The following is a 57,671-nucleotide window of genomic DNA, read 5'->3' as shown; positions in this document are numbered from 1 at the left end:
CATCAACTTCCTCAAATGTCCATGAAAGTCTCATAGCATTCTGGCTCTGCTCAAGACCTGAAACAGATACACCTCCTGCATTTGAAGCCTTACCCGGCATAAAGAGTACTCCGTTATCCTGAAGATACTTTGTTGCCTCAAGAGTTGTAGGCATGTTTGCACCCTCTGCCACTGCAAAGCAGCCGTTAGCTACAAGTGCCTTCGCTCCGTCAAGATCAAGCTCGTTTTGAGTAGCACATGGAAGGTAGATATCACATTTGATATTCCAGATTCCCTTACCTTCTGTATACTTGGCAGAAGATACTCTGTTTGCATACTCTGATATTCTCTGTCTCTTAACTTCCTTGATATCCTTAACAATATCTACCTGTATACCGTTCTCATCATATACATAACCGTTTGAATCACAGAGTGCAACAACCTTTGCTCCAAGCTGCTGTGCCTTTTGTATTGCATAGATTGCAACATTTCCTGAACCTGTAACTACAACTGTCTTTCCCTTAAGTTCCTTGTTGTTTGCCTTAAGCATCTCATCAAGAATATATACAAGACCGTAACCTGTAGCCTCTGTTCTTGCTAAAGAACCTCCGAAAGGAATTCCCTTTCCTGTAAGAACACCCTCAAACAATGTTGTAAGTCTCTTGTACTGACCGAAAAGGTAACCGATCTCTCTACCGCCTACACCGATATCACCTGCAGGTACATCTGTGTCTTTTCCGATATGCTTATAAAGCTCGTTCATAAAGCTCTGGCAGAATGCCATTACTTCTCTGTCTGATTTTCCCTTAGGATCAAAGTTTGAACCGCCTTTTCCTCCACCCATAGGAAGACCTGTAAGTGAGTTTTTAAGTACCTGCTCAAATCCGAGGAATTTAAGTATTGACTGGTTTACTGTAGGATGGAAACGAAGTCCTCCCTTGTAAGCACCTATTGCATTGTTGAACTGTACACGATATCCCTTGTTTACCTGTACATTTCCATTGTCATCAACCCATGGAACTCTGAATGAAATAATTCTCTCCGGCTCTACAAGTCTCTCTAAGATACCGTTCTTTCTGTAAAGCTCCTCATTTGCATCAACAACAAGCTTTAATGACTCCAAAACTTCCTTAACAGCCTGATGAAACTCCGGCTCGTTCGGGTTTGCAGCTACAACCTTCTCTAAAATCTCTTCTACGTATGACATAATTCTTACCTCCTAGGCTTTGTCGGTACTTTGAATACTCAAAATACTCCTGACGTTCAACTCTTAAATAAACGGTTGAATCATAAATATATATAAAAAGGCAAAGACTCCCTATATAGGCGTCTTTGCCGAACACAAGTCATTTTAGCAGAATTTCTTCAAATGTCAAGAAAAAATTATAAAATATCCTCCAGAAAAAATTATAAAATATCCTCCAGAATATCAAGAGAATGAAAATGTCTGTCTATATATTTTCTTATCATGATATCCATATATTTTTCTATCTCTGTAAGTGCCTCCTCTGTTATTACAAAGGTAAAAAGTTTCTCAGGCTTTGAATATATTATATATTCCCAGGTATATAAGGCGGTTTTATCCTTAAGTCCGGGAGTCAAATCATACTCGCCGTTTATTGTCATAAGCTTAAGCTCGAAAATTCTTCTTACAAGTCTGTTCGGTATGGATTTTTTGGTTAAAGCCAGCAATGTATAATATATAAGCTTTAAGCTCTCTATATCCACCAAAGCTTCCTTCGTGTAATAATCAAGCATTTCAAGAAAATACGTGCCGTAGCAGGTACTTTCAATATCCGCACTTACCTCTTCAAAATAATTGGCAATATCCGCATTGACTATATTATAGGAATCTCTTCCCTCATACAGTTTAAACTTTCCATATGCAAATATTCTGGCAAATCCCATCATCTGATTGTTGATACGCCTTGCACCTTTTGCAAAAGCATATATCTTGCCTCTCTCTTTTGTAAAGATAGTCACACGCCTGTCAAAATCACCGATGGGCATTGATTTTATAACAATGCCCGTCAATTCAACAAAATCTCTCACATTATAAATCCTTTGGATTGTAACCGAAATTCTTCATCTGCACATCCGAATCTCTCCACTTCGGTCTGACCTTTACCCAAAGCTTCAGATTCACTCTGCTCTCAAGCAGACCTTCTATATCTTTTCTGGCTGCAGTACCAATTCTTTTCAGCATACTGCCGCCCTTTCCTATAATAATTCCCTTATGTGAGTCTTTCTCACATACTATTGCGGCCTCGATATCCACCATATCTCCCGAGTCTCTGTAGTTAAAGGTATCTATCTCCACAGCTATACCGTGAGGTATTTCCTCCTGCAAAAATCTAAGAGCCTTTTCTCTTATAAGTTCTGCTGCGATTTGCTTTATAGGCTGGTCTGTAACCGTATCTTCATCATAATACATAGGACCTTCCGACAGATATTTAAATATAATATCAAGAAGTTTATCCGTATTTGTTCCCTTAAGTGCGGATACCGGCACTACTTCTGCAAACTGCATTCTTGATGAGTACTTGGCTATTACCTCAAGCATATCTTCCTTTTGCTTCAGCGAATCCATTTTATTGATAGCCAGTATTACAGGTATATTTACACTTGATAAAATCTCGAAGATATGCTCATCACCTTCACCTATAAAGGTACTCGGTTCTACAAGCCAGAGCACCATATCCACATCTCTTAAAGTTCTTGTAGATACCTTTACCATATATTCTCCAAGCTTATTTTTGGCTTTATGTATACCCGGAGTGTCAAGGAATACTATCTGACCTCTTTCATCTGTAAATACTGTCTGTATTCTGTTTCTTGTAGTCTGCGGCTTATTTGATGTTATAGCTATCTTTTGTCCTATCAGCGTATTCATCAATGTTGATTTTCCTACATTCGGTCTCCCTATAAGGGCAACAAATCCTGATTTCATATATTCTCCTATCAATCCTTATAAAGATGCTTTACCTCTTTAAAGAGTTCCTTATCCTTTTCTATCAAATCTTCATTACCGATAGCACAAATAAGTTTGTCTGAAAGCACAGCCTCGATAAGCGGCACCAAAGCTCTGATATCTTCCTCACTTGTATTCAATACCTCTTCTCTTTCCTTTACCAGATCCTCATGTCTAACTTTCGAGTAATATGAGCTTAATCCCTTTAATCCTTCTCTTGAAGGTGTCATAGGTGTGTCAAGTTCACTGATTGCACCTATTACAGATTTTGTCATCTCTCTGTCATTTGCCGTAAAGTTTTTCACATAGTCCACTATGCCCTCGTATACCTTATTTGTATTTAAAACATTAGGATCTCTGTATGAAACAAAACCTGAGTTTCCGCTTCTTCCAAAGATTGCGCTACATCCGTATGCGCCACCCTTTACTCTGATATTGTTCCACAGATAGTCATAACTTAAAAGCACCTTCAGTACTCTTAAAACTCCTGTATATTTAAATCCGTGATTTACAAAATTTCCGAATCTTGCAACATAGTTTACCATTGAAGGTGTTACAAATCCCTCATTTTTGATTTCCGTTTTTAATACGGCCTTTTCAGGCTTTGTGCCTTCTTTGAAAAGACTGTCTGTAAGACTTTCTATTCCGTTAAATGCATTCTTATATCCCTTTTCATCACATATGGTATGTATCAAAAGATTATCCGCACTAAATACTGTTTTTGAGAGTCTTGAGAGGTTTTCGTAAACTCTGTCAAAGTCTTTTTCTATATCTATATTTTCAAGGAAGTTAAGATAAGCGATACCCTTTGTCAAATCGTTAAATAAAAGTTCCTTTGATATATAAGATCCCGCTCTTGTAAGTGCACTCATATGACCTGATGAAACTAATCTGTCCTTACCTGCCTTTACCTCTGCAATTATATCCTTAACTCTCTTCTTATCCTCAAGCTTTGACATCGTGAGTACTTCAGCCACATTGGAATAGAGCCAGGATTCTTTGCCATACAATATTTTTGCATTTACACTGAATGCAAAGGTAAAATCTATAGGATTTGCATCGATTGCAAATGCCTCAATAACATATCCGACTCCACCTGAATTTAAATTTACATTTGTGGAAAGTGCCGCATAGCTTTGTTTCTTTGTATCTATATAGCCCAATATTTCCTTTAAAAGTGCCAGATACTTAAGTTCTTCTTCATTTGCAAAGTCAATATTGAAGATAAACTTCATATAATTGATTCCCGATGTAAATACTTTTGAATGAATTACAGGTATATCTTTTCCTGAAGCCTTTACACTCTTTTCTTCATACTCAGGCATCTTTACTTCTCTGCTTATATCATCTCTGCTGAGCAAAGGAATCTTTAAAAGATCCTCTTCACTTGAAGGCTCAGACTGATACTTTTTAAGTGCCAAAGTATCATCATAAATCTTTTTTATCTCTTCTTTTGACAATGTATCTTTGAATGCTTTAAGCTTCGCCTTAAGATCGGCATCCTTCTTTGTGGTAAGACCTTTTTTAGGTGTCATGGTAACTATCGCCGTATTCTTGTTATCAAGAAGATAATTCTTTATCAGATTTTCAAAATAATTATTATCTATCTCTTCTCTGAGAGTTTTGAAAATATTTTCAAATCTCAAATGTATTGTAGGGTCCGCATCATAAAGCCATGAATCAAAGCTTGAAAGTCCGTACATAAGTCCCTTAGGATATGAACCGTAGTCAGCCTCTCTTGCTTTAAATTCAAATACATTTATAGCGGCCTTTATAGTCTCTTTATCAATTCCTTCATCTGCAAGCTTCCTTAAAGTACCCTCTATAACGGCCAAAAACTCAGGCTTTCTGTCAAGATTTGTATTCTTTGAAGTTACGGTGAAATATGGCATAGAGATTCCGTTTGCATATCCGCCGAATACATCCTCTCCTATACCCGCATCAATAAGTGCATCAGTAAGATATGCTCCCGGTGCATCTATAAGCACATACTCAAGTATATGAAATCCCATAGAAACGACCGGATCAAGCTCTCCGCCCACAAGAGTATTCCATGAAAGATATGTGGCATTTTCCTCACCCTGAGCCTCTGTAATAGGATATTCAAAGTTTGCTTCCTTTACACTTTCAAGTTCCTTTACTTCCTCTATCTTAGAATCCACCTCTCTGTATTCAAACTTATCAAGATATTCTCTGTCTATCCAGTCAAGCTTTTTTGCCATATCCATATCTCCGTAGAGATAAATATATGAATTTGACGGATGATAGTACTTTGAATGCATATCAAGGAAATTCTCATATGTAAGTGTAGGAATAAAGTCAGGATCACCACCGGATTCCTCACCGTAAGAATGTCCTTCAAACAACACCTTTGTTATTGATCTTTCCAGAACACTGTCGGCAGATGAAAAAGCACCCTTCATCTCATTGTATACTACACCGTTTAAAATAATATCTCCGTTTTCATCAGGATTACCCTTCTCATCCACTACTTCATAATGCCAGCCTTCCTGCCTGAATATCTTCTCCTCATTGTATACATTAGGATAAAATACCGCATCCAGATAAACTTCCATAAGATTGTCAAAGTCCTTATCATTGCAGGATGCAACCGGATAAACCGTCTTGTCCGGATATGTAATTGCATTTAAAAATGTGTTCAATGAACCCTTTACAAGCTCTACAAAGGGATCCTTTGCAGGAAACTTTTTAGAACCGCAAAGTACGGAATGCTCCAGAATATGGGCAACTCCTGTAGAATCCTTTGAAGGTGTTCTGAATCCTATCGTAAATACCTTATTGTCATCATCTGAAAGCAAGGTGAAAACTCTTGCCTTTGTCTTTTTATGTTCAAGAACAACCGCTTTTGCACTGATTTCTTCGATATCCGATATATCTTTGATCTCATATGCCGACAATTCTTTTATATGTTTTAACTCTTCATCAATATTATAATTTTTCAATATCTGCCTCCTTGGTAAAATTTAAATGTATCCTAAAAACTTGTACTTCAAAATTGCAAATGTCTCTCTTACGAGCATATGTAAATAAAGAATATTACCGGACTTTGCACTTATAGGTGAAACTTGTGTATATCCAAGCTTTTTTGCCACCTGCATAGCTCTGAATATATGAAAATCATTTGTCAAAATACCTATGGTCTCCGGTCTTGCTTCCACAACTTCAACCGGACCCATATCGTTTCTGATTATAAAATCCGTATTTATCTTCATCTCTTCATTGTACTTATCCATAAGAGCTTTTGAATATATCAGATTTTCTCTTGTATTGTGTGACTCAACTTCTACAAGAATATTATCTCTGTCAATACCTCTTTCTATAAGATAATCCGCCATTTCAAGTGATTCAATTTTTCCGTTTTTTTGCATTCCGCCGCTTATAACAATAATTGTACCGGGATTTTCATTTATATAATCTATAGCCTTTTCAAGTCTGTATATGCAGTCACTTTCTTTCTTATCAAAATCTGTCTTGGCACCAAGTATGACTAAAAAATCTAATGATTTTTTATCATCCTTAGGCACCGAAAGTCTTATTACAACTACCGTTATAACAAAAATAAGAATTCCAAGAGTCGCCAAAGTACAGACAGATACCACAGACCACAATGGAATTCTCTTATTTAGATAAAGTTTGATAAGTTTACCCAGGGCAAAAAATACAAATGCAAATACATACCATATGTAATTTTGCAATTCCAAAAAGCCTGCCATAAAAATAACTACAGTCCCGTATATCCCGCATAATATTCCAAGTATAAATAAAAACATTATACCTCCACTACTGTCTTTCGGGATTATAAATTCGTAATATATCTCCTTCTTCAGCTAGCTGTTTATCAAATGTCACTTTCAAAAGTTGCATAGGGTGTGGAGCACTCTCCATCTTCTCATCCTTCTCATCTTCAATAGACTCAACACATAAAGATATATTTTCACCGTTCTTTTTCATAATCTCAATGTTGTCTCCCACAAAGAATCTGTTTTTCTGGTTAAATACCGCTCTGTTCTTTTCATCCACCTCATTTACAGTTCCTATATAAATATAATTTTTTACATAGGTATTGCTGTCATAAATCTGTGTATCACTGTCAGGCTTTCCGAAGAAAAATCCGGTAGTAAACTCTCTGTAAGTACATTTTCCTATCTCTGATTTATACCATTCAAGGTTTTCTTTAAAGGTCTCAGGCGATTTTAAATAATCGTCTATAGCCTTTCTGTATGTTCTTGCCACAGTTGCAACATAGAGTGCGGTCTTCATTCTGCCCTCTATCTTAAAGCTGTCTATACCGGCCTCTATAAGTTCCGGAATATACTCAATCATACAGAGATCTTTTGAATTGAAGATATATGTTCCTCTCTCGTTTTCATAAACCGGCATATACTCTCCCGGTCTTTTTTCCTCCACTACGGAATATTTCCATCTGCAGGAATGAGTACATTCTCCACGGTTGGCATCTTTACCTGTAAAGAAATTGCTGAGCAAACATCTTCCGGAGTATGACATACACATAGCTCCATGTACAAATGTCTCTATCTCCATCTCCTCAGGGATATTGTCTCTGATTTTTTTTATCTCCTCAAGTGAAAGCTCTCTGGCTGTAACAACTCTTGAGGCTCCAAGCTTCCACCAAAAAAGGTAAGTAGCATAGTTTGTATTATTTGCCTGTGTTGATATATGTATTTCCACCTCAGGCCAGACTTCCTTTGCCACTGTAAATATTCCCGGGTCCGATATTATGAGAGCGTCAGGTCCTATTTCTTTTAATTCCTCAAAATAGCCTCTCGCCGCATCCAAATCATCATTATGTCCAAGGATATTGGCCGTTACATAGACCTTTTTGCCTCTTTCATGTGCATATTTTATTCCGGACTTCATATCCTCTTTTGTAAAATTCTTTGCCTTTGCTCTCAGGCTGAAAAACTCACCGCCTATATATACCGCATCGGCACCGTAATCTATCGCAACCTTAAGGTTTTCAAGATTGCCTGCCGGTATTAAAAGTTCTAAATCTCTCAATTTACCTCCTACTTCTGCTAAGTAAAACTCCATCTCCTATTGAAAATATCCATGACTCCAAATCTTCATCATGTAAAAGAAGATAAATATAATCTCTCATTCTCTTATGTATGGTCTTATCTCTTTTTCTTATTGCAAAGGAAGACTCTAACAAGTCTCCCTCCTGCAAACAATTATCCGAAAAAATTATTCCCTTATCCTTCAAAAGAGCTTTCACCGTTGGCAACCATGTAATATACTGTGCCTTTGCCGCATCCATGAAAATAAAATCAAATTTTTTATTTTCATTTACAAGACTTTCCAGTATTTCCCCGGCATCGCCCTCAATGATTTTCGCTCTGTCTTCCAGATTAGCATACTTAATATTTTTTTTAGCTTCTTCCACTCTCTCAGGCATCTTTTCAACAGTTACTATATCCGCATCGGAGTTTTCCAGCATAATTATGGCTGAATACCCGACAGCACAACCTATCTCCAAAATCGACTTGGGATTTTGCATTTTCAAAACAAATTTCAAAAGATTTTCAGTGTCTCTTTTTATTATCGGAATATAGTTTTCCTTTGCAACAGACCTGATTTCCTCTACAGTCTGTGAATTGACGGGAGAAATAATATCCAAATATTCTAAAACCTTAAGATTTGTTATCATTTACATTATTCTCCAAAACTCCGTCATCAATCATCTCAAGCATCTGTCTTGTTGTCTGTGATGTGTTAAATGTATAATCCCCTGCATGCATTCTGATTTCAAAAAACTTTGCCTGTATCTTAAAGGAAAACTTGTTTTCTATGACACCCTTATCATAAAGTATATCGGCAAGTTCATCAAAATTCATACCTTCCGTTATATTCACCTGAACATTGTTGCCCGGTGGTGAATCCACACTTGAGGCATAGAATACACTATGTCCGAAATTATAGGCAAACGGTATACCCGCTATCAATCCCAGTATCATAATATACATGATTAATCTTCCGAAAAAAGAAGCAACTCTTCTCTTTGTTTTCCTTTTTGATGTAGTTTCTTTGCTCATTTACTAATGTATCTCCATTATTATTGGCAATATTACAGGATTTCTCTTCATCCTCTTCCACAAAAACTCGCTTAAAGAATCTCTTACAACATTCTTTATCTTTGACCAGTCTGTGATTCTGGCATGAAGACAATCCGCCACAGCCTCTCTGACAACTGCGCTTGCCTCGTTCATCAAATCTGTAGACTCTCTTACATATACAAAGCCCCTTGAAACTATGTCGGGACCTGATAAAAGTCTGTTTGTTCCATGTTCAAGACTCATTGCCACTATTATTATACCATTTTGTGACAAGCTTTGCCTATCACGAAGCACAATATTTCCTACATCACCTACTCCAAGGCCGTCTACAAAGACTCCGCCGGCCTCTACATGACCTGTTATCTTACATGAATCCTCACTAAGTTCGACCACATCACCGCTTGACATGATAAGTACATTCTCACTTGGGATTCCAACAGCCTCTGCAAGTCCTTTTCCTGCCATAAGATGTCTGTATTCACCGTGCACAGGCAGTGCAAACTTAGGCTTTAAAAGTGAATACATAAGCTTTATCTCTTCCTGACATGCGTGACCCGATACATGAGTATCCTGGAAGATAACCTCTGCACCCTTCATTGAAAGCTCATTTATAACCTTTGATACGGCCTTTTCATTTCCCGGAATAGGGGTTGAACTCATTATAATAACATCTTCCGGTACAATCTCCACTTTCCTGTGGATTGATGAAGCCATTCTTGAAAGAGCCGCCATGGACTCACCCTGACTTCCCGTAGTAATAATTACAGTCTTTTCAAGCGGATAGTCCTTCAGATGATCTATATCTATAAGTGTTCCCTCAGGAATATCAATATATCCGAGCTCTGCGGCGGTTCCGATAACATTTACCATGCTTCGTCCTTCCACCACAACTTTTCTGTCATACTTATATGCCGTATTTATTATCTGCTGTACTCTGTCCACATTTGATGCAAAGGTGGCAACTATTATTCTGCTGTCTCTATGCTCGGCAAATATCAAATCAAAAGTCTTTCCGACCGTTCTCTCAGACATGGTAAATCCCGGTCTTGTAGCATTGGTAGAATCCGAAAGCATAGCAAGACAACCGGCCTTACCGATTTCGGCCATTCTTCCAAGATCTGCCGGATCTCCGAATACAGGTGTATAGTCCACCTTAAAGTCTCCGGTGTGGAATATTGTACCTGCCGGTGTAAATATTGCAAGTGATGCCGCATCGGCTATAGAGTGATTTGTCTTCACAAACTCCACCTTAAAATCGCCGAGAGTTACAGTATCACCATATTTAACTATATGAAGCTTTGCGGTATCATCAATTTGATGCTCTTTAAGTTTCTTTTCAATCAAAGCACAGGTCAGTCTTGTACCGTATACAGGTACATTTAGCTGCTTTAAAATATATGGCAGCGCACCGATATGATCCTCATGACCGTGAGTTATACAAAAGCCCTTTACTTTAAGATAGTTGTCCTTTAAATATGTGATATCCGGAATTACAAGATCTATTCCAAGCATATCATCACTTGGGAATGCCAGTCCGCAATCCACTACCATAATACTGTCATCATATTCAAAAGCTGTGATATTCATACCTATCTGCTCAAGTCCTCCAAGCGGTATGATTTTCACCTTTTTATTTGACTTTTTAGCGACTCTGCCTCTTCTCTTTTTATTTGTATTTTCCATCAAAATACTTGATACCTGTTCAGCCAAAGAAGGCACATTCTTATCTGCAGGTCCGACATATCTTGCTTTATTTTTCTTTGTATCCGAAACCTGACTGTCATTAAGGACTACGTCCTCTTTGGTGCTTTCTGCAGGCTTTACTCTTTTACTTGCAGTTTTTTTAGTCTGTTTTTTCTCAACCGGTTTATTTTCTTCTGAAGTTTTTGTACCGTTTTCAGACTTTTTATCTTTTTCAGAACTCTTTTTTTGTCCTGTAGTCTTTTTTGTCACCTGTTCATGCTTTAATCTTGCATTTACGGTTCTTTCCTTCTTAACCTTCTTTTCCGATGCACTCTCACCCATCTCAGTTGCACCGGCTTCGCTTAACTCCCTGCTTTCCTGCATAATTCTTTGCATATTCAGCAACGGATTTTTCTCATTCTCGTTCAAATTTTATTCCTTTCTTATTTGTACTTATATTCACATAATGATTACCGAACAAGGGTAACTCATTTTATAATTTCAACATCATCATCCATCATATTTTGAAAGATTTCAAATACCGCATCCAGTTCCTTCTCATCTTCTACAAAAATATAATTGGCCTCTTCATCGTCCTTTTTTGAAATATCTTTCATGATATAGCAGTCTCCGCTTTCATCATCCGGACTGTCTGTAACCAATATATAGCTGATACCGTTTAACTTGGTTTCATCTATAATTGTAAAATCGATATTTTCCCCATCCTCTGTTACAAAATGTATGCTGTTATTGTCCATTTTCTTTCTCCATATATTCTTTCAATATAATACTTGCCGCCACCTGATCTATAAACTGTTTTCTGTCCTGCTTTTTTACACCTGATTCGTCAAGTATTTCATCCGCTTCTTTTGTTGTAAGTCTTTCATCCTGCATAATGATGGGCACATCAACTCTTGACTTCAACTTTTCTACAAATTCCAAAGTAAGAGCCACTCTTTTACCGCTGCCCCCGTCCATATTTACAGGTAAACCTACTACTATTTTCTTTATATCTTTCTCTTTGACTATCTCCGCTATTCTTGCAAGAGATCTTCTGAGTTTATTTTCCGCATTTCGTTCTATGGTTTCAAAAGGCTGTGCGGTAAGTCCCAATGCGTCACTTATAGCCACACCTATAGTCTTTGAACCATAATCAAGTCCCATGATTCTTTCTTTCAAATTCACCTCTAAATTCAATATATAAAAAGAAGTCTACCGGCAAAGCAAACTTCTTCATACATCTTATCTCATACTTTTAAATATGTTTTGTTGTATGACCCAGCCCCAGAAGGTCCATCACGCGGCTTGATGAGATTTTATCTCAAAAAAGTTCAGCTAAGATTCTTTTCAATATAGCTTTTTAATAACTCTTCGACTATCTCATCACGCTCTACTTTCATGATAAGACTTCTTGCACTCTTATGACTCGTGATATATGTCGGATCTCCTGACATCACATAGCCAACAATCTGATTCAACGGATTGTATCCTTTTTCTGTCATAGCTTCATACACAAGCTTTAACACTTCATTCACATCCATTTTATTTTCTTGTACTGCCCTAAAATATTGTGTATTCTGAACATCCATACCGTCACGCTTCCTTTTCTAATAATATTGATTTTATACGATTACAGGTTATAATGCAATATTATTTTTTCTTATTAAAAAATAAAGAATTAATATCTATGATTTCTCAAGCAATAAAATATCGTCTGTAAGAAAATCAACTATCTTTCCGCTTACTATATCATTAGTCTTTAAATCACTGTTTAAAACAGCAACCTTCACATATTCCTTTGTATAACCTGTAAAATATTCTACTCCGTCTTTTATGAAAATCTCCTCACAAAGCAGCTCATCTTCTTTTCCAATCCTTGAAGCTCTAAACTCCCTTTGATTTTTAAGATTGATTTCATTTAGAATATTTGCTCTCTGTGCTTTCTCATTTCCGTCCACCTGTGGCATATTTGCAGCCTTTGTACCTTCTCTTATGGAATAAGGGAAGATATGTGTCTCATAGAATTTTACCTTTTCTACGAAAGCTTTACTCTCTTCAAAGTCCGTCTTTGTTTCTCCCGGAAATCCCACAATAATATCTGTGGTAATAGCAGGTGAATCAAAATATTTTCTTATAAGTTTTACTCCCTCATAAAACTCATCGGCAGTGTACTTTCTGTTCATACTTTTTAGAGTCTTATCACAGCCGCTTTGTAAACTTAAATGAAAATGAGGACAAAACTTATCTATATTGCTGAGACTTTTAATAAAGTTTTCCTGTATAATCCTAGGCTCCAAAGAACCGATACGTACTCTCTCTATTCCCTCTACATTCGCAATATTTTCTATCAGACAAAGAAGCTCATTCTTGGTAACAAATTCCTCATCACTTTCCTCAGTACGAGTAAGTTTTTCCATTCTCTTATTATAGGACTCATCCAAAAAGTCCACTCCATATGATGAGAGATGTATACCTGTAAGTACTATTTCCTTATATCCTGAAGCCGAGAGATTTTTCACCTCATCAAGTATATTTTCCATCTTTCTGCTTCTTACCCTGCCTCTGGTAAAAGGAATAATGCAATACGAACAAAACTGATTGCATCCGTCCTGAACCTTTATAAAAGCTCTGGTATGGTCGTTTATTTTTCGTATATTAAATTCCTCATACTCAGTCTCTTTATTTATATCAATGATGAATTTATTCTTTATTTTATCCTGTAAATATTCGTTTATTATATTTACAATATCATTCTTATTATTATTTCCTACGATTATATCTATACTCAGATCTTCATCTATCTTATTCTTTGCAGACTCCACATAGCATCCTGCCGCAACTACTATGGCATCCTCATTCATCTTTCTGGCTCTGTGAAGCATTTGTCTTGATTTTCTGTCTGCAATATTTGTGACCGAACAGGTATTTATTATATAAACATCCGCTCTTTCTGTGAAATCGACACATCTATAGCCTGCAGACTCCATAAGCTGCTGCATCGCCTCTGTCTCATATGTATTTACTTTGCAGCCAAGTGTATGAAACGCAACAGTTTTCATAAAAAACCTTTCTAACTTATCAAATGTCATTGACTTTACTTAAAAATTTATATAGGATATACATAGATTTAAATGTGCAAATACCTGAAAGTATCTGTTGCATTTATCGCAATATTTTTTTCATGGAGGATTATATGAAAACAGTTCAAATTTCCCTTAATTCTATTGACAAAGTAAAGTCATTTGTAAATGACTTAGCTAAGTACGATGTAGACTTTGACTTGGTTTCAGGAAGATATGTTATAGATGCAAAATCAATAATGGGTATCTTCAGCTTGGATCTGTCAAAGCCGATCGATCTTAACATTCACGCAGAGGATAATGTAGAGCAGATACTTGAGGCACTCTCTCCATATATCATCAAATAATTTATTTTTTAATTCCGGCAGGATTACCTGCCGGAATTTTTTATTTCAGGCTTTCACCAAAATTCTTTCCTTTGTTTCCATGGCCTTTTCCATAAGCTCATCTATGATTCCTTCAAGCTTTTCTTCAGACCTTTCTATATTTTCCAAAACAGGTTTTGTCACCGGATGCTTTGCCACAAATATAGTACAGCAGTCCTCATAAGGCTGTATAGATGTCTCATAAGTACCTATTTTTTCTGAAATTTCTACTATTTCCTGCTTATCAAAGCCTATCAGAGGCCTGAATACAGGCAAAGAGGCCGCCGCATCTGTAGTAAGCAATGACTGTATTGTCTGAGAAGCCACCTGTCCTATACTCTCACCTGTAATAAGAGCCTGATCGCCGTTTTCTACAGCAATTCTTTCGGCTATCTTCATCATATATCTTCTCATAATGATAGTAAGCTCATCATGTGGACAATGCTCATATATTGCAAGCTGTATATCCGTAAAGTTTATTATATGTAAATTTACCGGACCGGTATATTTTGAAACCAACTCCGCAAGCTCTATAACCTTTCTCTTGGCTCTTTCTGAAGTATAAGGCGGTGCATGGAAGTATACAGCCTCCACTCTTACTCCTCTTTTTGCAATCATATATCCGGCAACCGGTGAATCTATACCGCCCGAAAGAAGGAGCATTGCACTTCCGTTTGTACCTATAGGCATTCCGCCCGGTCCCGGTATTTCAACCGAATATATATTTATATATGTTCTTATCTCAACCTTTATAAGTACATCAGGCTTTCTTACATTAACCTTCATCTGTGGAAATGCATTTAAAATCACCTCTCCGAGTTCCGCATTGATGCTCTCTGATGTTCCCGGGAAACTCTTATCGGCTCTTCTTGTATCTACCTTGAAAGTAAAGTTCTTGTCGGGATACACCGCATCCACATATTCCACCACCTTTACTTTAAGGTTTTCATAATCCTTTGACTCTATTCTGACCATAGGACAAATACCGACTATACCGAATACCTTGCTGAGTCTGTCGATTGCTTCCTCATAATCATAATCGCCATCCATGTCCACATAGATTCTTCCAAGTTCCTTGGATACATTAAACTTTCCTTCTACTTCTTTTAAGGCGGTTCTTATCTGTTTCATAAGGGCATCTTCAAACATATATCTGTTTTTACCCTTTACACCTATCTCACCGTATTTAATTAAAAATGATTTGTACTTCATTATTTCCTCACAAATTTTCTAAGAAGCGGCAAAAGTTCCTTTAAATTCTTTATGAAATAGTCAGCCTCTTCCTTATTATTAAGCTCCGATAAAGAGATTCTTATAGTAGCGTCCAAAAGATTCTCTCTTACACCTATAGCCTTTAATGTACCTGATATACCCGGATGATTTGATGAACAAGCCGAACCGCTTGAAACATAAATCCCTCTATCCTCAAGGGCATGCAGTAAAACTTCCGCTCGTATATCCTCAAATGATACACTTATAACTTGAGGTGCAAAATTTTCACCTCTGCCTGTATTTAAAATCGCACCTTCTGTCTTTTCAAGCTCATCCATCAGATAATATTTCAAATCAGATATCTTATTTATTCTCTCATCAAAATTGTCATAGGCTTCTTTTGCAGCAACTCCCATTCCTGCAATTCCTGTAGTATTTAGCGTTCCGCTTCTCATTCCTCTTTGATGTCCGCCTCCAAAGATTATCGGATTTATCTTTACATTGCTGTCAATGTATAAAAATCCCACTCCCTTTGGGCCGTGAAACTTATGACCTGATGCTGAAAGCATATCAATCCCCTGTGATTTCGGATTTATTCTAAGCTTTGTGTAGGCCTGTATGGCATCTACATGAAATAATATGTCTTTATTTTTAGCTTTTACTATCTTCGAAATTTCTTCCACAGGCTCTATAGCTCCTATTTCATTATTCACATACATTACGGACACCAAGACAGTGTCATCTCTGAGAGTAGACTTTAATAATTCAAGGTCCACCTGCCCTTCAGAGTTTACAGGAAGTACTGAAAGTTCAAACCCCTGTTCCGTCAAAAATTCAGCAGGTCTGTATACCGCAGGATGCTCAATTCCTGAAATTATTATATGTTTTCCGTATCTTTTCCTGCTCATTGCTCCACCGATAAGCGCCATATTATTGGATTCCGTACCGCCTGAGGTAAAGATAATTTCACCTTTTTTTACCTTTAAAGTCTTTGCTATAATATCCGCCGCATCTTTTACATAGCTTTCAGCTTCCACACCCTTTATATGCTTGCCGCTTGTGTTGGCATAATCGTCCCTCATGGTCTTAAGCATTATTTCTATGGCCTTTTCACTTACTTTTGTAGAGGCCGAGTTGTCAAAATATACGTCCATCTATTCATCTTCCAATCTGATCATTATATTACTGAGCAATGCAAGTCCGGCTGTTTCTGTTCTTAATATTCTTTTACCGAGTGTAATGACTTCAAAGCCGGAGTTTTTTATCCTTTCAACTTCCGACTCTTCAAATCCGCCCTCAGGCCCGATAAATACTGCAATATTCTTTGTTTTATCCATATTGTCCAGTATTCTTCTTGTCTTATCTATTCCGTCTGCATTCTCATAGGGTATTAATTTTACACCAAAATCCTTTACAATTTCAAGTGCATTATCTATGGACATAGGCTCATATACTTTTGGTATAATACTTCTTTTTGACTGTTTTGCGGCACTCTCTGCAATGGCATTCCATCGGTTTACTTTAGTATCGACTTTCTTTTCATCTATCTTTACAACAACCCTTTTTGTTTTTACCGGTATTATCTCACTTACACCAAGTTCAACCGCCTTTTGTATTATCATCTCCAGTTTATCAGACTTCGGAATCCCTTGAAGCAGGGTAATATTTACAGGCAATTCTCTTTGTTCCATACTCTCAAGCACTTTAAGGTTCACCCTGTCAGTCTCTATATCAACTATTTTACAAAGATAATCCCAGTCCCCTCTGACACTGATAAGAAGTTCCTCTCCCGGTTTCATTCTCAGAACATTGGCTATATGATTGACATCACTGCCTTCTATATACGCATTTTCTCCGTTTATCTGCTCTTCAGACACAAAAAAATGATACATTTATTCCCTCTTTTTTGCTACTATACTTACCCATTCTCCAAGATGATTTATTTCAATGATTTCAAAATCCTCACTCTTTTTAAAGGCAAGCACTACATCGGCTTCCTTTGTATCTATTATACCCGATGTAATAAATATTCCGCCTTTTCTCATATGCTTTGCTACAGTCTTTATCAGTTCTATTATAACGGGAGCCAAAATATTGGCTGTCACTATATCAAACTTTTCATAGCCTGCCAGTTCCATTATATTTTCATCTGTCAGAATATCTCCACATACCGCTACAAACTCGGTCATTCCGATTTCATTGCTGATCATATTTTCCATAACCGCATCTATAGCCATATCATCCAGATCGGTTCCGAATACACATTCAGCTCCAAGCTTAAGTGCGGCAATTCCAAGGATTCCGCTTCCCGTACCTACATCCAAGACTCTGACATTTTCCCTGTTCTGTAAATATTTTTCAAGGGCAAGTATACAAAGCTTAGTAGTCTCATGTGCTCCCGTACCGAACGCAGTTCCCGGGTCTATCTGTATCAAAGTCTTATACTTTGCATCCTCAGGTATCTCTTCCCATGTAGGTTTTATAAGGATATCTCCAACATAAAAAGGCTTAAAATACTGTTTCCAGTTGTTTATCCAGTCTTTATCCTCAGTCTCCGACTTTATAAGTACACCGTCACCGATATCACAAAACTCTTTAAGCTCATCCAATGTGACTTTTATATCTTCCAAAAGTTTTGTATTGTCGGCCTCGGAATCCAGATAAAAGCTTACCTTTGCTATTCCTTCATCCTCAGGTAACTCCGGCAAAATATCTATAAACATTCCCTTTGTTTCTTCTGCAGTTAAAGGTACATTATCTTCTATTTCAATACCTTCCACACCTATATCTCCAAGTGATGCGCTCAAAATATCCACCGCATCGGTCTTTGTAATAAGAGTATACTTCTCCCACTTCATATAATTACTCCTCAACATAAGTAGAATTTTGATTTTCCAATCCTAAACGCAGCTATGCTTAAAAGCTTCGCAGGATTTTACGCAGCCTGCGGAACTCGTTTGTTCGCTTGGAAAACAGCGAACTGCACTCAAACAAGTCCTCGGCAGCTTAATCCTGTCTCGCTTTTTTCGCACAGCTAAACGCTACAAGGATTGTAAAATCAAAGCATCTACTAAATTATTTTCCATTTTGTGTATTTTTATCGTGTATATAAGAATAACAGGGTCACCACGAAGTGGCAACCCTGTTATTCCAATCAGCAAAACTTATAGCTACTGACTATTAGTCTACTGTTACTATTTCACGCTTGTTATATGAACCACATGCCTTACAAACTCTATGAGGAAGCATTAACTCTCCGCACTTTGGACATTTTACAAGACTTGTAGCTGACATCTTCCAGTTAGCTCTTCTCTTATCTCTTCTACCACGAGATGTTTTATTCTTTGGACAAATTGACATTCTTTCACCTCCTTATCTCGAGTCACAAAACTTTAATAATTATAATAGCAAAGGTTTTACTTGTCAATATTATTTTTTAGCCAGTCTGTAAGTATCTCTTGCTATAGCCAACTCCTCATTTGTAGGCATCAACATAATCTTAACCTTTGAGTCAGGTGTTGAAATCATAGTTCTCTTACCACGAACATTGTTTGCCTCTTCATCAACCTTTGCGCCAATGAATCCCAAAGCATTTCCTACTATCTGTCTTGTAATCTTATCATTCTCTCCGACACCTGCAGTAAAGCAAAGAGCATCAACTCCACCCATAGCGGCTACATAAGCACCTACATACTTTATAATTCTGTATCTGAACGCCTCAAGTGCAACTTTTGCAAGATTATTTCCGTCAGCCTCAGCATTCTCGATATCTCTGAAGTCTGATGATACTCCGCCGCTCATTCCGAGAACACCTGATTTCTTGTTAAGTATATCAAGCACCTCATCTACACTCTTGTTCTCTTTCTTGCAAATATACTGTACTATAGCAGGATCGATATCTCCCGATCTTGTACCCATGATAAGTCCTTCAAGCGGTGTAAGACCCATTGATGAATCTATACACTTACCGCCTACAGATGCTGAAATTGAAGCACCGTTTCCAAGGTGACATACGATAACTCTTGCTGTATCCTTGTCAAGACCTGCAAACTTAATAGCCTCCTGTGATACATACATATGGCTTGTACCGTGGAATCCGTATCTTCTGATATGGTAGTTCTCATAGTACTCGTTTGGAATGGCATACTTATATGCTTTCTCAGGCATGCTCATACCGAATGATGTATCAAATGCCGCTACATTAGGAACACCCGGCATAGCCTTTTCTACAGCTTCAATACCCATAAGGTTTGCAGGATTGTGAAGCGGTGCAAGATCTGAATACTTCTCAATATCCTTCTTAACCTCATCTGTGATAACTACAGATTCAGGATATTTTACTCCACCCTGTACAACTCTGTGTCCGATAGCATAAATCTCGCTTGCATCCTTTATTACACCATGATCTTTATCTGTAAGAGCTTCAAGTACCAAAGCAATAGCCTCTGTATGATTCTTTACATCCTTTTCAATCTTAAACTTTTCTCTTCCTTCAGGCTCATGTGTAAGCTTTGATCCCGGAATTGCAATTCTCTCAAACAATCCCTTTGCCAATACCTCTTCGTTTTCCATATTAATAAGCTGATACTTTAATGATGAACTTCCGCAATTTATAACCAATACATTTTTCATAATGAACCACACCTCTTTTTTTTATTATTTATCTTCACCGGCAGCCTGAATTGCTGTGATTGCCACTACACCTACTATATCTTCATAAGAACATCCTCTTGAAAGATCGTTTACAGGCTTTGCAATACCCTGACACATAGGTCCGTAAGCATTTGCCTTTGCAAGTCTTTGAACAAGCTTATATCCGATATTTGCCGCATCAAGATCAGGGAATACAAGTACATTAGCATGTCCTGCAACCTTTGAACCCGGTGCCTTGCTCTCTCCTACTTCAGGAACCAAAGCCGCATCAAGCTGAAGCTCACCGTCAAGGCAAAGATCAGGCGCAAGCTCTTTTGCAATTCTTGTAGCCTCAACAACCTTTGTAACATCGTCATGCTTTGCGCTACCCTTTGATGAGTGGCTAAGCATTGCAACTCTAGGCTCTTTTCCTACAAGGAACTTGAAGCTCTCTGCTGATGAAAGTGCAATAGATGCAAGCTTTTCAGGATCGGGATTTTGCTCTATAGAACAGTCTGCAAATACAAATACACCGTTCTCACCGAATTCACAGTTTGGAACTTCCATTACAAAGAATCCTGAAACAAGCTTTGCACCCGGCTTAGTCTTTATTATCTGTAATGCAGGTCTAAGTGTATTAGCTGTTGAATGACAGGCACCGCTTACAAGTCCGTCCGCGTCTCCCGCCTTAAGCATAAGACATCCGTAAGTAGTATAGTCGCTTAACATTTGCTTTCTTGCATCTTCATGAGTAAGTCCCTTTGACTTTCTAAGCTCTACGAAGAGATCCTCATATTCTTTAGTTTTCTCATAAGTATTTGGATCGATTATTGTTGCTCCTGTGATATCACAGCCCTTAGAATACTCTTCCACTTCCTGCGGAGTACCTATTATTATCAGGTTTGCCAAACCATCCTTAAGAATTACCTCAGCAGCCTGATAGATTCTCTTATCCATTGACTCAGGTAAGATTATGGTTTTCTTATTCTCTCTTGCTCTTTTTTTCAGTTGATCCATCATTGACATATGATATATCCCTTTCCATTCTTACAGCATATAGCTAAATTTCTATCCTGTGCTTGTTTGCACATAAAAAGCTCATAAGAGCTCATATATATAATAGTATAGTAAAAAGAAAGCAACAATACAAGCACTATGACAGGTTAATAAAATAACAAACTGTCTAAAAATAAGTACAATCTTTTTTCTTATTCATTATTCTCATCAATATATTTATCAAAGATCATGTTGAACTGGCTTGCCTGGAACAGTGAAATTCCTGAACCCAATACAAAAATAAGCATTGACATCACTCCCGGCATCCTCATGATAAGGATATATACTGCGGCAAGTATCAAAACACTTCCTGCAAGTATTATTATCGTTCTTATAAGGTGTTTTACAGACATAAAAAGCGCCAACTTAAATGTCTGCTTTATCGGATTGATAAATTTTGCCTGTATCGGAAATATGTATGTAAATATAAACAGCCAAAGCAAAATCAAAAAGCAGGTAATTGTAAATATAATCATTTTTAACACTGTATTTTCTATAGGTGAATAGAAGCTGAAAAATCTGATATCAAACAAAAGAATTCCGCCCACAAATGCCATTATCACCCATATAATTGTTGACTGCAAAAGATTATCCTTGAAACTGTGAAAGAACATTGATAATACTCCACCGCTGTCACGATCTCTTGCTATCTTCATTGTGCAATAATACATTGCCGTAGTTGATGCACCAAATGTCACTATAGGAAGTGAACATAATACCCAAAGCAAATTCAGGATAAACAGATCCCATATTCTTCCTACAAATCTCCATATAGGATTGTCATAATTAAAAAGTCCGCCCATATATTTCTCCTTGTCAAAATCATTTTAAGTATTTATTTTTCATCTTTTTCTTGGATACAAGTTGTTTTTAATCTTGGATACAAGTTTTCGATTGACTTATTAAAATCTCTGTTATATCATGGTCTTATAAGCCAGTTAATCATAGCATAAAATATTGCTTGCATACAAGATTTATTTGTATATGAAAGGGGGGGCATATAAGTATTTCTACCATTCAAAATATATATTCGGAAATAGAAAATGATATATTGATGCTTAAACTTAAGCCCGGGCAACTTATAAGCGAAAACAGCCTTTGCACTAAATATAATGTTTCAAGGACACCTATACGCTCTGTACTTTCAAGACTTGCAGGCTCGGGACTTGTCGATATAGTGCCAAAGAGCGGTTCAAGAGTATCCATGATCAATATGGAAATAGTTAAACAAATCATATATGAACGATTTGCACTGGAAAGTATGGTACTAAAAGATTACATAGCTATTGCTACAGACAGTGATTTAGAAAAACTTGAAAAGACTGTTATCCGGCTGACTAAAAGCTATGAAAATACCAAAAGCTTTAAACCTGATAAATTCAAAGCGATAGATCTGTCCATGCATGAATTATGGTATAAGAAAACCGGGCATACCTATCTGTGGGAGCAGATAAGAAAATCCGATTCCAATTACACCAGATTTTGCATGTTGGATATGCTGGAATGTGAAAATTATGAGCATGTAATTCTTGAGCACAGACAGATGTATGAGGTGATCAAAAACAGAGATACCTCCAAGATAGAGGAAATAGTTAAAAAGCATCTTTATGGCGGTATTGAGAGAATCAATGCGGCTTTTAGTAAAAAATTTGATGAAATGTTTATAGCATATTAAAAGGAGAATTTATGGATATTCGTTATTCAACAAACCAAAGAGACTTTAAATTTTACACCACAGATGAGATAAGAGATGAATTCCTTATTCAGGACCTTTATCAGGAAGATAAGGTAGTTGCCGTATATTCACATGTGGACAGAATGGTAACTTTAGGATGTATGCCTGTAAATGAGACCGTTTCCATAGATAATGGAATTGATGTATGGTCAAACTTCGGTACAAAGTATTTCCTTGAAAGAAGAGAAATCGGTATTTTTAATATAGGAGGCAAGGGTGAAATTGTAGCAGATGATGAAGTCTTTACACTTGATTATAAAGATTGTCTCTATATTACAAAGGGTACAAAGAATGTTACATTCAGAAGTTTTGACAAAAGTAATCCTGCAAAGTTTTATATGGTAAGTGCTCCTGCACATATTTCATATAAGACCACTTTCATATCAATCAAAGATGCGGCAAAGAAACCGCTGGGTGACAATAAGACTGCAAACAAGAGAGTCATCAACCAGTTTATTCATCCCGATGTGCTTCAAACTGCACAGCTTTCAATGGGTATGACGGTTCTTGATGAGGGTAATGTATGGAATACCATGCCTGCACATACTCATGAAAGAAGAATGGAAGTGTATATGTACTTTGAAGTTCCAAAGGACAATGTTATCTTCCATCTTATGGGCGAGCCTAATGAAACAAGACATATTGTAATGCACAATGAAGAAGCCGTTATTTCACCTTCATGGAGTATACATTCTGCTGCAGGTACATCAAACTATACCTTTATATGGGCAATGGGTGGCGAAAATCAGGCATTTGACGATATGGATGTTATAAAGAATGAGGACTTGAGATAATGGAAAATATTTTAAACAGCTTTAGACTTGACGGAAAAATCGCACTTGTTACAGGTGCATCTCATGGTATAGGCTTTGCAATGGCAAAGGCACTCTCAGATGCCGGTGCGAAGTTAATATTTAACAGCAGTTCAGAGGACGGATTGAAAAAAGGTCTTGAGTCATATAATAAAGAAAATATAAAAGCTCACGGTTATGTATGTGATGTAACCAATGAGGACGATGTGAAAAAGATGGTAGCTGATATTGAAAAGAATATCGGTGAAATTGATATTTTGGTAAACAATGCCGGAATCATAAAAAGAATTCCAATGACAAATATGAGTGTGGATGAGTTTAACTCTGTTATAGATGTGGACCTTATAGCACCTTTTATTATGGCAAAGGCTGTTTTACCGGGTATGGTAAAAAGAAGAAGCGGCAAAATAATAAATATATGCTCCATGATGAGTGAGCTTGGAAGAGAAACTGTAAGCGCCTATGCGGCGGCAAAGGGCGGTTTAAAGATGCTTACAAAAAATATTGCTTCCGAATACGGACAGTACAATATTCAATGCAACGGTATAGGACCCGGATATATTGCAACCTCACAGACTGCTCCTCTTCGTGAAGTACAGCCTGACGGAAGCAAACATCCTTTTGACTCATTTATACTTGCAAAGACACCTGCAAACAGATGGGGAGATCCTGCTGACCTTGCAGGCCCTGTAGTATTCCTCTCATCCCACGCATCCGACTTTGTAAACGGACATATACTCTATGTGGACGGCGGAATACTTGCATATATAGGAAAACAACCTTAAAACATGGTGAGGGGCTGTCAATACCGACAGCCCCCTTATTATTTAAATTAATTATAGATTATATTAAATAAAACCGGCATATTTTATAAGTATAATGGTTTGTAACACTATACTTATAATCCCAATAATCATTCTAAAAATCAATGTATTTTTACTTAAATCTTTCCCTAAAATAATCGATTTTATTGAATCATACGCTATGCAAACAGAATACAAACCAAGTGCCAGCATGGTAATATTCTCCCTCATATTTGATGTATCTATGAAAAATATAGCTATATTGAGAATAAAGATTATGACCCATAGTATACTTACCAATATATTAGCTTCTCTTTTCATAAACTTAATACCCCCTTCACAAGATCCAATATAATATATATTACTTCTTTATTATATCAGGTATATTTCCCTTTTTAAACCCATATGAATTGTAGCCTCTGTAAGCCGAACTTTCTAAATTTCCGGTGTTGATAATTGCTGCATAATTTCGATCCTCATTCAGATTTTCCTTATAAGGACTGTCACAAATAACCAGTTTATCTAAAATATCTTCTATATCCTTTTTATCTGTAAAGGTCTTTGGCGTAGTCTCACTTGAATAAGACTCAACTTCTTCGATATTATTATCCGGGTCATTATTTTCCCAATCATTATAAGACACATCTATACTTTCCACATACTCTGCCGGGAACTTATATATAACCTCGACATCCATCTCCTTTAATAAAGCCAAAGTCTCCTTAAACTCCGGATATATCGGATAAAATCCTACGGACTCCAGCGAATTTGCATATACATTCTCCCATTTGGAATTGACAGCAGTTGTGCTGTCACTTGTATAATTAAATCCGGCATACTTTTTTAGTGCATCTTCCATAAACTCATTATTAAATCTTATAGATGCAAAAGGATAGCTTTTTAATTTTGTTTCATAATCAAGATTCATCAACTCTTTCTTATAAGTTTCCACAAACTTTTTCTTCAACTCATCGTCATGAAACACTATATGAGTATCATTATCCATTATACCGTTAAAATCCACACTTACTATATTCTCAGGATTTTCCGATAGTATAGGATAGCTGCTTTTTTTGTAGCTTTCATCAGCATAAACACTTGAAAGTCCTGAAGTACTTTGATCTAAATCCACATAATAAACTCTGCCTACGGTTCTTCCGTTTTTAAGCTTATATGAGATTAGAACTTTGTCAAAATTTCCATACAACTCCAAATCATATTTTGCAGCTTCTATACCTTGCCTGGCCAACTCCAATACTGCATCTTTATTTTGTATGTCCATTTTCTTTATCAGGTCGGCTTCTATCTTACTGTCACTTGCATAGTCCACATCAACAAATGAGTCATTATAATATCCGTCCGAAATTTCAACTTTATTATAATACTGTTCGGAATTGCTCTCCAAAAGATTTGATATCACCGCTGTGCTCTTTATCTGTGAAGCACTCGGAATATAGCTGTCATATCCGAATATATCAAACTGAAAAGCTGCCGCTATAAATATTGAAATTATTATAAGCACAAGTAATTCAATCTTTTTTGCAAAAATCTTTTTAAAATCCTGATTGTATATGATTTCCATTACACAATGAGTAATAACTCCGCTCACTATAAGTCCGAAAAGTCCCCAGCCAATGCTGTCATTCATTACTTCGTATCCCAAAAGATACATAAGTATACTCATAAAGATAACCATCATTGACTTTATGGGCAGCTTTATCACATTAAAGCTGACACTTTTACCTGCCGCCTCTGAGGCTCTTTTCTTATATAGGAAAAGATTTATAAAAAGGAATACTATGCTTGCAAGTATTACTATAATAATTCTTGTAAGCCATTTAAGTTCAAATATATTAAACATCAGCATAAAGCTTGACATATTCGGCAGGACATTTTCAATAATAAATCCTGATGTGTAGTAAGTATCAAAGAATGTACTTTGATATCCCTTCAACACCAATGAAATTAAAGGAAAATAGAAGCTGAAAAATCCGCAGGCCAATATTCCTATAAGCATATTTCCTGTCAGCATTATTGAAAATACTGTCAGAAAATAACTCATTATAAATAATAATGTCCACTCTGCTATAGACCACAATGCCGATGTGATTACAATTATTTCACCGGTATTTGCAAGTATCAAAAGACTTGCCACTATTTCACAGATAATAAACGGTATAAGAACTATAAGTATTCCGTTTATTATCTTAATAAAATAAAGCACCTCTCTTTTCACCGGCAAACTGTGATACATATCTACCTTCTTTTTGGAATAGAGATATGAAAATCCTGACATTGCCATAACCAGAGCCAATACTATAAATATCATTCCAAAAAAAGGATTTTTAACATCTATATAGGAAATAAAGTTTAATGCCAAATCAGCCTTATAAGAGTATGCACTACCTTCATATAAATTAAAACTTATCATCATAGCGGTTGCCACGATAAGCGAAAAGAAAAATATAAGAATACTGATCGCCAGAGTCCAAACTCTTGTTTTAAAGTCCTCTTTCATCAATTTAAAAAATAAGCTTTTTGATGTCATATCCATACACCTCCGTTTCACTTATAAATATCTCTTCAAGGCTGAGTCCCATCATCTCATAGAATACAGGGGAAAAGGACTCCATTTTCTCTCTTATATCCTCCTCACTTCCCTTTATGGTGATTGTGTGCACTCTGCCGCTGTTTTTCACCTGCATAATATCAAGTTCTTTAAGTCTTTCCATATCGAAGTCTTTTTCAAATACACATTGCACCTTATGGATATTCAACTTCATATCGGATACATCCTTTGATAAAAGTATTCCACCCTTATGTAAAAGTCCCACATGATCGCATATATCCTCAAGCTCTCTGAGGTTGTGTGACGCTATTATAGGTGTAAGTCCTCTCTCATCCATCTCCTTTGCAAAAAGACTCTTTACCGCCTGCCTCATTACAGGATCAAGTCCGTCAAATGTCTCGTCGCAGAGCAGATATCTGGTGTTTGCAGCCACTCCTATTGCAATGCAGAGTTGCTTTTTCATACCCTTTGAAAAAGTATTTACCTTTCTGTTGATATCCAGATCAAGTGCCTTCAAGATATCTTGACATTTCTTAACATCAAAGTCTCTGTAAACAGATGTATAAAACTTTATTATCTCTTTCGGTGTGGTATTTGAAAAGAAAAACTGGTCATCTGAAATATAGAAAAACTTTTCTTTTGCCATTATATTTTCAAATACATTTTCATCATCTATAAGTATCTCACCGCTGTCAGGTTTTAGTATTCCGGCAAGTACTTTTAAAAATGTACTCTTTCCCGCACCATTGGTACCTATAAGTCCGAACACATCTCCGTCTCTTATGCTTGCATTGATATTGTCAAGCGCCTTTATATTGTCAAAACTCTTGCTTAAATTCTTTGCTTCTATCATGCTCCCTCCTTCGCTTTATGTTCCGGATAAAACTCTTCCACTTTTTTACAAAATTCTTCCTTACTTATTATCTTTCTTGATTTGTCTACAAGTTCTTCAAGCTCTTTATATATGATGCTTTTCTTATTTTCCTTTATAACATCCATATCAGCTACAAAACTTCCGACACCTTTTACACTGTATACATAGCCTTGGCGCTCCAACTCGATATATGCCTTTTGTATAGTGTTGGGATTTATCGAGAGTTCTACGGCAAGACTTCGTACAGACGGAAGCTTATCGCCGGGCTCCAATGCCCCGATAAGCATAAGATCCGAAAGCCTGTCCATCACCTGTTCGTAGATGGCTCTCTTATCTCTTGAGTCAATTACAATCATAGATTTCTCCTTTTAACTGTATTATCTATCATAGTACAGTTAATATAGCACCTTTATCGTCATATTTCAATAGCAATTCTGATTTTTTCTCTATGGAAAATCAAATTAAATAGTGTTATAATAAATATTTGTAAATTTTTATGAGGAAGAATATATGATAACAAAAAGAGAAGATATAAGAAATATTGCCATTATCGCCCATGTAGACCACGGTAAAACTACATTGGTCGATCAGCTCTTAAAACAAAGCGGTGTTTTCAGGGCAAATCAGGAAGTGGCTGAAAGAGTAATGGACTCAAATGATATAGAGAGAGAAAGAGGAATCACCATTCTATCAAAAAATACCGCTGTGCACTATGGTGATACCAAGATAAATATCATAGATACACCGGGACATGCGGACTTCGGCGGAGAGGTGGAGCGTGTTCTCAAGATGGTAAACGGTGTTGTTTTGGTAGTAGATGCTTATGAAGGCGCTATGCCTCAGACAAAGTTCGTTCTAAGAAAAGCTCTTGAGCTTGACCTTGAAGTACTTTGCCTTATCAATAAATGTGACAGAGAAGAAGCAAGACCTGAGGAAGTTGTTGATGAGATTCTGGAACTTTTACTTGATCTTGATGCAAATGAGCATCAGCTTGACTGTCCTTTCCTATTTGCCAGTGCAAGAGGCGGCTGGGCAAGATACAATGTAAATGACACCAATGAGGATATGAAGCCTTTATTTGAGACTATAATCAAGCATATACCTGCACCTACAGGTAATGAAGATGCGGATCCTCAAGTACTTATCAGTACAATCGACTACAATGAATATGTAGGTAGAATCGGTGTAGGTAAGGTTGATAACGGTATTATCAAAGTAAATCAGGAAGTTGCTTTGGTAAACCACCACGACCCTGATAAGATGAAAAAAGTAAAAATAGGTAAGCTTTACGAATATGAAGGCTTAAACAGAGTAGAAGTAAATGAAGCAAGAATAGGTTCAATAGTAGCCATTTCAGGTATTCCCGATATTCATATAGGAGATACTTTGACATCAGTTGAAAATCCTGAAGCTATACCTTTCCAGAAGATCTCAGAGCCTACCATTTCTATGAACTTTATGGTAAATGACTCTCCTCTTGCAGGTAGAGAGGGAAAGTATATAACTTCAAGACATTTGCGTGAAAGACTCTTTAGAGAGTTAAATACCGATGTCAGCCTTAGAGTGGAGGAAACAGAGTCTCCTGATTGCTTTAAAGTATCAGGTAGAGGTGAGCTTCATCTTTCAGTGCTTATAGAAAATATGAGAAGAGAAGGTTTTGAGTTTGCTGTAAGTAAGGCCGAAGTTATTTATCACTATGATGAGAGAAACCAAAAGCAGGAGCCTATGGAGCTTGCATTTGTAGATGTTCCTGATGAGTTCTCAGGTGCGGTTATTCAAAAACTTACATCAAGAAAGGGTGAGCTTCAGGGAATGAGCCCTACACATGGCGGATATACAAGACTTCAATTCCTTATTCCTTCCCGAGGTCTTATAGGCTACAGAGGTGAGTTTATGACCGACACCAAGGGAAACGGTATTCTCAATACAGAGTTTGACGGTTATGCTCCATATAAGGGTGATATGTTCTATAGAAAGACCGGTTCTCTTATCGCTTTTGAGAGCGGCGAGTCTATTACCTACGGACTTTTCAATGCACAGGAGCGTGGTACTTTATTTATCGGTCCTGGCGAAAAGGTATATGCAGGTATGGTTATCGGTAAGAACGGTAAGGCTGAAGATGTTGAAATCAATGTATGTAAGACAAAGAAACTTACAAATACAAGATCATCCAGTGCGGATGAGGCGCTCAGACTTGTTACACCGAAAGTCATGAGTCTTGAGGAATCACTTGAATTTATAGATACCGATGAGCTTTTAGAGGTAACTCCTGAAAATCTTCGTATCAGAAAGAAAATCCTCGACCCGACACTTAGAAAACGTTCTATGATAAAGTCAAAGCAATAATATATAAAGGTATCCGTTTTTGGATGCCTTTTTTTACTTATTAATAATAGCTTATAAAAAATAAAGATTATTTAAAGCTGATAGCCTATATTAAATTAATGATGTATAATTCGATATAAGGGCAAAAGCTCCGGATTATTTATGTAAATTTATTTTGAAAAGGAAAAAGTGATGAATAAAGAGAATGAAAATAAAACTCCCGAGAAAAGCTCCAAGTCACCCGGATCAAGAAAAAAGAAATATATAAACAAATTTATATTTCAGGCTGTAAAGACATTTTTTCTTGCACTGCTTGTAGTGGCCGTTCTTGGAGGTGCCATGGCGGTAGGCATGATAAAGGGTATTATAGACAATGCTCCTGATGTGGATGTTGACAGTATTGTTCCTTTAGGATATGCCACCACGGTATACAATGCATCCGGTCAGGTTACCGATACTCTGGTAATGGCCGGTTCAAACCGTGAAGAGGTAACTTATGACGAACTTCCAAAAGTTCTTATTGACGCTTTTGTGGCAATAGAGGACTCCAGATTTTGGAAGCATAACGGAATAGATACCAGAGCTATACTCAGAGCGGTCAGCGGTGTAATAACCGGAAACAGTTCTTCAGGCGGCGGCTCCACCATAACACAGCAGCTTATAAAGAATAATGTGTTCAACGGCGGTAGAGAAAGAAGCTTCGGAGAAAAGGTAGAAAGAAAATTTCAGGAAATGTACCTTGCCGTAAAGCTTGAAAAACAGATGGATAAAAAGTTGATACTTACAAATTATCTGAATACCATCAACCTTGGAAGCAACTCACTGGGAGTAAAAGTTGCCGCAAGAAGGTACTTCGGAAAGGAAGTATCCGATTTAACTCTTTCTGAAGCCACTGTAATAGCCGGTATAACAAAGGGGCCTACCAAGTACAACCCTATTACCGGTCAGGAGGCAAATTCCGAAAGAAGAAAAATAATACTTCAATATATGTATGAGCAGGGGTATATCACAAAGGAGCAGCAGGAGGAGGCTCTTGCAGATGATGTATATTCAAGAATCCAAAATATAAATACGCTTGCAAAGGAGAAAAATAATCACTACAGCTATTTTACAGATGCTTTAATTTCACAGGTTACATCTGCATTTATAAATGAACTGGGATATACCGAAACTCAAGCTCATAATCTTTTGTACAGCGGAGGTCTCTCAATATATACCACTCAGGATCCTTCACTTCAGCAGATTGTAGACAGCGAAGTCAACAATCCTGAAAACTATCCTGATACAAAGTATGCACTGGAATACAGACTTACAGTCACAGACAGTGAAAAGAACACACATAATTATTCCGAAAAGGATATTAACAAATACCATTCAGATGTGCTTCACGACGGCTTCAACGGACTTTATACCACTGAGGATGCCGCAAAAGCGGATGCTGAAAGCTATAAAGCCACAGTGGTTAAAGATGGCGATACAGTAGTAGGTGAAAGTGTAAAAACTGTTTTGGAGCCTCAGGTTTCCTTTGTTCTTATGGATCAAAAAACCGGTGCCGTAAAAGCTATAAACGGAGGTAGAGGTGAAAAAACATCTTCTCTTTCTCTAAACAGGGCTACAAATACTACCAGACAGCCGGGGTCAACTTTTAAGGTGATATCATCATTTGCACCTGCGCTTGATACCAGCGGTGATACTTTGGCTACAACCTATTATGATGCCGAATATACAATAGGAGAAAAAACTTTCCAAAACTGGTATGACAAGCAGGGATATATGGGCTGGTCAAGTATTCGTGACGGTATCATATATTCTATGAATATAGTTGCATTAAAAACACTTATGGAAACCGTAACACCGAGAGTCGGCGTACAGTACGCCAAGGACTTCGGTATCAGCACTCTTACCGATCAGGACTACAATGCATCCCTTGCACTCGGAGGTCTTACAAAAGGTGTTACAAACCTTGAACTTACAGGTGCCTTTGCAACAATAGCAAATCAAGGTGTATATACAAAGCCGGTCTTCTTTACAAAGATTGTGGACCACAACGGAAAGACCTTGATTGATAATACTGCTCCACAGAATCACAGAGTTATAAAAGACTCAACCGCATTCCTTCTTACAGATGCTATGGCGGCATCTACAGAGAACAACAGAAAGTTTGCAAGCAGCGGAATAAATATAAATTCCACATCTACCAGAGCTCATCTCGATAATATGAGTGTAGCAGGTAAGTCAGGTACAACTTCCAAGAATGTGGACGTATGGTTTGTAGGATTTACACCATATTATACTGCAGGAGTATGGGCAGGATGTGATGAAAACCAAACTCTTTCAGACAATGGAGGTACAAGCTTCCACAAGGATATATGGCGAAAGATAATGACTAAAGTTTCAGAGGGTTCCGAGGATATAGGATTCCCCGTTCCCGATTCCGTTGAAACCGCCGTTGTCTGCCGAAAGTCGGGAAAACTTCCTATCCCCGGAGTTTGTGACCACGACCCTCGCGGCGATTCCACATATACGGAATATTTTGCCAAAGGAACGGTACCTACAGAAGTATGCGATCACCATACTACAGTAACAGTATGTAGTGAAAGCGGTCTTTTGCCTACTGCAAACTGCCCGACTACAGTTACAAAGGTTGCACTTATAGTTCCAAGCGGACAGTCAAATACCGATGATTCACAGTATGCGGTGCCTACAGCCACATGCACCATCCATGGCGGACCGAGTCAAATTATCGATCCTAATGCACCTACGGCAAATGACGGAGACGATGCAGGGGTCGGTGTGTCACCAAGAGCCGGTGTAAATCATCCGATTGTGAATCCGAAACAAAATAATGTAACTGTCGGTGTGGCACCGAACGGTGATGTTGTCGGAGCGGCGCCGGGAAGTAATTCATCCGGCCAATCACCTAATACAATTGTTGCACCGACTAAGGCAAACTCAAACAGTTCAAAACCTAAGAGGCAGCCTTCAGAAATAAAAATTCCTGAAACTACTACGGCCTCACCTATAAAAACAGGTCCTTCTTCAAAAGAACCTGATGATTCCGACGTATTACACGGTCCCGGAGTTACTCCGACCACTGAAGCACCACGTTCAGGTCCAGGTGCTCATATGTCCACCGAAGGCCCCGGAGGCCAAGGTTCTCCGGTACTTATAGGGCCGGGACAATAATATTCAAACAAAAAATGAGCTCTACAATTTGTAGAGCTCACTTTTTTATTCACCTAAAATCATCTTGTCGGTCAATACCGCATCCGTTCCGGAATACAATTCCATTATATCTGAAACCGTCATATTCTTTCTCATATCGCCTTCAAGAACTTTTAAAATACTTCCGTTATTCATAACTATTGTTTTATTTCCGAAATGCAAGGCATCTTTGATATTATGTGTAATCATCAAAGTTGTAATATTATTTTCAGTTACTATCCTGTCGGTTATTTCCATTATCTTCTTACTGGTCTTGGGATCAAGAGCCGCAGTATGCTCATCAAGCAGCAAAAGTTCAGGTGTTTCCATGGTAGCCATTAAAAGCGTCAGTGCCTGTCTTTGTCCTCCGCTAAGCCCTCCGACTTCATTTTTCAATCTGTGCTCAAGCCCCAAGCCAAGTTTTGTGCATACAGATTTGAAATACTCTCTGTCACTTCTTCTTACTCCAAGTCCGAATCTCACCTTTTTACCGCGGCTGTATGCCAGTCCCATATTTTCTTCTATTGTCATATGAGGTGCTGTACCCTTTAAAGGATCCTGATACAGTCTGCCTATGAATCTTGCTCTTTTATGCTCCTTCATATATGTGATATCAAGGCCGTTATTATATATTCTTCCACTCTCCACTTCTATATTGCCTGCTATCGCGTTTAACATAGTGGATTTTCCTGCACCGTTACTGCCTATTACAGTTACAAAATCTCCGTCATTTAATTTAAGATTCAAATCACGTAAGGCCTTTTTCTCATTTACGGTATCCTTATTAAATATTACATTAACATTTTTAATTTCCAGCATGTATCTTTCTCCATCTTGCAATTGTAGGCTTTATCAAAGGTATGCTTATTGCGATAACAACTATTACCGCTGAGAAGAGCTTTAAATATATTGCAGGAAGCCCAAGTCCGAATGCCACCGCAAGCATTATACGATATATTATCGCACCTACTACCACCGCAATCAAGTGTCTTAGCATCCCTCTCTTTCCTATAACCGTTTCTCCGATTATGATACTTGCAAGCCCAAGTACCAGCATTCCCGTTCCGACTCCATGTGTAGCTGTCATATTATACTGTGCATATATTGCGCCTGAGAAAGCTACTATAAGATTGCAAAGCGCAAACCCCAGTATTTTCATAGCATCTGTATTTATACTTGAACTTCTGACCATTGCCTCATTATCACCGGTAGCTCTAAGAGAAAGTCCTACTTGCGTCATTAAAAATAACTTTAATGCGGCTACTAAAACAACAACAATTATGAACAACAAAATCAACTTTCCGATATCGGTTGTACCTATAAAAAACTTTTCTTCAAAAGGAGTAAATACAGTCTTTTCACCATAAAAGAAAACACTTGGCTTATCACCCATTACAAAGAGATTTATAGAATACAGACCTGTCATTGTAAGTATTCCTGCCAATATAGCATGAATTTTCAATTTTGTATGAAGTATACCTGTGACAATACCTGCAATCATTCCTCCTAAGGCCCCCATCAAAAGTCCCATAGCAGGATTTTTAGCTACGGACCATATAGCACTGTAAGCCAGGCCTGTAACAAAACTTCCGTCCACCGTCAGATCAGGCAGGTCCAAAATTCTGAAAGCTATAAATAATCCCAGTGATAATATTGCAAATATCAGTCCAAGTTCAATACTGCCAAGTAATGTTGATAATGTCATTTTTACTCCTACTTATTTGATTTAATATCGACAAATTTCTTGTCTGTTTTGATGCTCTCAGGTATCTCTATACCGAGTGCGGCAGCTGTATCTGTATTTACATAGATAAACAAATCATCCTTAAATACTTTTACAGGGATTTCATTTACAGATTTTCCCTTAAGTATTTCATCTACCATCTTAGCTGTTTCTTTTCCAAGATCTGTATAGTCAATACCCACTGTAGCAAGACCGCCGTCCATTACCATTGAGTCTGCGCCTACATATATAGGCTTCTTGGCTTTGATTGCCTCTGCTGTAAGTATAGGCATAGCCTCCGCAACCGTATTGTCGTTTGATACAAATATCATATCAACTTTTTCAAAAAGTGATGCGGCTGCTGTTTGAAGATCGGCACTTGTAGAAATACTTACTGTTTCAAGCTCAAGATTTTTCTCTTTTACATAGTTTTCAAGTAATCCGAGATTAGTTACAGAATTGTCCTCTCCCGGATTGTATATGAAGCCTACCTTCTTTACGTCAGGAGTAATCTGAAGTGCCAAATCCATTATTTTATCAATCTGTACAGCATCACTTGTACCTGTCATTCCCTTGTCAGGCGCATTCATATCTGTAAGTATTCCTGCACCTGTAGGATCTGTAACTGCAGAGAAAACTACAGGTGTTGTCTTTGTCAAACTCATAGCTCCCTGTGCTACAGGTGTAGCGATACCTACTACAACATCCTGCTTATCACCCTCAAAGCCCTGAACTATACTTGTGATATTTGACATATCACCCTGTGCATTTTGGAATGTTATCTTAACATTCTCACCGTCCACATATCCCAGGTTCTTTAACTCATCTTTAAATGAATTATATATTATATCAAGTGATTTATGTTCAACCAGCTGAATCACTCCGATTTTTTTCATCTCTGTGCTGTCTGTAGCCTCCGCTTTTGCACTCTCGGTAGCGCTGCTTTGTTCTGCGGTAGTTTCGGTATTAGCGCTCTGCGCCGTATCCGCCTTTGGTGTACATCCTGCCATCAAAATCGCACCTATTGCAATAATTCCAAGTTTCTTTATTAAATTCATTTTCTCCTCCTTAAGGCATCCGATATAGAGATATTTACCGACAGTGACCTTTACACAAAAAACGCAGGCCCACTTATCCAAAGGACAAGCAAAGCCTGCGGTACCACCTTCATTAGTAAAAATACTCTCTCTAAAAAAATGCCGACACATTTTCTGCCCGGTAACGGGAGCACCCGTCTTAGCTACTTGTTTCCTTTCACCTCGCCCTCATGGGTCCATATTAAAATCGTCATCCCTATCGGTTCTCAGCACCTCCGACTCTCTGTTAGTAACTAATTTCTTTTCTCCCAATCAACGGTTTTATTAATTTATACTGTAAAAACTTAAAATTGTCAACATTTACCACTAAAATTTATGCATTTATTTTCCTGAAAAAATTCACTATCAGCGGCATTACAATAATAAATGATATAATATCCGCCACCGGTTGTGCAAGCTGTATCCCATATATTCCCAAAAACTTCGGCAATATAAGCACCATCGGAACAAATGTAATACCGCTTCTTAAAAACGAAGCTATTGATGAAGCCAGATTTTCTCCCGCTCCCTGAAACATCATACTGGCGGCAAGCGTAATAGGTGATAAAAATAAAACCACACATTGTGCTCTTAAGGCAAAAGTTCCAACCTTTATAACATCGGCATCATCTCTGAATAAACCTATTATATGTCCTGAAAATATAAGTGAGACAATACTTAAAATTCCTATTATTATCATACTGAGTCCACAGCAAAATACAAAAGCCCTCTTCACACGCTTAAACTTCTTTGCCCCGTAGTTAAAAGCCGATACGGGTTGGAAGCCCTGTGAAATTCCAAGTGCAACGGCAAATATAAAATTACATACTCTGCCGACAATACTCATAGCCGCAATAGCCGCGTCACCATAAGGCATGGACATATAGTTTAAAACCATAGTTGAAACACTCATCATTCCCTGTCTTATCAGACTAGGAAAGCCTGTCTCCAATATATTTACAATATCCCTTGCATCTTTTGATACTGCTGAAAGTCTAAGCCTTGAAACTGTTCTTTCTCCACCGAACATTGCAAGCAATACAAAAAAGCTTATAACCTGTGAGATTGCTGTTGATATACCTGCCCCCAAAGTGCCCATGTTGAATACAAATATAAATATCGGATCTCCGATAATATTTAATACACCGCCCAGAGTAAGCCCTACCATCGCAAGTGCGGCTTTACCCTCATATCTTAAAACATTATTCAGCACGCAGCTTCCTGTCATAAAAGGAGCTGAAAGAAGTATACAGATACCGTAGCTCTTTGCATAAGGCATTATCGTATCGGTACTTCCCATCAGTCTAAGCAAAGGCTCCATAAATACTATGCCGAAAATCATTATAAGCACACCCAAAACCAGTGACATAAAAAATCCTGTCGAGGCAAACTTTATGGCCTCATTGCCCTGCTTATTTCCAAGCTTTCTGGATATATTTGAGCCGCAACCATGACCGCACATAAATCCGAGTGCCTGATTTATCGTCATCAAAGAGAATACTATACCTATAGCCGCAGAAGCACTGGTACCAAGCTTTCCGACAAAAAAAGTATCCGCCATATTGTAAATATTCGTTACAAGCATACTTATGCTAGTGGGAATGCTGAGTCTTAAAATCAGTTTTTCTACAGGAGTCTCCGTCATTTCCCTGTACTGCCTGTCTAAAGCATTCATATTTTCCATAAGTTACCTGCCTCTCTGCTCACATATAAAAAATATTGACAATGTCACTATAAAATAAAACCATGTGGCAGGATTTGAAAACCATGTGGTAAAAAATGAAAGTGCGAGATAAATAAATACTTGTGCATATATAATATAGAATGTTGCATGCCTTGTACTTCTTATCATTTTCTCAAAGAAATAACCGATACAGCCAAGCCCCGTGGAAAATACGGCAACTCCGGCTATTCCGAAGTCATAAAAGGCATCATAAAATAATGTCACTGTTGTAAGTTCGGTTTTGTTTACAAAAATAGGGAAGTCCACTATCTTCGGATATATAAACTTAATTCCGGTAAGTGCCCAAAGAGGAAAAAGTCCCTTTAATCCGAAGCTGTGTTTCGGCAACTCCTTTATCAAAGTATCCAGATTGTCATAATTATTTGCAATATAAATATATGGCTGACTTATAAAAATAGGCAGATTATATTTCATTTCAAATATTCCGTTAAGATACTCCACATTATGGCTTCTTGCCACAGAAAGCAATAAATACACCGGAACGATAAATACTATAACACTCACAAAATATACAGGCCTTATCCTTTCCCTTTTTAATATAAGTAAGGTTACAAAGGCAAGAAGCACAGCAAACATAAACTGAAATCTTGATACACAAAGTATCGGTATAGCCATAGCAATAATATTGGCTAAAACCAAAAATATTACCTTTATAATTCCAAGCCTACTCTCTTCATTCAAGTAGACAATACTGAAAGCCGGCACTAAAATGCAGCTTACGGTAAAGTAATGCACGCCTGAAATATGAAAATAAGAGTATGCATGAGGAACCCCTTTTTCAAAAACAGGAATAAACCCGAGTACAATGGCCTCAATATTAAAAGCTGTCAAAGATGTAAGTGCAAGTATAATGATACATGCATACATCATATCCTCATTGCTTCTTTCAAGCACTCTCTCTCCGTTTGAATAAGGATTACCCTTAACTGCCTTCAATATATCAAATACAATATAAAAGCATCCGAAGGCCAGAGCAAGACAAATCCACGTACTGTCTCCCCATGGTTTTGCAAGGTATGAAAACTTCATAGCTGCAAGGCCCTCACCGCCGATAAAAGCCAGTGCAAAAATACCTCTAAGATTTACCAATGATTTCGAGTATCTGTATTCCTTAATATACAGATATAATGCCGCCAAAATTAGAACAAACCCGGACAGGGCATAGTGCTCCATCCGGGATAATGCATACGCTAATAAACTGCAAACAGTGTATATTAACATCCAATCTCCTCTGTCAATTTCTTTAAGTACTCTTTAATCTCACTCTCTGTTGACATCTCAAGCACCTTATCCACCTTAGCTTTTAAGTCCTTACTGTCACACCCGGAAATTATCTGTCTTGACTTCAGTATACTTGAAGCCGACATTGAAAATTCATCCATACCCCATGCTAAAAGTACAGGAATAAGTAAAGGATCCGCTGCAGCCTCACCACACATTCCTACCATTATTCCCGCCTTTTTACCTTCTGTAATAATTCTGTTGATACTTCTGAGTACTGCCGGTGAAAATGGAGAATACAAGCCTGCAATTTTTACATTTCCTCTGTCTACGGACATAGTATATTGAATCAGATCATTGGTACCTATGCTGAAGAAATCCACCTCTTTTGCAAAGATATCTGCAAGTAATGATGCAGCTGCGGTCTCCACCATGATACCGACTTCTATATTTTTATTATATGCAATATTCTTCTCATCAAGTTCTTTCTTTATATTACTTATAAGCGCCTTAGCTTCTCTTATTTCATCCATTGAAGTGATTAACGGCAACATTATTTTGATATTTCCGAAAGCACTTGCACGAAGCAATGCTCTAAGCTGCGGTATATAAATATCATCTTTTCTGTCAAGACAAAGTCTTATGGCACGATATCCAAGAAAAGGATTCTCATCCTGTACTATTCCCATATAAGGGATTTCCTTATCACCTCCTATATCAAGAGTTCTGATAATAACAGGCTTCCCTTCCATGGCTGCCGCCACTTCCTTATAGCTTTCAAACTGCTCTTCTTCAGTAGGCATACAGTCTCTGTCCATAAATAAGAACTCGGTTCTGAAAAGTCCTATACCTTCGCCACCGTTTTCAATTACCTTTTTTGCATCCTCAGGGCTTCCGATATTTCCGGCTATTTCCACCTTCTTACCGTCCTTAGAAATACTTGGTAATTCTCTGTACTTCTTTAACACTTCCTTGTTTGCATCATATTTTTTCTTTTTATTCTCATAATCCGACTTTTCATTATCTGTCGGCAGTATAATGACCTCTCCGCTCTCACCGTCAAGAAGTATATCCGTGTCATCACTTATATCCTCAGGAAGATTTGAAAGTCCCACTACTGCAGGTATTTCAAGCGCTCTTGCAAGAATAGCCGAATGTGAAGTCTTTCCTCCAAACTGTGTAACTATTCCGAGAACATTATCGGGATTAAGTCCTGCCGTCATAGAAGGTGTCAAATCCTTTGCAACCAGAATACTGCCATAAGGAAGTTTAGAAAGATCGGTATTTTCTATACCGAGTACCTTCTTTATAAGTCTTGTTTTAATATCAATCATATCGGTAGCTCTTTGCTGCATAAGTTCATCGTCCATTGAAGCAAATACTGCGGCATACTGATTACATACCTCTTCTATCACATACTCCGCACAAACACTTTCACCTTTTATGCGATTAACTATCTCATCCACAAGCATAGGGTCGGACATAAGCATAATATGTCCAAACAAAATCTCCGCTTCCTTCGCTGAAGCATTCTTTTCTAAAGCCTGCGACATCTTTTCAGTCTCAGCCTTAGTTATATCCAGAACTCTCATGAAGTTATTAACTTCAGTTTCACTGTCTGAAACAGTTTTCTTTACAACTTCCACATTTTGTTCTCTGACTACTTTTGCGACTCCGATACCGATGCCCTCGGCAGCTCCTACGCCATAAATTTTCATTATAAACCTCTACTTACTTTAACTCACCAAAACCTGAATTTATCAAATTCTTTAAAGCTTCCAAAGCCTCTTTCTCATCCCTGCCGTCACATGTTATCTTAATGGCATCACCACATTTTACACATGCCGCAAGCACACTCAGAACACTCTTGGCATTTGCTGTAGCATCCTTAAATATAATGTTTATTTTAGAATCATATTTCAATGCTTCTTTGCATAAATTACCTGCCGGCCTTAAATGCAAGCCACTTGGGTTTATCACCTTAAGTTCTTCTGAAACCATCCTAAAAAACCTCCCTTAGTTTTCAGCAGCAGAACTGTTCTCTTCACTGCTGCTCTGCTCTACTGTAGTTGTCGTTTCATTTCTTTCGTTTGCCGGACTTCCTATCATAACCTCAAAAGGAGTATATGAATCCACACTCAGACCTGTAGGCAATTCAAATGTAAGAGTTCCGTTATTGGCTCCTGCCGACATCTTACTTACATCAAGAGTAGCCTTAATATCTGAATTTGATACAGTTTCAAGATTTGCGCTAAGACCTGAAACTACAACAGTTATCCTCTCAGGTATAATATTTGTTGAAACTCCGGTTCTTGATCCCTTTATCTCCAAATCTCCTATTGTCAAAGTCACAGACTTCTTATCAAGGGCCTCCACTTTCAATGTCACCTTAATATTTGTATCACCCACTGCCGACACATTTTCCGGAAGAAAATTTTTCACATCGACATCTACAATCACATCACTTGTCGCTCCCTCAACACTGAGCGCCGTTGCAGGTATTGTGACAGCATCAAGTCCTTCAAGTACTTCAGGTTGTCCACGTACCTGTATAGATTTTGTACTGCTCTCTGCACCTGAAAATATATAACCCTCGGCCGCTTCTCCACCTACTTCAAAGTTTAGTGCCAAAGTTCTTCCGTTTAACATTACAATACTGTAATTTACCGTATCAAAACTCTTAGTTACTCTACTGTCGGATATTATAAAAGCATTTCCGTTGGCATCAAAATACTTCAGTTCAGCTTTTCCGGTTACATTACCGTCCATTCCGTCAACATCGATTTCTACACCGACTTTACTGATCTGTCCGATAACGGATACCGGACCTGTGACTGTTACAGTGTTCTTATCAAGCTTTACCTCACCCACAGAATAACCGTCTGACGGAGTACCGGTAATCTTAGTAGTCATAGTAAATTCTTTTCTTTGCAAATCCTCAATACTTATTCTGACAATGCTCGGCTTTGAAGTAACCGCACCTGAAATCAGGTTTTTATTATTTAACACTTCAACCGATATCGGTACCGCACCTGTTATGTCATACATATCTCCAAGATCTATTGAAGCCTTAAAATCTGACGCCGATATCCTGCTCTCATCTCTTGAACGTACCTCATAACTTACAGTTACCGTATTTGCTCCCATTAAAGAATAAGTCTTACCTGCATCGGTAATAACATCGGCATTTAAAACCTCAAGATTAACCGTTTGAGATCTTGTAACAACAGGATTTGAAATATTGATTACAACTATCCATACAAAAAATGCTATAGCCAAAGAGCTGATTTTCAAAACAAGATTATTTGTCTTTTTCATTACCTCTTCCTTTCAACAACTTTGACCATAAAGAGCTCTTCTTCTCCTCCGCTGTATCTTCAAGTAAAACGGAGAGCTCCTTTCTCAGTTCCTCACTGTCATTTACCTTTATCAAATTTCCACCAAGTGCCACTGAAACCCTGCCTGTCTCCTCAGATACTACTATGGTAATGGAATCCGAAACTTCACTTATGCCTATAGCCGCTCTATGTCTGGTTCCAAGATCCTTACTGATTCTCATATTCTCCGATAGAGGCAGATAACAGGTTGCCGACACAATTGTATTGCCCCTTATAAGCACCGCACCGTCATGAAGAGGTGTATTATGTTCAAATATATTTATAAGCAATTGACTTGATACAATACCGTTTATCAAAATTCCGGTCTTTTCTATATTTACAAGACTCTCTTTTCTCTCTATAACAATCAAAGCTCCTGTTTTCGGTTTTGACATTGTAAAAGCCGCATTAACAAGCTCTTCTATCGTACTCTCACCTACATCATCTGTAATTGCTTTATTGTCAAAAGCAAAAATCTTCATTAAATTTTTATTTCCCAACTGCTCAAGAGCCTTTCTGAGCTCAGGCGCAAATATTATAATAAGCGCAGTTACCGCAATGGTTGCAATCCTTCCCAGAATCCACAATATAACATCAAAGTGCAGTATATATGCAATAATTGTAAATCCCAATATAATAAGCAAACCCTTTAACAATGTCCATGCCCTGGTCTTTGTAATCCATGTCATTATTTCATATACAATATATGCAATAATCAGAATTTCAATTATATTGAATACATCTATATGTGGAAAATATGAAAGCCCATCACGCATCAGCCTCGTGATTATGTTCATTCACTACCCCCATTATTTTTGTTATTCTTTTTCTTTCCCTTTGTACTAAACGATTGTACCTTCTTATCTGCAGCTGTAATCGTAATCTTAGGAACAGCCTTTACAAAATAATAATAATCATCATCCTCAAACTGAGCATATTCGGACCTGCTGTAATCCACCGAGAAAACAAAGAAATTATACACATATGCAATAATCACAGATATTGCAAGTCCTATTATAAAGTCCAAAAGAGGAGTGGATATACCGAAAATAAAATCTCCGGCAAATATACCGACCAAAATTGTAATAGCACCGGCAGCAATTGCTATCTGCCATGCATAATCCATATTCTGCTTATGCACCATATACACTATAAAGGTAGTAAGTGCAAATACTATTATAAATAAAAGCATTGTTTTATTTGAAAATATACCGTTTATTGCCTGTGAATATCTTTGTGTAATATCTACAGACTGTGTATTTGTCAAAACACCTATATTCTGCCTCGCAAACATACATGTAAAGTATATAAGTATTCCGGCTGTAATAGGAACAATGCTTACCGCGCTTCCCATAAGTCCCACCACAAGAGGTATAACATACGGTATCTTTACGGCAAAGAGTATCGGTACAAGAATCAAAAGAACACTGTCTCTCTTACCGAATCCATAGTACAAAAATAATGTAAGTATCAGTATAATACCTACCAGTAATGCCAGCTCAAAGGATGCCGTAAACAGATTTACCATTAAAAAAACCGCAACTATTAATACGCCCGCCATATAAGGCAGAAAAGCACCTATCACAGACAATACAATAGGAACCTGAATCACAGAGACTTTATTCTGATAACCCAAATTTATACTTATAAGCATCATAGCTGTAAATAATATTATATATTTAATTCCCTTATCTATTATGGAATGATATTTTGCATAGAAACCTTTCAGGCTGTTTCTAAATACATATAGCTGTAGCATTCTAACCTCCGATATTTTGTGTCTTATCTTTGTTTTCAAACTTTTTTTCAAAATAGTTCAATCTGTCATTGTAGACTTTAAGGCTCCTCTGTGCCTCATCGTACTTTTTTGAAAAAAATCTATATGTAATAAGCTCAAATGCAATCAATCCCAAAATATATATAACAATGTAAACTACCGAAAACACTCCGACTGTAGTTATACCGGACATCAACTCTTCCAAATTGTAAAGAACGGCCAAAACAATTATAAGAAGAAAGCAAAAGGTATAAACAAAAAAGGACTTAAGCATTTGTTTACCCACATAATCCTCTTTGAAATAATTATCTATCTCAAACATCTGCTCGCCCTTCCTCTTTTTTAATAATGCTAATTCCGTCATCTGCTTTATTTTCTCTTCGTTTAGCATACTTTCTCCCAACACAAAACTTTCTGCGACATTTTCATTATTATATCATATCTAAGGTTGCATAGCAAATATGGGAGTGGTGTTGATAAGCTTTCACTTAAACAAAAAAGCTGAAATACCATGTAAAACTTATGATATTTCAGCCGATTTTTATTTTACACCTTCTATAATCATCTTTGCCATAAAATCAATTTTTTCATCTGTCATTCCGGGATATACACCAACCCAGAATGTATCATTCATAATACGATCTGTATTTGTAAGTTCTCCGACAATCCTGTATCCTTCTTTAGCCTCTCTCATCTGATCGAAACATGGATGCTTTGTGAGGTTTCCCGCAAAGAGCATTCTTGTCTGGATGCCGTTTGACTCAAGCTTATTTACAAGTTTCGCTCTGTCAACACCTTCCCTACAAGTAATAAGGAATCCGAACCAGCTTGGATCTCCGTTCTTTACAGGAACCGGAAGTATAATCTTATCTTCTACCGGCTTTAGTGCCTCATATAATCTCTTATAATTTTCTCTTCTTCTTTGTGCAAAGCTTGGGAATTTCTTTAACTGCGCCACTCCAACTGCCGCCTGAAGATCTGTAGGCTTTAAATTGTATCCAAAATGTGAATAAACATACTTATGATCGTAACCTAAAGGCAATTCACCGTACTGACGGTCAAATCTGTGTCCACACATATTGTCTTGTCCTGAATGGCATACACAATCTCTTCCCCAGTCTCTTATGGATTTCATTATCTTACTTAGAACCGGATTAGAAGTATATACAGCTCCACCCTCTCCCATAGTCATATGATGTGGAGGATAGAAACTTGATGTTCCTATATCTCCGATGGTACCTGTAAACTTCTTCTCACCGTCTATAATATATGTGCTTCCAAGTGCATCGCAGTTATCCTCAATAAGCCAAAGATTATGCTTTTTACAAAAAGCCACAACAGCCTCAAGATCAAAAGGATTTCCAAGAGTATGTGCCACCATTACGGCCTTTGTCTTTGGTGACAAAGCTTCTTCAAGCTTAGTAACATCTATATTATACTGTGGTATTGTAACATCTACAAATACAGGTACTGCACCGTATTGTATAATAGGTGTAACCGTTGTTGGGAAGCCACATGCTACAGTAATGACCTCATCACCTCTTTTTACCTGTCTTTCACCTAAAAGCGGTGATGTCAAAGTCATAAATGCAAGCAAGTTGGCACTTGATCCCGAGTTTACAAGTGATACATATTTTGTACCGAACTGCTTTCCAAACTCTTTTTCAAACTCATCAAAATATCTTCCGGCTGTAAGCCAAAATTCCAAAGAAGCATCTACCAGATTTACCATCTCCTCAGAGTCGTACACTCTTGAAGCATAGGTTATTCTATCTCCTTCTTTAAACTCTTTTTTTATATTATGAAATTTGTCGTGGTACTCCTTTACCAACTCCAATATCTCTTTACGAGCATCATCCTGTGTTTTATTTTCGAACATCTTTCCTCCAAATTCTATATACTATTTATTCAAATAATATTTTATCTGCTTTTCAGTGACAGTATTCATGTCCTCTCCATTGTTCCATGCCTTATACCATTCCACACTTAAATCAATGGCTCCATGAACATCAAGCCCCGGTTCCCATCCATATACCGCTTTTAATTTGTCACAATTAAGCTTTAAAAATCCCGCCTCATGAGGACCGCCGTCTGATTGAATTTTGAAATCAAACCCATCTCCCCAGGCTCTTTTAAAACTTTCTACAAGCGTCTTTGCATTTACACAGTCACTGTCATCCGGACCTACATTAAAATATCCCTCAAACTTTTCTCTGTTCTCTGCCTGTCTCATAACTATATCAAGATAAATAAAGAGTGGCTCAAGTACATGCTGAAAAGGTCTTATTGAATTCGGATTTCTTATTATAACGGGATTCTTTGATATTGCCGCTCTAACACAGTCAGGAACGATCCTGTCTTTTGCAAAATCTCCACCACCTATTACATTACCGGCTCTGGCTGTAGATACAGGTAATTCATTTAAAAAACTCTTTTTATAGCTATGTGTAACAAGTTCCGAGCAGGACTTTGAATTGGAATACGGATCATAACCGTCAAGGAAATCATCTTCCACATATCCTCTATCCTGTTCTTTATTGTCATATACTTTATCTGTTGTAACATTCAAAAAACTTTTTACACTTTTTGAGAGTCTTACACATTCCATTATATTTACAGTACCCATAACATTGGTTTCATATGTATAAACAGGTCTATCATAAGAATCTCTAACTATAGGCTGTGCCGCCATATGGATTACATATTCCGGCTCTACCTCATCAAATACCCTCTTTAAACGTTCAAGGTCTCTTATATCTCCGATAACGGAATTCATCTCTGTATCCAAACCTAAAATATCAAAGATATTAGTATCAGTAGGTGGGTTAAGAGCATATCCGGTAAGGTTTGCACCACACATTATAAGTATCTTAGAAAGCCAAGAACCTTTAAAACCTGTGTGACCTGTAAGAAGTACTCTCTTTCCGCCATAAAACTTTTTTAACTCTTCAAAATTCATTTATTCAGTCCACCTCATCCATGGAGCCTTTCCGCTTGCCCACAGACTTTCCAACTTTTCCTTTTCTCTTTGTGTATCCATACATTGCCAGAAGCCGTCATGTTCAAATCCCATGAGTTCGCCATCCTTGGCAAGATTTAGCATAGGTTTTTGCTCAAATATCGTAGCATCACCCTCTGTGATATAATCAAATATATTCGGATTCAATACCATGAATCCGCCGTTTATAATGGCAGAGTCATCTTCGCTCTTTTCTCTGAAAGATGTAATGAGACCCGATTCATCTTTTTGCAGTACACCCTTTTGCTGCGCAAGACTTACCGTGGTTATTGTGGCTGTCTTTCCATGACCTTTATGAAACTTAAGTAGTGCATCTATATCCACATCTGCAACTCCGTCACCATATGTAAGCATAAAAGGCTCATCTTTTAAATGCTCTTTTGCTCTCAAAATTCTTCCACCTGTCATTGTATTAAGACCTGTATCAAGTACTGTGACTTTCCAGTCTTCCGCATTTCTTCTGTGTACTTCCATCTTATTATGCTTCATATCAAATGTAACATCAGAATTGTATACAAAATAATTTGCAAAATACTCTTTTATCTTATTCTGCTTATATCCTGCCAAAATAACAAATTCATTAATTCCAAATGTTGAATAATACTTCATAATATGCCATAAAATCGGCTGACTGCCAATCTCAATCATTGGCTTTGGTTTCAAATGGCTTTCCTCAGAAATTCTTGTTCCGAGTCCGCCTGCTAATAATACAACTTTCATAACCCCTCATTTTACTGAAATCTGTTTGCTTCAGACTATTTTATCATTTCATATGAAATATTTCAAATTTATAGATATTGAAATTAAATCCTTAATAGTCTTATAGACTATATTTTTTCTTTCTAAGCACTCTGTACAATCCACCTCTTATATTATTGGGTGCCAAAGTGATTAAAGCAGTAAACATTATTCCTATTATAAATTCCGATATGTTTGTATAATGAAGCTTATTTTGAATTTTTCTTAATCTGAAATATGTAAGAAAATATCCCAAACCACCTCTTCTATTTGAAAAATTTCCAAGCCTGGCATTTACCAAAACTTTATCTATATTAGCGATTTTATATTTTTGGGCAAGCATTCTGCTCCAGAGATAATAGTCTTCCAAACCCGGCATCGGCTGATATCCGCCCACTTCCAACACGTCTTTCTTCTTAAAGAAAACTGTCATATGATTTAAAGGGTTCCTGTATTTTCCATACTTATAAAGTTCATCATGATTTAAAGGCATTGTTTTTGTTCTTAAAGATTTACCTTCCTCAATAAACTCAGATATATATCCACCTACCACTGATACATCAGTATTTTTTTGCATATATTCCGCTTGAACTTCAAATCTATCTCTTACCGCTATATCATCACTGTCCATTCTTGCAACATAATCACTCCTACACTTTTCCAACCCTTTTTGTAGTGCTATTCCCAAACCCATATTATTTTCCAACTGTACACAGATAAAAGCTATATTATTTTCCTCGAACTTTTTTCTTTCTTTATGCAGTATCATTTCAAGTTCTCTGGTAAGTGTCCCATCTTTTACCAATACAAATTCTTTTGGTTTTAGAGTCTGGTTGAATATACTCTCCAATGCTCTTTCTAAGAACTCCGGCCTTTCCTTTATATAAACAGACATCAAAACTGAAATTTCCAAGTTTACCCCCTTTCATAATTACTTTAATGTTTTAGTATTATAAACAAGTAGACTATACTTTTACTACCTGACTTCACTTTATTGTTTTTATACTTGATTAAAATTTTTCTTTATTCTCATCATTCTCACCGAACATATCGCTATCCCGGTTCCTATAACACTAAGCAGGATATTCACACTCAAAAGCGCTCTCATCCCCACATAATCAAGTATTGCTCCGCCAAATAATGATCCGAGCACTGTACCGGCCGACATCATTCCTGTCATAAACGCCTGTCCGGTTGCATGGTCTTCTTCTCTTACTGCTGTTCCGGTAAAATATACTGATGCTGCAGCTATTATTGCAAAGCTGCATATCTGTGAAAGCTGAGTAATATATATCATTCCGATATTAATTGACACAAAATAAAGTACCGCTCTTAATATATATCCTGCACATGCAAGAATCATAAGATTTCCCACTTTTATCTTACTCATAATAAAGGAAAATGTAAACAAAACAGGAATCTCCACTACTGCCTGAATAAACATTGCCGTTCCGAGATTACTGCTGTTACCACCAAGATACTGTACAATTTGCAAAAGATATGTTCCTATAATATTATGTGAGAAGAAAATAAAAAGCACTGCCAAAAGCATTACAGAAAAATATGGATATTTTCTTATAAAGCTGATTATATTTGTTTGCCTATATTCTTCACTCTCAAATACAGATTTCTTTGTGGGTGGCATTGTACTTACAACACATAATAATAAAACCATTATTATCAGGCCGGAAGCAGGTATTATTTTTGTCCCGAATCTAAGTGCCATATTACCGATAAGCAGCGCCATAATTGCATACATAGCGGAACCTGTACCTCTGGCAACTCCAAAATTGAGTTTTATCCCTTCTCTCTCATATGCAAACAGTGCTGTATTTATCATCGGCAAATATATACTTGCTATTATATACATCGAGCCGAACAAAACTGCAATCAGCCACCTCTCTTTTACAATAAACATCATAATACATATAAGTACATATGGTAATCCCAATAAGATAATCATTCTTTTCCATGTAAGAATTTTTATTCTGTCACATAAATTTCCCGCCATAGGTTGTAATATTACTGCCACCAAACAAAATACAGCTGTAATAACGCCTATCATACTGTTGCCAAATCCGTTGCCCTGTAAATAAAACGCAATAAACCCGGCACTTGGACAAAACATCATCCAGTATAGCCCTTGCAATAAAATATATTGGATATTTATTTTTCTATCTTTCATTTTCCTTGTTTTCCTTACTTATCCAATCTATCACTTCATCAAGGTCAGCCTTTACATCATCAACTTTTGTTCTTATCTCATCTGTCGGTTCTATTGTATCAGGAACCATTATTACCCTAGCACCTGCTGCAATTCCGGCATTTAACCCGTTTATAGAGTCTTCCAGTACCAGACTTTGTCCTATGTCTGTTTTCACCTTGCTTGCAGCCTTTAAAAATATATCCGGTGCCGGCTTACCGTTTTCTATCTCATCACCGCATGTGAAATCATCAAAATAGTCATATACATTTGCCATTTTAAGATATTTTATTGCTACCTCTCTCTTGGTTGATGTCGCAAGACAGGACTTAATATTGTTTTCCTTCAAATATTTAAGTAAATTATCAAGTCCCTTTTTCTTTGTAAGTCCATTCTCTCTTATATGAGAAACAATATATTCCTCTCTGGCATCTCTGCCCTTTTCAATATCAAATTCATCGCCTGCATCAGCTCTTAAAATCTCATATACCAAAGCTCTGTTGGCACCTTTTATCTTTAGTATAGCTTCATCACTTATTTTACACCCCTGTAGTAGGGCCGCATTCTGCCATGCTCTTCCATACAGTCTTTCTGTGTCAAACATCAGACCGTCCATATCAAATAAAACCGCTTTTATCATTATTATATCCACCTTTTTTACTTTATATTAAGATAACATTTTTTTATATTAAAAGCCATAAATTATATTTATCTTCAATTATCAGTAAATGTATTACTATGATAATTTATCCTTCCAACCGATTACCCGCTCTCTCATTCCCTCTATATCCAGTACTCCATAGGCAAAACCCTTTCTTACAAGTTCTTCCGGTACAAATTCATCATATTTTTCAAATACAGGCACTTCCTTATCATAGACCAAAGACATAGGATCTATTTCGCCGGACGCTTTTTCACTTACTGTCTTATAAAATTCTTTTTCACTTACATTCATAGTAAATTGTACAAAATACGGCCTTGAAGGATTTAAACCTTTAAGTCCGATTTCTTTTGCGCAATATACTTTTAAAAATCTCTCAAGCGCCAAAAATGCATAGCTTCCAAGCCATGGAAATAAGGCCCACATATTCCCGCCAAGATGTATAAGCGGCTTATTTAGCAACTCAGCCTTTTTAAAGCAATCTCTGGCTTGTGCCAGTCTGCCTCTACCATGACTCATCAAGTACATATATGTATCTGATGAGCTGAGTACTTCTTTCATTTTCTCCAGTACATGTGTATGTATATCTCCTGCCACATCTCCAAAATAAGCCGGAATATTTCCCTTTACCAAACTTACATATATAGCTCTTCTTTTATGATCTACTTCCTCCACAATCCACACTCTGCCTGCAATTGCAACCTTACCCCCTCTTTCCGGCGGTCTCACAACAGTTCCAAGTTCTTGTGACTCTGTTCGTACGGAATATTCTATGTTCTCCTGAAAAACAGCATAAAATTTATAGTTATTTACCACTCTTTCACCGGAAATCCCCACTATAAGTCCGCCATTTTCAGTCCTGTTTATATGATCTGTTTTCATCAAATGAAGCAATAAAAGCCTAAAATCATCCCGACTTATTCTTCTGAAGGCCGACAGACTAAGGACTCTGCTTGCCAGCTCGGCAGGTGTCATTTCTCCCATTGAAGCCAATGTGCTCATTGTTTGATGGTAGAGCAAACTGTATGGAAGCCTGTCAAGTCTTGGAGGCTCCACAAATTTTTCTTCCACATATAGCTGTACCAAAGCTATTCCCTGTATAAGATACCATGGTATCATCTCAGGCATCATTGCCCTGGGCTCAGGATGATCCTCCCTCATAACAAACCACATTTCCGAAGGTGCCCCTCTCCTTCCGGTTCTTCCGAGTCTTTGTAAAAATCCTGATACGGTAAAAGGAGCATCTATTTGAAATGCTCTCTCAAGTCTTCCGATATCAATTCCCAATTCAAGTGTCGCAGTAGCACATATCGATATCAAGGAATCATCATCCTTCATCTCCTCTTCCGCACTCTCTCTATATGATGCGGAGAGATTGCCGTGATGTATTAAAAACCTGTCGGATTCATGATTTGCTTCACAGTATTGTCTAAGCTGTTGGCATACAATCTCACATTCTTCTCTTGAGTTTGTAAATACGAGGCACTTTTTTGCCTTTGTATGTTCAAATATATATGCGAGTCCCGGATTTGCACCTTTCGGTGCGTATCCGGTATTTAACTCCTCTGCTGTATCCTCATAACAGGCGGCTTGCGGATCTGTATTGAAGAAATGTTCCATTGATAATCTCCAGGTTTCCTTGCCTCTGTCAAACTCAGGTATCAATGTTTTCCTCTTGCTTCCGGATGAAAGAAAATCACCGGCAAGCCTCGGATTTCCTATGGTAGCGGAAAGCCCCACTCTTCTCGGATTACATCCTGCCATTTTACAAAGCCTTTCTATAAGGCAAAATGTCTGTAATCCTCTGTCTGCTCTAAGCAAAGAGTGTATTTCATCAATCACTATAAATCTTAGATCATGAAAAAGAGATGATATTTCCATATGCTTATTTATCATCAATGATTCCAATGATTCAGGTGTTATCTGTAAAATACCTGATGGTTTTTTTAACAGTTTTCTCTTACCGGTCTGAGTCACATCACCATGCCATCTTGTCACTTTAATATTTGCTTCTTCACATATAAAATTTAACCTTGAAAACTGGTCATTTATAAGAGCTTTTAGTGGTGCTATATAAAGTACTCCCACACTGCTTGAAGGATTTTCCTCAATCAAAGTCAATATCGGAAAGAATGCCGCCTCTGTTTTTCCCGAAGCTGTAGATGCTGTTAAAAGCAGGTTTTCATCAGTATTAAATAAAACATCTGCAGCGGCATTTTGCACACCTCTAAGCATCTCCCATCCCGAATTATAAATATATTCCCTTATAAAAGGGGCATATCTTTCATACGTGTTCATAATGTAAACTCCACAAAATTTTCATCGGTATTATCTGATACCGCCTCCGACTTCGCAAAAGAGAAATCGGAAGATTCCAAAAGTTCATTTATTTTCAAATCCGGATTTTGATATATAAGATCCAAAAGCTCAATAAAATCCCTTATCACTTCTCTTGGAGTAATGTTTTCTGCTGCTCCTATTCTGGAATACTCAAGTTTTATAAAATCTCCCAGATCTATATCACTTAGTTTCATATTATAGCCATAGAGTCCGGCATGCATATCTGAGAGTTTTTCACATAATACAAGCATCTCCTCCGGAGTCAGTGCTTCAAGCCTTATCACAGGCGAGAGCAGATCTCTCATACCGGGCTTTGAAAATTTGCCTTCCGAGAGTCTTGAACGAAGAGCCTCATAGCTGTATATTCCCCTTCTCTTATCTTCCAATGTCTGTGGCGTTGCACCCATTATAATTCCGAGATATTTTGCCTTACCCTGCAATGTGTCATTATACATTGTAAGCATCTTTTCATAATTATATTGTCTTGTAACAGCATTAGGTATCTTATATATATTTACAAGTTCATCTACCATGATCATCATTCCGCTATAGCCCGCAAGTCTGAAAAACATGGCAAACAGCTTTAAATACTCATACCAGTCCTCATCTGTGATAATTATATTGACTCCAAGCGCTTCCTTTGCATCTGTCTTTCTGCTGTATTCGCCTCTAAACCAACGAACAATTTTCATCTTTGTTTCATCATCCCCGTCTATATAGGCGTGATAGTATTTAGACAGTAGTGAGCCGAACTCAAATCCGTGGACCATCTCTGAAAGTCCTGCTATTACAGTATATATTTTCTTATCCACCTCATCTAAAAGTTCTTTGCTTCCCGGTAATACTCCATTTTTTTCTATACAATCCGTCTGAATATTATTTATCCATCTGTCTAAAAGTAATGTTATTGCTCCACCTTCAGGCTTTGTTTTTGTAGACAAATTTCCTATAAGCTCTCTATATGTCGCAAGTCCCTGTCCTTTAGTTCCCTGCAGTCTTCTTTCCGGTGAAAGATCCGCATCCGCTACTATAAAGCCCTTATCCATCACATAATTTCTTATGGTCTGTAATAAAAAACTCTTTCCGCTACCGTATTTACCTACAATAAATCTAAATGAAGCACCACCTTCCGTCACTATATCCACATCATGCAGCAATGCCTCTATCTCATTTTTTCTGCCAACCGTAATATATGGCAAACCTGTTCTTGGAACCACTCCTCCCTTTAATGAATTTATCAAGGTTTGAGCAATTCTCTTAGGTACCTTTTTATCTTCATTCATATATCTCTCCTATAATATCCAAAATATCTTCTCTGTAATCCTCTACCAAATATATTTCACCGCCTTCACATTCCAATATATTGTCGCCTATATCTTCAAAGAAAGTCTCATTGATATTGTCTGTAATAATTGATGTAAACAGATTATTTGACTTTATCAGCTGTTTATAATCTTTTCCTGCAATAATATATTTTAAAATCTTTAAATTTATATCGTCTGATATCTCAGATATTTTATCAGAATCTGAGTTTTCTGTTTTGCTCTTATTACCGTCATTATAATTTATACAATGCTTTTCTATAGTTTCTTGTATATCAGCCTTTTCATCTATATCTGTATCTTCGTCTACAAGCAAACTTGTCTTTGTAATTTCTGCATCATTTCGAATCTTTTTTAATGCTGAAAAGTCTATATTTATTCGGTTTCTTTCATTATGCTTTATCTCTTTAACAGCCTTGTCAAAAGCATCTTTAATATACGAAGCAATCATGGTATCTTCCATACTTGGTTTCAAGTAATATCCAAGCCTAAATTCATCTCTGATCAATCTGTCAATTTCATGAACTATAGATGTAAGTTTCTTTCTATTAAAATATGCCCTTATATAAGACTTCTCCTTCCACCTACCGGATTTACAATGATAAGACCTCACTCCATTTACTATATAGTCGATATCCGGGATTTCTTTATCATTCCAATAAACGGCATTCAATAACGGATATATGCTTCTGTTTTGCAACCTCCCAAAGCAATGTGTAAATATACTTTTGCCGTCAATATTTCCGGTCTTTAAAATATATTTCCACACATAGGCATATATAATTATACTTTTCTCTCTTTCTTTTTTTAAACTTATAGAATTTAAGAATCTCTTACCTGCGAAAAAACTTATTGCCTCAAATACTTCTATATCATCATAATTTCCGGATTTTTTCAAAATTTCAAGTGCATGATCTCTGTCTAATATCTCTTTATCAATATATTTTTTTACCTCATCCACCGGAAAAGCTTTAACAAGTGAATACTCCAAATACCATCTATGTAAATTCCTTTTTATCTGCGTATTATCTTCTAAAAAACTGCCTTCTATAAATTTTTCTTCAAACTCTTTAAGTTTGTTCAAACTCTCAACAGATGAAGAACTGCCTATACCGCAAAGAAGCTCATAGATATATAGGTAAACAAAGGATGTAAAGGTTTTGTTATATACGCCATTCCTAACTTCAGTTCTCCATGTAAAATAAGTCCTCAATTGTTTATCGCTCAAATCATGATATGTGGTAAAATAACCCGAAATATCACATACCTGCCCATGATAATCATCCTCATAATCTTCCATAAACTTGGCCTGCCTATAGAAGTTTTTAGCTCTTAATTGTCCGGAATAATCATCATATCTATATAGTTTTCTCATTTCAGTAATTTTCTCCGGAATATACTCCTTTTTCTTTAGAAAATCACTTCCTTTTGCAAACGGTAAAAGCGTATCCGTATATACAGAATTACTTTTACCGGTATCTGATAAAGCTATGTCTTTAGGCGGATTCCCATGTAATACTGCCTTATCAAATAATTCAAATATATGATCTCTATCAGTTTTATCATTAAATGATATGCCTATCCAGCTACTTCCGTGCATACGCAAAGGATCAACTATATACTCTTTCATCCTATCAAATAAACTTGCTTCATATTTCAAATCACAATGCTCTATCCATCTTCCGGTATCAAAATTCCACTCCTTTATAAGAAGCGCTATCATCTTTCCCGTTAAAGGATGGCACAGCCTTGACATAGTTAAAGAGCTGTCCCATCTGTCGGACTCTTCAATATTATGTTTTTCTTTTATATAATCTAACAGCTCCTTTAATTCCATTTTCCATCCTTCTTCGGTCGCAAAAAGGTCTGAATCCTCTTACAAGAAAATTGTATCAGGTTTCAGACCTGTAGGCATCACTATATTATGCAACAGCAAAACTTGACAAATCAAACAGACTGCCCAGAGATGTTCCGAAATCTGTAGGCTTCATAGCCTCCGCTATCTTACTGAGCGTAGTATCAAACAATTCACGGTCTTTAAAAATATGGAAAAGCTTTGCTGTATTTCTTGCATCATCCAATGCACTATGCTCTCTTCCCAGAAAATTAATGCCTGCCATATCAAGTGCGAGACTTAATGAAACCTGTTTATCAAATCCAAGTTCGGTATCGAATTCTTCCTGAAAGTCATTCCACTCATTTGAAAATATCTTAGATTCAATAGTGCTTATATCATATTTTTTCAGTCTTAACTCCTTTGAAACTTGCTTGTAGTCATTATCGCTCCATGCATATATCTTAATATCATCATCTACACCAAGACACCAGTTCGAAAACATCTTCAAAGCCTCGTTAAACTTAGGTGCATTTATAACCATATCGTAGGTAATTCCTGTCAAATCTCTCACTATTGATGTAATTCTTGTATTGTACTCAGGTTTTACATAGGTTCTAAAGGATGATATCTCCTGAAAGTTTTCATCCAACATTATAGCACCTATTTCAATAGTCTCCATAGTACACCCAAGATTTCTATGCTCTTTTCCAACTTTGTTCATTTCCAAATCAACTACGATATGCTTCATAACAGCCTCCTAAATATTTTATACTTATATAATATATAAAATGCTGTACTATAAAAATGCCTTGCAAAGGTGATCATAATGTTTTAACCAATACTTATAATACTATATTTATAATGTATGAACAAGAAAATAAGGGGGATGTGAAAAAACTCGATTAAGTTTTTTCGCATCTCCCTTTTTACATTTATTGTGTATAGTTGACTGAAATCATACGCGAAAAAAGCGCACTTCCCCTACCCCATAGAAATTCTTTTTTGAATCTATGCGGCAGTTCTGTTTCTCATCTTTTTTTTCTGATATTTATATAAATTATGTCCTATCGCCACGAGTAAAACTTCCAGTTTGACTGAATGAATACCTCTTCGGACAATTCTCTTGTACCAACGGTCGTTTTTCATAATTCCGTAAGTGCCTTCTGCTTGTATCGAACGGTTCATTCGTAATAACGCACCATGGATACTTTCTAGGTTTTCAATTACTTCCTGATGCA

General features: G+C 37.1%; 53 protein-coding genes and 1 other annotated feature (1 of these 54 running past the window's edge). Of the genes, 6 read left to right on the top strand and 47 right to left on the bottom strand.

Annotated features, from left to right (window positions below; genetic code table 11):
- The 13 genes from gdhA to HMPREF1140_RS05995 all read right to left on the bottom strand — a co-directional run.
- Positions 1–1,186, bottom strand: the 5' portion of a protein-coding gene (gene gdhA, locus HMPREF1140_RS06055; RefSeq protein WP_009663106.1) for an NADP-specific glutamate dehydrogenase. It extends 149 nt beyond the left edge of the window; only the first 1,186 of its 1,335 coding nucleotides appear in the window; it begins with the start codon at positions 1,184–1,186; its stop codon lies off the left edge, out of view.
- A 200-nt stretch (positions 1,187–1,386) separates the two neighbouring features.
- A complete protein-coding gene (gene recO, locus HMPREF1140_RS06050) occupies positions 1,387–2,031 on the bottom strand; it encodes a DNA repair protein RecO (protein ID WP_007593684.1) in 645 nt (214 codons plus the stop codon).
- A gap of 1 nt (position 2,032) precedes the next feature.
- A complete protein-coding gene (gene era, locus HMPREF1140_RS06045) occupies positions 2,033–2,929 on the bottom strand; it encodes a GTPase Era (protein ID WP_007593685.1) in 897 nt (298 codons plus the stop codon).
- Between the two features lie 11 nt (positions 2,930–2,940).
- Positions 2,941–5,913 (bottom strand): insulinase family protein, encoded by a 2,973-nt coding sequence (locus tag HMPREF1140_RS06040; RefSeq protein WP_009662967.1) that lies wholly within the window; start codon positions 5,911–5,913, stop codon positions 2,941–2,943.
- A gap of 21 nt (positions 5,914–5,934) precedes the next feature.
- Positions 5,935–6,741, bottom strand: coding sequence for a YdcF family protein (locus tag HMPREF1140_RS06035; protein ID WP_009663077.1), 807 nt, complete (start codon positions 6,739–6,741; stop codon positions 5,935–5,937).
- Between the two features lie 10 nt (positions 6,742–6,751).
- Positions 6,752–7,990: a peptidase U32 family protein gene (locus HMPREF1140_RS06030; protein WP_009663107.1), complete on the bottom strand. Its 1,239-nt coding sequence runs from the start codon at positions 7,988–7,990 to the stop codon at positions 6,752–6,754.
- Between the two features lies 1 nt (position 7,991).
- On the bottom strand, positions 7,992–8,639 hold the full coding sequence (locus HMPREF1140_RS06025; RefSeq protein WP_009662976.1) for an O-methyltransferase: 648 nt from the start codon (positions 8,637–8,639) through the stop codon (positions 7,992–7,994).
- Positions 8,623–9,024, bottom strand: coding sequence for an endolytic transglycosylase MltG (locus HMPREF1140_RS06020; protein WP_009662996.1), 402 nt, complete (start codon positions 9,022–9,024; stop codon positions 8,623–8,625). The genes HMPREF1140_RS06025 and HMPREF1140_RS06020 overlap by 17 nt, the downstream gene beginning before the upstream one ends.
- A 3-nt stretch (positions 9,025–9,027) precedes the next feature.
- Positions 9,028–11,157: a ribonuclease J gene (locus HMPREF1140_RS06015; RefSeq protein WP_009663091.1), complete on the bottom strand. Its 2,130-nt coding sequence runs from the start codon at positions 11,155–11,157 to the stop codon at positions 9,028–9,030.
- A gap of 59 nt (positions 11,158–11,216) precedes the next feature.
- Entirely contained in the window at positions 11,217–11,486 is a 270-nt protein-coding gene (locus tag HMPREF1140_RS06010; protein ID WP_007593701.1) for a DUF1292 domain-containing protein, read from the bottom strand.
- Complete coding sequence (gene ruvX, locus HMPREF1140_RS06005) at positions 11,476–11,892, bottom strand: Holliday junction resolvase RuvX (protein WP_009663084.1); 417 nt, start codon at positions 11,890–11,892, stop codon at positions 11,476–11,478. The genes HMPREF1140_RS06010 and ruvX overlap by 11 nt, the downstream gene beginning before the upstream one ends.
- A 167-nt stretch (positions 11,893–12,059) precedes the next feature.
- Positions 12,060–12,317 (bottom strand): IreB family regulatory phosphoprotein, encoded by a 258-nt coding sequence (locus tag HMPREF1140_RS06000; RefSeq protein WP_007593705.1) that lies wholly within the window; start codon positions 12,315–12,317, stop codon positions 12,060–12,062.
- Between the two features lie 96 nt (positions 12,318–12,413).
- Positions 12,414–13,787, bottom strand: a complete 1,374-nt coding sequence (locus HMPREF1140_RS05995) for a MiaB/RimO family radical SAM methylthiotransferase (RefSeq protein ID WP_009663021.1) — start codon at positions 13,785–13,787, stop codon at positions 12,414–12,416.
- 134 nt (positions 13,788–13,921) lie between these two features.
- Between HMPREF1140_RS05995 and HMPREF1140_RS05990 the strand changes: the two genes are divergently transcribed.
- Positions 13,922–14,155: an HPr family phosphocarrier protein gene (locus tag HMPREF1140_RS05990; protein WP_009663127.1), complete on the top strand. Its 234-nt coding sequence runs from the start codon at positions 13,922–13,924 to the stop codon at positions 14,153–14,155.
- Between the two features lie 45 nt (positions 14,156–14,200).
- On the opposite strand, the gene thiI is transcribed toward HMPREF1140_RS05990, so the two are convergent.
- The 8 genes from thiI to HMPREF1140_RS05950 all read right to left on the bottom strand — a co-directional run bounded on the left by thiI (position 14,201) and on the right by HMPREF1140_RS05950 (position 21,876).
- Positions 14,201–15,385, bottom strand: a complete 1,185-nt coding sequence (gene thiI / locus HMPREF1140_RS05985; protein WP_009662997.1) for a tRNA uracil 4-sulfurtransferase ThiI — start codon at positions 15,383–15,385, stop codon at positions 14,201–14,203.
- On the bottom strand, positions 15,385–16,539 hold the full coding sequence (locus HMPREF1140_RS05980) for a cysteine desulfurase family protein (RefSeq protein WP_009663070.1): 1,155 nt from the start codon (positions 16,537–16,539) through the stop codon (positions 15,385–15,387). Before HMPREF1140_RS05980 ends, thiI begins: the two co-directional genes overlap by 1 nt.
- Positions 16,540–17,277, bottom strand: a complete 738-nt coding sequence (locus tag HMPREF1140_RS05975; RefSeq protein ID WP_009662965.1) for a 16S rRNA (uracil(1498)-N(3))-methyltransferase — start codon at positions 17,275–17,277, stop codon at positions 16,540–16,542.
- Positions 17,278–18,243 (bottom strand): 50S ribosomal protein L11 methyltransferase, encoded by a 966-nt coding sequence (gene prmA, locus HMPREF1140_RS05970; protein ID WP_009663151.1) that lies wholly within the window; start codon positions 18,241–18,243, stop codon positions 17,278–17,280.
- A gap of 322 nt (positions 18,244–18,565) precedes the next feature.
- On the bottom strand, positions 18,566–18,745 hold the full coding sequence (gene rpmF, locus HMPREF1140_RS05965) for a 50S ribosomal protein L32 (protein WP_007593730.1): 180 nt from the start codon (positions 18,743–18,745) through the stop codon (positions 18,566–18,568).
- 69 nt (positions 18,746–18,814) lie between these two features.
- A complete protein-coding gene (locus HMPREF1140_RS05960) occupies positions 18,815–20,017 on the bottom strand; it encodes an acetate/propionate family kinase (protein WP_009663129.1) in 1,203 nt (400 codons plus the stop codon).
- A 24-nt stretch (positions 20,018–20,041) separates the two neighbouring features.
- A complete protein-coding gene (gene pta, locus HMPREF1140_RS05955; protein ID WP_009663088.1) occupies positions 20,042–21,043 on the bottom strand; it encodes a phosphate acetyltransferase in 1,002 nt (333 codons plus the stop codon).
- A 182-nt stretch (positions 21,044–21,225) separates the two neighbouring features.
- Entirely contained in the window at positions 21,226–21,876 is a 651-nt protein-coding gene (locus HMPREF1140_RS05950; RefSeq protein WP_009663053.1) for a YesL family protein, read from the bottom strand.
- Between the two features lie 251 nt (positions 21,877–22,127).
- Between HMPREF1140_RS05950 and HMPREF1140_RS05945 the strand changes: the two genes are divergently transcribed.
- Genes HMPREF1140_RS05945 through HMPREF1140_RS05935 form a run of 3 tightly spaced genes read left to right on the top strand, consistent with a single transcriptional unit; the run spans position 22,128 to position 24,405 of the window.
- Complete coding sequence (locus HMPREF1140_RS05945) at positions 22,128–22,748, top strand: GntR family transcriptional regulator (protein WP_009663075.1); 621 nt, start codon at positions 22,128–22,130, stop codon at positions 22,746–22,748.
- Between the two features lie 11 nt (positions 22,749–22,759).
- Positions 22,760–23,602 (top strand): 5-dehydro-4-deoxy-D-glucuronate isomerase, encoded by an 843-nt coding sequence (gene kduI, locus HMPREF1140_RS05940; RefSeq protein WP_009662978.1) that lies wholly within the window; start codon positions 22,760–22,762, stop codon positions 23,600–23,602.
- Complete coding sequence (locus HMPREF1140_RS05935; RefSeq protein WP_009663079.1) at positions 23,602–24,405, top strand: gluconate 5-dehydrogenase; 804 nt, start codon at positions 23,602–23,604, stop codon at positions 24,403–24,405. The genes kduI and HMPREF1140_RS05935 overlap by 1 nt, the downstream gene beginning before the upstream one ends.
- Before the next feature lie 63 nt (positions 24,406–24,468).
- Here the strand turns inward: HMPREF1140_RS05935 and HMPREF1140_RS05930 are convergent, their stop codons facing one another.
- From HMPREF1140_RS05930 to HMPREF1140_RS05915, 4 genes are read right to left on the bottom strand one after another with little or no spacing between them, the layout of a single operon-like run.
- Complete coding sequence (locus HMPREF1140_RS05930; RefSeq protein WP_009663138.1) at positions 24,469–24,744, bottom strand: hypothetical protein; 276 nt, start codon at positions 24,742–24,744, stop codon at positions 24,469–24,471.
- A 40-nt stretch (positions 24,745–24,784) separates the two neighbouring features.
- A complete protein-coding gene (locus tag HMPREF1140_RS05925) occupies positions 24,785–26,977 on the bottom strand; it encodes a DUF6449 domain-containing protein (RefSeq protein WP_242822869.1) in 2,193 nt (730 codons plus the stop codon).
- Positions 26,946–27,845, bottom strand: coding sequence for an ABC transporter ATP-binding protein (locus HMPREF1140_RS05920; protein WP_009663034.1), 900 nt, complete (start codon positions 27,843–27,845; stop codon positions 26,946–26,948). Before HMPREF1140_RS05920 ends, HMPREF1140_RS05925 begins: the two co-directional genes overlap by 32 nt.
- A complete protein-coding gene (locus HMPREF1140_RS05915; protein ID WP_009663067.1) occupies positions 27,842–28,222 on the bottom strand; it encodes a GntR family transcriptional regulator in 381 nt (126 codons plus the stop codon). Before HMPREF1140_RS05915 ends, HMPREF1140_RS05920 begins: the two co-directional genes overlap by 4 nt.
- Before the next feature lie 154 nt (positions 28,223–28,376).
- Here HMPREF1140_RS05915 and typA point away from each other — a divergent pair, with 154 nt between their 5' ends.
- Positions 28,377–30,212 carry a translational GTPase TypA gene (typA, locus tag HMPREF1140_RS05910; RefSeq protein WP_009662987.1) on the top strand — a complete coding sequence of 612 codons (1,836 nt, stop codon included), beginning with the start codon at positions 28,377–28,379 and terminating at the stop codon, positions 30,210–30,212.
- Between the two features lie 171 nt (positions 30,213–30,383).
- The gene (locus HMPREF1140_RS05905) at positions 30,384–33,377 is read left to right on the top strand and encodes a transglycosylase domain-containing protein (RefSeq protein WP_009663061.1); all 2,994 of its coding nucleotides are present in this window, start codon (positions 30,384–30,386) and stop codon (positions 33,375–33,377) included.
- A gap of 45 nt (positions 33,378–33,422) precedes the next feature.
- Here the strand turns inward: HMPREF1140_RS05905 and HMPREF1140_RS05900 are convergent, their stop codons facing one another.
- The 22 genes from HMPREF1140_RS05900 to HMPREF1140_RS05795 form a co-directional block, all read right to left on the bottom strand.
- Positions 33,423–34,214: an ABC transporter ATP-binding protein gene (locus tag HMPREF1140_RS05900; protein WP_009662969.1), complete on the bottom strand. Its 792-nt coding sequence runs from the start codon at positions 34,212–34,214 to the stop codon at positions 33,423–33,425.
- Positions 34,201–35,100 carry an ABC transporter permease gene (locus tag HMPREF1140_RS05895; RefSeq protein WP_009663081.1) on the bottom strand — a complete coding sequence of 300 codons (900 nt, stop codon included), beginning with the start codon at positions 35,098–35,100 and terminating at the stop codon, positions 34,201–34,203. The genes HMPREF1140_RS05900 and HMPREF1140_RS05895 overlap by 14 nt, the downstream gene beginning before the upstream one ends.
- Before the next feature lie 8 nt (positions 35,101–35,108).
- Positions 35,109–36,176 (bottom strand): ABC transporter substrate-binding protein, encoded by a 1,068-nt coding sequence (locus HMPREF1140_RS05890; RefSeq protein WP_009663102.1) that lies wholly within the window; start codon positions 36,174–36,176, stop codon positions 35,109–35,111.
- Between the two features lie 77 nt (positions 36,177–36,253).
- Positions 36,254–36,480: a binding site (T-box leader), on the bottom strand.
- A gap of 48 nt (positions 36,481–36,528) precedes the next feature.
- Complete coding sequence (locus HMPREF1140_RS05885; RefSeq protein WP_009662975.1) at positions 36,529–37,878, bottom strand: MATE family efflux transporter; 1,350 nt, start codon at positions 37,876–37,878, stop codon at positions 36,529–36,531.
- Positions 37,879–37,881: 3 nt separating this feature from the next.
- Positions 37,882–39,159 (bottom strand): O-antigen polymerase, encoded by a 1,278-nt coding sequence (locus tag HMPREF1140_RS05880; RefSeq protein ID WP_009663046.1) that lies wholly within the window; start codon positions 39,157–39,159, stop codon positions 37,882–37,884.
- Positions 39,153–40,877 (bottom strand): phosphoenolpyruvate--protein phosphotransferase, encoded by a 1,725-nt coding sequence (gene ptsP / locus HMPREF1140_RS05875; RefSeq protein ID WP_009663050.1) that lies wholly within the window; start codon positions 40,875–40,877, stop codon positions 39,153–39,155. The genes HMPREF1140_RS05880 and ptsP overlap by 7 nt, the downstream gene beginning before the upstream one ends.
- A 13-nt stretch (positions 40,878–40,890) precedes the next feature.
- The gene (locus HMPREF1140_RS05870) at positions 40,891–41,160 is read right to left on the bottom strand and encodes an HPr family phosphocarrier protein (protein WP_009662968.1); all 270 of its coding nucleotides are present in this window, start codon (positions 41,158–41,160) and stop codon (positions 40,891–40,893) included.
- A 15-nt stretch (positions 41,161–41,175) separates the two neighbouring features.
- Complete coding sequence (locus HMPREF1140_RS05865; protein WP_009663111.1) at positions 41,176–42,477, bottom strand: CdaR family protein; 1,302 nt, start codon at positions 42,475–42,477, stop codon at positions 41,176–41,178.
- Positions 42,461–43,333, bottom strand: a complete 873-nt coding sequence (cdaA, locus tag HMPREF1140_RS05860) for a diadenylate cyclase CdaA (RefSeq protein ID WP_035620024.1) — start codon at positions 43,331–43,333, stop codon at positions 42,461–42,463. The genes HMPREF1140_RS05865 and cdaA overlap by 17 nt, the downstream gene beginning before the upstream one ends.
- Entirely contained in the window at positions 43,330–44,295 is a 966-nt protein-coding gene (locus HMPREF1140_RS05855) for a hypothetical protein (RefSeq protein ID WP_009663108.1), read from the bottom strand. Before HMPREF1140_RS05855 ends, cdaA begins: the two co-directional genes overlap by 4 nt.
- A 1-nt stretch (position 44,296) precedes the next feature.
- On the bottom strand, positions 44,297–44,704 hold the full coding sequence (locus HMPREF1140_RS05850) for a hypothetical protein (protein ID WP_009663054.1): 408 nt from the start codon (positions 44,702–44,704) through the stop codon (positions 44,297–44,299).
- 150 nt (positions 44,705–44,854) lie between these two features.
- Positions 44,855–46,192: a lipopolysaccharide biosynthesis protein RfbH gene (gene rfbH, locus HMPREF1140_RS05845; protein WP_009663020.1), complete on the bottom strand. Its 1,338-nt coding sequence runs from the start codon at positions 46,190–46,192 to the stop codon at positions 44,855–44,857.
- A 21-nt stretch (positions 46,193–46,213) separates the two neighbouring features.
- Entirely contained in the window at positions 46,214–47,272 is a 1,059-nt protein-coding gene (gene rfbG / locus HMPREF1140_RS05840; protein WP_009663132.1) for a CDP-glucose 4,6-dehydratase, read from the bottom strand.
- On the bottom strand, positions 47,273–48,052 hold the full coding sequence (gene rfbF / locus HMPREF1140_RS05835; RefSeq protein ID WP_009663016.1) for a glucose-1-phosphate cytidylyltransferase: 780 nt from the start codon (positions 48,050–48,052) through the stop codon (positions 47,273–47,275). It abuts the gene before it with no gap.
- A gap of 100 nt (positions 48,053–48,152) precedes the next feature.
- Positions 48,153–48,983 carry a glycosyltransferase gene (locus HMPREF1140_RS05830; protein WP_009663076.1) on the bottom strand — a complete coding sequence of 277 codons (831 nt, stop codon included), beginning with the start codon at positions 48,981–48,983 and terminating at the stop codon, positions 48,153–48,155.
- Between the two features lie 87 nt (positions 48,984–49,070).
- Positions 49,071–50,255: an MFS transporter gene (locus HMPREF1140_RS05825; protein WP_035620017.1), complete on the bottom strand. Its 1,185-nt coding sequence runs from the start codon at positions 50,253–50,255 to the stop codon at positions 49,071–49,073.
- Positions 50,245–50,913: an HAD family hydrolase gene (locus HMPREF1140_RS05820; protein WP_009663062.1), complete on the bottom strand. Its 669-nt coding sequence runs from the start codon at positions 50,911–50,913 to the stop codon at positions 50,245–50,247. The genes HMPREF1140_RS05825 and HMPREF1140_RS05820 overlap by 11 nt, the downstream gene beginning before the upstream one ends.
- Positions 50,914–51,009: 96 nt before the next feature.
- Entirely contained in the window at positions 51,010–53,232 is a 2,223-nt protein-coding gene (locus HMPREF1140_RS05815) for a DEAD/DEAH box helicase (RefSeq protein WP_009662986.1), read from the bottom strand.
- Entirely contained in the window at positions 53,229–54,557 is a 1,329-nt protein-coding gene (locus tag HMPREF1140_RS05810) for an ATP-binding protein (RefSeq protein WP_009663093.1), read from the bottom strand. The genes HMPREF1140_RS05815 and HMPREF1140_RS05810 overlap by 4 nt, the downstream gene beginning before the upstream one ends.
- The gene (locus HMPREF1140_RS05805) at positions 54,550–56,433 is read right to left on the bottom strand and encodes a TerB N-terminal domain-containing protein (protein ID WP_009663035.1); all 1,884 of its coding nucleotides are present in this window, start codon (positions 56,431–56,433) and stop codon (positions 54,550–54,552) included. Before HMPREF1140_RS05805 ends, HMPREF1140_RS05810 begins: the two co-directional genes overlap by 8 nt.
- Positions 56,434–56,518: 85 nt before the next feature.
- Entirely contained in the window at positions 56,519–57,181 is a 663-nt protein-coding gene (locus HMPREF1140_RS05800) for a 3'-5' exonuclease (RefSeq protein WP_009663047.1), read from the bottom strand.
- 260 nt (positions 57,182–57,441) lie between these two features.
- A partial coding sequence (locus tag HMPREF1140_RS05795) for a transposase (protein ID WP_051000432.1) occupies positions 57,442–57,671 on the bottom strand: 230 nt, incomplete at its 5' end.

Source organism: Lachnoanaerobaculum sp. ICM7, assembly GCF_000287675.1.
Classification (GTDB): domain Bacteria; phylum Bacillota; class Clostridia; order Lachnospirales; family Lachnospiraceae; genus Lachnoanaerobaculum.
The sequence above is the reverse complement of the archived record's forward strand: the minus strand, read 5'-3'. Positions and strand labels throughout refer to the sequence as shown.

Bases quoted from the DNA above. Each gene is read 5' to 3' on its own strand.
- rfbH (WP_009663020.1), bottom strand. From the start codon at position 46,192: ATGTTCGAAAATAAAACACAGGATGATGCTCGTAAAGAGATATTGGAG.
- HMPREF1140_RS05885 (WP_009662975.1), bottom strand. From the start codon at position 37,878: ATGGAAAATATGAATGCTTTAGACAGGCAGTACAGGGAAATGACGGAG.
- typA (WP_009662987.1), top strand. From the start codon at position 28,377: ATGATAACAAAAAGAGAAGATATAAGAAATATTGCCATTATCGCCCAT.
- pta (WP_009663088.1), bottom strand. From the start codon at position 21,043: ATGTCAATGATGGATCAACTGAAAAAAAGAGCAAGAGAGAATAAGAAA.
- HMPREF1140_RS06010 (WP_007593701.1), bottom strand. From the start codon at position 11,486: ATGGACAATAACAGCATACATTTTGTAACAGAGGATGGGGAAAATATC.
- HMPREF1140_RS05900 (WP_009662969.1), bottom strand. From the start codon at position 34,214: ATGCTGGAAATTAAAAATGTTAATGTAATATTTAATAAGGATACCGTA.
- HMPREF1140_RS05930 (WP_009663138.1), bottom strand. From the start codon at position 24,744: ATGAAAAGAGAAGCTAATATATTGGTAAGTATACTATGGGTCATAATC.
- HMPREF1140_RS05935 (WP_009663079.1), top strand. From the start codon at position 23,602: ATGGAAAATATTTTAAACAGCTTTAGACTTGACGGAAAAATCGCACTT.
- HMPREF1140_RS05980 (WP_009663070.1), bottom strand. From the start codon at position 16,539: ATGGACGTATATTTTGACAACTCGGCCTCTACAAAAGTAAGTGAAAAG.
- HMPREF1140_RS05870 (WP_009662968.1), bottom strand. From the start codon at position 41,160: ATGGTTTCAGAAGAACTTAAGGTGATAAACCCAAGTGGCTTGCATTTA.
- kduI (WP_009662978.1), top strand. From the start codon at position 22,760: ATGGATATTCGTTATTCAACAAACCAAAGAGACTTTAAATTTTACACC.
- HMPREF1140_RS05945 (WP_009663075.1), top strand. From the start codon at position 22,128: ATGCTTAAACTTAAGCCCGGGCAACTTATAAGCGAAAACAGCCTTTGC.
- HMPREF1140_RS05855 (WP_009663108.1), bottom strand. From the start codon at position 44,295: ATGCTACAGCTATATGTATTTAGAAACAGCCTGAAAGGTTTCTATGCA.
- HMPREF1140_RS05915 (WP_009663067.1), bottom strand. From the start codon at position 28,222: ATGATTGTAATTGACTCAAGAGATAAGAGAGCCATCTACGAACAGGTG.
- HMPREF1140_RS05995 (WP_009663021.1), bottom strand. From the start codon at position 13,787: ATGAAAACTGTTGCGTTTCATACACTTGGCTGCAAAGTAAATACATAT.
- ptsP (WP_009663050.1), bottom strand. From the start codon at position 40,877: ATGAAAATTTATGGCGTAGGAGCTGCCGAGGGCATCGGTATCGGAGTC.
- HMPREF1140_RS05815 (WP_009662986.1), bottom strand. From the start codon at position 53,232: ATGAACACGTATGAAAGATATGCCCCTTTTATAAGGGAATATATTTAT.
- rpmF (WP_007593730.1), bottom strand. From the start codon at position 18,745: ATGTCAATTTGTCCAAAGAATAAAACATCTCGTGGTAGAAGAGATAAG.
- HMPREF1140_RS05990 (WP_009663127.1), top strand. From the start codon at position 13,922: ATGAAAACAGTTCAAATTTCCCTTAATTCTATTGACAAAGTAAAGTCA.
- HMPREF1140_RS05805 (WP_009663035.1), bottom strand. From the start codon at position 56,433: ATGGAATTAAAGGAGCTGTTAGATTATATAAAAGAAAAACATAATATT.
- HMPREF1140_RS05905 (WP_009663061.1), top strand. From the start codon at position 30,384: ATGAATAAAGAGAATGAAAATAAAACTCCCGAGAAAAGCTCCAAGTCA.
- HMPREF1140_RS05800 (WP_009663047.1), bottom strand. From the start codon at position 57,181: ATGAAGCATATCGTAGTTGATTTGGAAATGAACAAAGTTGGAAAAGAG.
- HMPREF1140_RS05920 (WP_009663034.1), bottom strand. From the start codon at position 27,845: ATGATAGAAGCAAAGAATTTAAGCAAGAGTTTTGACAATATAAAGGCG.
- HMPREF1140_RS06025 (WP_009662976.1), bottom strand. From the start codon at position 8,639: ATGATAACAAATCTTAAGGTTTTAGAATATTTGGATATTATTTCTCCC.
- HMPREF1140_RS06000 (WP_007593705.1), bottom strand. From the start codon at position 12,317: ATGGATGTTCAGAATACACAATATTTTAGGGCAGTACAAGAAAATAAA.
- HMPREF1140_RS05850 (WP_009663054.1), bottom strand. From the start codon at position 44,704: ATGCTAAACGAAGAGAAAATAAAGCAGATGACGGAATTAGCATTATTA.
- thiI (WP_009662997.1), bottom strand. From the start codon at position 15,385: ATGAAGTACAAATCATTTTTAATTAAATACGGTGAGATAGGTGTAAAG.
- era (WP_007593685.1), bottom strand. From the start codon at position 2,929: ATGAAATCAGGATTTGTTGCCCTTATAGGGAGACCGAATGTAGGAAAA.
- ruvX (WP_009663084.1), bottom strand. From the start codon at position 11,892: ATGGGACTTGATTATGGTTCAAAGACTATAGGTGTGGCTATAAGTGAC.
- rfbF (WP_009663016.1), bottom strand. From the start codon at position 48,052: ATGAAAGTTGTATTATTAGCAGGCGGACTCGGAACAAGAATTTCTGAG.
- prmA (WP_009663151.1), bottom strand. From the start codon at position 18,243: ATGAAGTGGGAGAAGTATACTCTTATTACAAAGACCGATGCGGTGGAT.
- HMPREF1140_RS05865 (WP_009663111.1), bottom strand. From the start codon at position 42,477: ATGAAAAAGACAAATAATCTTGTTTTGAAAATCAGCTCTTTGGCTATA.
- HMPREF1140_RS05975 (WP_009662965.1), bottom strand. From the start codon at position 17,277: ATGTATCATTTTTTTGTGTCTGAAGAGCAGATAAACGGAGAAAATGCG.
- HMPREF1140_RS05820 (WP_009663062.1), bottom strand. From the start codon at position 50,913: ATGATAAAAGCGGTTTTATTTGATATGGACGGTCTGATGTTTGACACA.
- HMPREF1140_RS05960 (WP_009663129.1), bottom strand. From the start codon at position 20,017: ATGAAAAATGTATTGGTTATAAATTGCGGAAGTTCATCATTAAAGTAT.
- HMPREF1140_RS05825 (WP_035620017.1), bottom strand. From the start codon at position 50,255: ATGAAAGATAGAAAAATAAATATCCAATATATTTTATTGCAAGGGCTA.
- HMPREF1140_RS05950 (WP_009663053.1), bottom strand. From the start codon at position 21,876: ATGGGCGGACTTTTTAATTATGACAATCCTATATGGAGATTTGTAGGA.
- rfbG (WP_009663132.1), bottom strand. From the start codon at position 47,272: ATGAATTTTGAAGAGTTAAAAAAGTTTTATGGCGGAAAGAGAGTACTT.
- HMPREF1140_RS05810 (WP_009663093.1), bottom strand. From the start codon at position 54,557: ATGAATGAAGATAAAAAGGTACCTAAGAGAATTGCTCAAACCTTGATA.
- HMPREF1140_RS05880 (WP_009663046.1), bottom strand. From the start codon at position 39,159: ATGTTAATATACACTGTTTGCAGTTTATTAGCGTATGCATTATCCCGG.
- HMPREF1140_RS05895 (WP_009663081.1), bottom strand. From the start codon at position 35,100: ATGACATTATCAACATTACTTGGCAGTATTGAACTTGGACTGATATTT.
- HMPREF1140_RS06020 (WP_009662996.1), bottom strand. From the start codon at position 9,024: ATGAGCAAAGAAACTACATCAAAAAGGAAAACAAAGAGAAGAGTTGCT.
- cdaA (WP_035620024.1), bottom strand. From the start codon at position 43,333: ATGAACATAATCACGAGGCTGATGCGTGATGGGCTTTCATATTTTCCA.
- HMPREF1140_RS05925 (WP_242822869.1), bottom strand. From the start codon at position 26,977: ATGGATATGACATCAAAAAGCTTATTTTTTAAATTGATGAAAGAGGAC.
- HMPREF1140_RS05890 (WP_009663102.1), bottom strand. From the start codon at position 36,176: ATGAATTTAATAAAGAAACTTGGAATTATTGCAATAGGTGCGATTTTG.
- HMPREF1140_RS06035 (WP_009663077.1), bottom strand. From the start codon at position 6,741: ATGTTTTTATTTATACTTGGAATATTATGCGGGATATACGGGACTGTA.